A 55,900-nucleotide genomic window follows, 5' to 3' on the forward strand; every position below is an offset into this window, starting at 1 on the left:
AAGCTCGCGGAACGTCGCGGAACGTCGCGGAACGTCGCGGAATTCCGTGCGGATTCACGGATATCGCCGGCCGGGCGATCCGGAATGGGCCCCGGCATTCCGGCGCGGGATTTCCGGGCGCGGCGGCGACGCCGCGGTCCCGGCTCAGTCCGCGCCGCGCCCCACCGACAGCACGACCGCACTGGCCGCGCCGCTCGGTGTCTCGTAGTGCACCGTCTCCCCGGCGCGACGTCCGAGCAGCGCCTTCCCGAGCGGGCTGTCGAAGGTCACCAGGGTCTGCTCCCGTTCCTCGGCGATCTCCGAGACCTCGACGGTCTCCTCCGCGCCGTCCCCGAACCGCACGGTCACGGTGGACCCCACCCCCACCACCTCCGTCGACGGCGCCCCGGCGACGGCCGCCTCCCGCAGCCGCCCCTCCAGCTCGGCGATCCGCCGGTCCAGCCGTGTCACCTCCGACGCCCGCTGCAGCTCGTCCGCGGCGTCCGCCCGGTCCCCGACCGGCTCCACCCCGCGCAGCGTCGCGGCCACCTCCCCCCGATCCGCCCGCAGTTGCGCCAATTCCTCCTGCACCGCACGCAGGCCCTCGGCGCTGATGGGTTCGGGACCACCGGTCATGCCTGCTCCCGGGTCTCTCGCGAAATGCTCAAACACCGGACGCCTCCCATTAGCCCACCCCGCCGGGCCCCGGGCAACTTTGTCCCCGGGGGCGGTGCCGGCCGGTCACGGGATGGCGGAGCGGTGCCGGCCGGTCACCGGCGGGCACGTCACCGAGCGAGTGCGTCGTCCCGCCGGCCCTGCGGCGGCAGCTGCGCGACGACCGGCGCGAGGAACTCGCTCGGCGTCCCGTGCCAGGAGACCGCGAGGGCCTCCCGGGCGCGCGTGCACGCCACGAAGAGCAGGTTCAGTTCGCCGTTCAGGTCCTCCCGGTACTGCTGCGGGTCCGTCTCCTCCGGGGTGAGTGCGGAGCGCATGGGCACCACACCGTCGCTCACGCCCGCGACGGCGACGCAGCGGAACTCCAGTCCCTTCATCCGGTGCATGGTCCCGATCCGCACGCCCGGGGCCGGCGTGCTGCCGAGCATGCAGGCGGGCGTCCCGGCGTGCTCCAGGGCCCGGGCGATGTCACGGCCGAGCTGGACGGTCCGGACGGCGACGCCGATGTCCTCCGGGTCCACGCCCGAGGCGGTCCACTCGCCGATCCGCTCGACGAGCGCCCGGATCTCCTCCGGCCGGTCGACGTGCCCGTGCGTCTCGGGGTGCGCGCCGTGCAGGGTCGAGTGGTAGCCCACCAGGGACTCCTCCCCGCCGTCCATGTCGTCCGGGCGTTCGCCGGTGAGCAGGGAGGCCGACCAGCCGAGGATCTCCTGCGTGGTGCGGTAGTTGACCCGCAGCCGGGCGGAGCGCCCGACCACCTGGATCCCCACGGCGCGCAGTGAGACCTTGTTCCCGTTGCCGTAGATCCGCTGGTGCGGGTCGCCGGCGAGGAACAGGTCGTCCGGTCCGGGCGCGACGAGTGCGCGCAGGAACCGCCACTGCGCGGGGTGCAGGTCCTGCGCCTCGTCGACCACCAGGTGCCGGAACGGGCGGTCGCCCCCTTCGTCGAGCGCCCGCGCGGCCTGCGCGCAGACCTGCAGGAACGTCCACTCCCCGGCCTCTCGCAGCTCCTCCTCGAACGCGGCCACGGCACGCCACAGTTGGGCCTTCTTCAGGGGCCCGAGCGGTGTGCCCCGGCCGGCCCGCGACGCCCTCAGGTACTGCTCGGGGCCGTCGATCGCCTGGGCCAGGACGACCTGTCGCCACTCCTGGTCCAGGAAGACGTCGGTGAAGTCGACCCCGAGCCGCCGGGCGACCCGCCCCCAACGGGCCAGGACGGCGCGCTGGTTGAAGACGATCTTCAGCGGGGCGCCGCCGCGGGAGCGGCGCAGGACCTCGTTGGCCAGCGCGTCGACGGTGACCACCCGGACCTTCGCCCTGATCCGCTCGTCCGTGACGAGCAGGGCCAGGCAGCGTTCCAGCTCCGCCGCGAGGTCCTTGGTGTAGGTGGTGAGCAGCACCGAACCGTCGGGGGCGTCCGGCGGCAGCCGGCGCGCCAGGTGGTAGGTCCGGTGCAGGGCCACCACGGTCTTGCCGGTCCCCGGGCCGCCGCTGACCCGGGCGGGCCCGTTGTACGAGTCCCGGTAGGCGATCCGGTACTGGGCCGGGTGCAGGAAGATCCGCCACGCGTCGAACGGGCGCTCCAGGATCTCCAGCAGCTCCTCGGGGCAGGACACCAGGGCGACCCGGCCGCGGGCGTGCGCCATCGCCGAGACCAGCCCGTCCCCGGACTGCGCGGTGCTCACCGGAGCCGCCGCCCGCGCGTACGCCTGGACGATCTCGCGGTCGACGTCGGCCGGCTCCATGCCGCTGGCGAGGCCGACCAGGACGTCGAACTGCTGCTCCGGCAGGACCCGGTGGAGCGCCTCCAGGTGGGTCTCGTCGGGCAGCAGCCGGATGATCGGCAGGATCTCCTCGTCGATGCCCAGACTGCGCAGGACCTTGTCGGAGCGGTCGGCGAAGAGCCGCCGGGGCTCGTCGGAGGCCCGGGTCCGCAGGGAGGCGGTGGCGCGTTCCAGGGCGACGTCATTGCGGATCTCGACGCCCTGGGTGGCGGCGTTGACCGAGGCGCGGTGCTTGCACGCCCAGTCGTTGGCCTTGTCGTGGGGGAGGACCTTCAGCAGCAGGTAGCCGTCGCCCCGGTCGGCCTTGAGGACCACGCCGCGCCAGAAGTCGGTGATCCGGATGGTCCGGATCCTCGGGTCCCGCTGGTTGGTGAGCTTCTCCAGGTGCGTGCCGGCGTGCGTCGCGCCGGTGAACTTCTCGAAGGTCTCGTAGACCCTCCGCTGCACGGACTTCTCCAAGCCCGCGAACTCCATCAGGAAGTCGCGGTGCATCCCCAGCGTCGCCACGCGGGCCCCCTCGTGCCTCTGTCCGGTCGGGCAGTCCGATCACTGTACTGGCCCGACGATCACCGGGCCGCGTACGGACGATCACCGGGCCGCGCATGGACGACCGCGGGGCCCGGCGGCCCGGCCAGCGGTGCGCGCGGGCCGGGCCCGAGGGTGGCGGTGATCACCTTCTGGGGCGGGGCGGCGGGGGAAAGCGCAGGTCGGAGCCTCGGGCGAACCGGCGGGAGGCGGGACCGGCCGCGGGGGCGCGGGCGGGCGAAGCTACCATGTGGGCAACACCCTCAGCTCGAAAGATGGACTTGTGACTGTCAACGACGACGTGTTCACGGACTGGAAGAACCGCGAGGAGATCGCGGAGTCGATGATCCCGATCATCGGGCGGCTGCACCGGGAGCGGGACGTCACCGTCCTGTGCCACAGCCGTTCCCTGGTGAACAAGTCGGTGATCAGCATCCTCAAGACGCACCGCTTCGCCCGGCAGATAGCGGGCGAGGAGCTCTCGGTCACCGAGACGATGCCGTTCCTGAGCGCGCTGACCGCCCTGGACCTCGGCCCCTCGCAGATCGACATTGGCATGCTCGCCGCCACGTACAAGGCGGACGACCACGGTCTGTCGGTGGAGGAGTTCACCGCTCAGGCCGTTGCGGGTGCCACCGGTGAGAACAAGCTGGAGCGCCGGTCCGCCCAGGACGTCGTGCTGTACGGGTTCGGCCGCATCGGCCGCCTGGTCGCGCGGCTGCTGATCGAGAAGGCCTCGGGCAACGGGCTGCGGCTGAAGGCCATCGTCGTGCGCAACGGCGGCGGCGACGACCTGGTCAAGCGCGCCTCGCTGCTGCGCCGTGACTCCATCCACGGCCAGTTCCAGGGCACCATCACCGTCGACGAGGCGAACAACAAGATCGTCGTCAACGGCAACGAGATCACGGTGATCTACTCCGACGACCCGACCAAGGTCGACTACACGGAGTACGGGATCAAGGACGCGATCCTGATCGACAACACCGGCAAGTGGCGTGACCGCGAGGGCCTGTCGAAGCACCTGCGCCCCGGTATCGCCAAGGTCGTGCTGACCGCCCCGGGCAAGGGCGACGTCCCGAACATCGTGCACGGCGTCAACCACGACATGATCAAGCCGGACGAGCAGATCATCTCCTGCGCCTCCTGCACCACCAACGCCATCGTCCCGCCGCTGAAGGCGATGGAGGACGAGTACGGCGTGGTCCGCGGCCACGTGGAGACCGTCCACTCGTTCACCAACGACCAGAACCTGCTGGACAACTACCACAAGGCCGACCGTCGCGGCCGCTCGGCGCCGCTGAACATGGTGATCACCGAGACCGGTGCCGCCTCGGCCGTCGCCAAGGCCCTGCCGGACCTCAAGGCGAAGATCACCGGCAGCTCGATCCGCGTGCCGGTGCCGGACGTCTCCATCGCGATCCTCAACCTCCAGCTGAAGCGGGAGACCAACCGCGAGGACGTCCTGGAGTACCTGCGCAACGTCTCGCTGACCTCGCCGCTGAAGCGCCAGATCGACTTCATCGACTCGCCCGACGCGGTCTCCAGCGACTTCATCGGCTCGCGCCACGCCTCGATCGTGGACGCCGGCGCGACCAAGGTCGAGGGCGACAACGCGATCCTGTACCTGTGGTACGACAACGAGTTCGGCTACTCGTGCCAGGTCGTCCGGGTCGTGCAGTACATCTCGGGCGTCGAGTACCCGACCTACCCGGCTCCGGCGGTCTGATCCTCCGGACGGTACGTGCGGCGGGGCGGTGACCGGCTGGTCACCGCCCCGCCGGCGTTTCCGGGGCGGTACGGTGCTCGGTGCTCGGTGCTCGGGGCGCTGCGGGCGGTCGGCGCCGGGCCCGGTGGGCTCCGGACGGCGGGAGGGACGGGGATGACGGACGGATGGCCGACGGTCGAGCTGGATCCGGTACGGCGGCTACGGGTGCTGGCGGCGGCCGGGACCGCGCGTCCGCTGTTCGCCGAGCGGCGGCTCGCGGCCGGGTTCGACGAGGTGTGGTCGGTCGCCGGTGACCTGTCCGGTGAACTGCCCGGACTGATCGGCGGGTTGCGCTCCTTCGAGGTCGGTCCCGGTCCCGGGACCGACCCCGGGACCGGCGGCGGCGGGGGCGGGACCGGCGGCGGGGACCGGCTGGTGGGGCTCGCGGTGAGCGTGCTCGGGCACCGGGAGCGCTTCGACATCGTGCTGCGCAGCGGCTGGTGCCTGATGCAGAGCAAGGTGCTGCTCGGCGGGATGGCCGCCGTGCCGGACGGCGACGGGACGCGTTTCGCCCTGCTCGCAGCCCTGCGGGTGCCCGGTGCGGGGCCGGTGCAGCGGTTCTTCGGTTCGCTGGTGGACCGGCGCGGCGAGGTCCTGCTGGACCGACTGGAGCGGAGGGTCAGGTCACAGGCGGACTCCGGCGGCGAATAGCCGGCGGACGGCGCCGGCCACCTCCTCGGGTCGCTCGTGCGGCAGGAAGTGCCCGCAGTCGGGGAGGACTTCGGCCGTCAGGTCGTCCGCGGGAGTACTGGCGGTGGAGAGCAGCGCGGGGCGGATCACCGGGTCCAGCGCGCCGCCGAGCAGCCGGGTGGGAACGGTCAGCCGGCGGTGCCGGTACCGGCCGAGGGCCAGGCGCGGGATGTCCCGGACGACGAAGCCCCAGTGCAGCCGTTCGGCGGCGTAGGCGGCGTCGGGCGTGCTGCCGGCGGCCACGTACTCGGCCGACTCCGCCTCGCTCCACGGGGTTCCGGGGGCCACGCCGCGCCGGAGGAGGTGGCCGAGCAGGCCCGGGTGGCGGCGGACGACCCGGCGGCCGATGCCCGGGTACTCCAGCAGCGCGGTGTACCAGAACCGCCAGGCCGTCCCGAGCAGGGCGCGCTGCCGCGGCCACGGGTGGGTCATGTTGAGTGCGAGGAGGCCGGTGAACCGCTCGGGTGCGCGCAGTGCCAGCTCGAAGCCGGTCCAGGCACCCCAGTCGTGGCCGACCAGGCCGACGCGCTCCAGGCCGAGCCGGTCGAGCACGGAGAGGACGAGACGGGCGCGGTCGTCGGTCGTGTAACCCGTCCGGCGCGGGGCCGACGACCAGCCGAAGCCGGGGAGGTCGGCACAGAGCAGGCGGAACTCCCCGTCGAGCAGCGGCAGGAGGTGCCGCCAGGCGTACCAGTGCTGCGGAAAGCCGTGCAGGAGCAGGAGGGGCGTGCCGTCCCCGGGCCCGGCCTCGGCGAGGTGCAGTCGGACGCCGTCCGCGCCCTCGACGAAGTGGTGGCGCACGCCGGGGAGTTCGGGGAACGGGCGGGGTTCGGTGCGGGTGGTGCGGGTGGTGCGGGTGGTGCGGGTGGTCTGGTCGGTGCGGTCGGTCGGCTCTGTCTTCTTGGTCGTCTCGGCCATCTCGATCCCTCGTTCCGGGTGCCGGGTGGTGTTCCCGGGAGGGGACGGGTGGTCCCCCTCGGGAATGGAGAGGACGGAAAGCGGCCGGACAATCCCCGCGGCCGGCGGAATTCTCGTGGGGCTAGCCGTCCTCGGTGGTCCAGGCGGTGCGGAAGCCCCGGCGGGCGCGGAAGAGTCGTGAACGGACGGTGCCGAGCGGGAGGTCGAGGATCCCGGCCACCGACTGTTCGTCCAGGCCCTCGACATGACGGAGCGTCAGGACGGCCCGGTGGTCGGGCGGCAGGCGTTCCAGGACGTCGCGGATGTCGGCGGCCAACTCGCCGTCCCGCGCGTCGGGTTGCTCGTCCGCGGTGGTGCCGGGCGCCGTTGGCGCACGGCACCCCGGAGCGGACGGGGCGCGGCTCGCGAACCGGACCGCCTCGCGGGCGGCGATGACCCGGGCCCAGCCGAACAGCGCCTCGGGGGACGTGAGCCGGTGCAGGTTCCGGACGATCGCGATCATCGCCTCCTGGGCGGCGTCGGGAGCGTCCTGCAGGGCGATCGGCGCGCAGACCCGGCCGACGTACGGCATGAGCAGGCCCACCACCTCGTCCAGGGCGAACGCGTCGCCCTGCTGGGCGGCCCGGACCAGCCGGGCGAGGTCCGGTCGTCGGCCGTCCGCGTCCGTCATGCCGTCCCTCGTCGATGGTCGTCGCCCCGGGTGGACGGTACTGGACGGGGCGGCGGGGCCGAGCGGCGGGCGGGTGGCGCCCGGTGCGGGGGCGGCGGCGGGCGGGGGCGGCGCTGCGGCTATGTTGAGGGGTCACGGACAGCCGGAGGGAGCGGGCAATGGGGATGGGTGGTCGGCGGATGGCCGCCGGGGTGGCGGCCGGGGTGCTGGCAGCTGTGCTGGCCGGATGCTCGGCCGGGGGGTCGAAGGGCGCCGCCGGGACGGCGTCGGGAGCGCCGGGCGCGGCGGCGAGCACGGCCGCCGGCACGGCAGCGGCATCCGCGCCCGCGGACCCGGGCGCACCTTCTGCGGCACCGACCGCGGCCGCGTCCGGGGCGGCTCCGGCACCGGCGACCGCACCGGCGGCCCCGTCCGCGCCGGCCGCCGCGGCGGCGCCCTCCGCGGACCTGGAGGCGGCGCTGCTGGACGACAAGCTGGTCGGTCAGGTGCTGCCGGACGCCGGTGTGATGGCCGGGTGGGAGGAGGAGAAGCGCCAGGTCGACACCGCCGACCACACCGTCACCTGCACCGCCGCCAAGCCCTGCACGGGCAAGCCGCTGAGCGCCTCGGTCCGCTTCTCCTCGGGCGACGTGGTCACCCGCTTCATCGTGGAGACCCTGCCCGGCCGGGACGCGGCCAGGAACCGGCTGAAGGAGACGTACGCCTCGTACGCCGCCGGGCCGTTCAAGAAGATCGACACCCCGGCGCTGGGCAGCGAGAGCCAGGCCTTCCAGGGGCCGCTGGCCCAGGGCGAGGGCGTCGGCATCGTGGTGCGCTCGGGCACCGTGGTGGCCAGTGTGACCACCGAGGGCGGTCCGGTGGACGTGGCCGCGACGCGGCGGTTCGCGGTGATGCTGGTCAAGCGGATCGAGCAGGCGCAGTCGGGGCGGACGCCGGACGCCGGGCCCGGCCTGGCCTGACGAGGGCGGCGGCCTGACGAGCGGCGGGGCCGGGCGGTGCGGCGGGGCGGGCGCGGGGCCGGGTGCGCTGAACCGGACGCGCGGACCTGGTCGGCCGGCTGGTCGGTCGTTCCGTCGTTCCGTCGGTCGGTCGCCTCGTCGGTCGCCTCGTCGGTAGTCCCGTCGGTCGGCCGGGGGCGGTGCCCGTCCGTCAGTGGTGGCTGGGTTCGTGCAGGCCGAGCGCGACCCAGCTGTCCAGCGCGCAGTGCGCCACCCGCCAGCCGCGCAGCGGGCCTGCCGCGCCGGTCAGCTCCGCGCAGGCGACGGCCAGGGCGGCCTCGGCGGTGAGCGGGTGGTCGGCGAGGGTGAAGACCACCGCGTCCACGGTGCCCGGTCCGGCCAGGATCCGGGCGTGCTCGATCCGGACCGGACCGAGCAGCCCGTGCTCCAGCCCCTCCCGTACGGCCTCGGGGGTCGGCCGGTCCGCGCTCTGGGGGCCGCCGGGAGCGCGCAGGTGGAAGCGGATGGCGTGCACGGTCCAAGACTGACGGATCGTCGGTTCGTGCGGTGGCGGTGGGCCGTGGCAGATCACTGTCAGGCGGCAACATGTCACCCCCGAGGCCCGTGCGTGCCGCCTCGGTGCCGCCTTCGTCCCGCCTCGGTGCCGCCTCGGTCGTCACCTTCGTCGTCGCCTCCGGGACGCTCCCGTGCCGCTCCCGCTCCGTTTCCGTTTCACCTCCCGACCCGTCACGGAGTCCGCAGGGCGCTGGGCTGGGGAAACGGATGTCAGTCGCGCGTGATATGTACTCATCTCGGGTGGCCGCCGTGCGGCCGGCCGTGCGAAAGATGCCGATGACGTTCGAGGGGGCCACCACATGCCGCTGTTCCGACGCCGCTCCGGCGAGGAGGGCGCGCAGGACCGGACCGGGCGGCGCGGGTTCGGGTTCGGCCGGCGCTCCGCCGGGGCGAAGGCGGCCGCCCGCGCCACCGAGCCGCGGCTCGACCCGACCTTGGGGGACGAGTCCGTGCGCCTGGTGCTCGCGCAGGCCGCGGCCGGTGACTGGGCGGCGCTGCGCCCCGCGCTGGCGGCCGTCGAGGACGGCGCCGAGCTGACCCACCTCGCCGGGGCGATAGCCGACGTGCCCGGGGTCGAGGAGTGGACGGGCCGCGTCCTCGCCGACACCCCGGACGACACGGTGGCGCTGCTGCTCTCCGGCGCCCGGCAGGTCACCTGGGCCTGGGAGGCGCGGACCGGCGCCCGGGCCAAGAACGTCACCGAGGAGCAGTGGAACCTGTTCCACCAGCGGCTGGACACCGCCGAGGAGCAGCTGCTGGAGGTCGCCGAGCGCGAGTCCGCCTGGCTCGCCCCCTGGTACTTCCTGCAGATCAGCGCGCGCGGCGCCTCGCTCGGCCCGGACATCGCCACCTGCCGCTTCGAGGCCGCCGTGCGCCGCGCACCCGGACACGCCGGCTCGCACCGGCAGCGGCTGCAGCAGCTGTGCGCCAAGTGGGGCGGCTCGCACGAGGAGATGCACGCGTTCGCCCGCTCCGCGATGCTGGCCGCGCCCGAGGGCAGCCACCTCGGCGAGCTGGTGGTGCTCGCGCACCTGGAGCACTGGCTGGACCTCCCGGACGGCGAGGACCACGCCTACCTGACCAGCCCGACGGTGCTGGCCGAGATGCAGGAGGCCGCCTTCCGCTCCGTCCTCCACCCGGACTTCCAGCCGGTGCGCGGCTGGCAGGGCGCCTTCAACAGCTTCGCGATGGCCTTCTCGCTCGCCGACCAGCGCAAGACCGCCCGGATGCTGTTCGACGCGCTGGACGGGGCCGTCACCGAGTCGCCCTGGCACTACCTCTCGGGGAACCCGGTCAAGGCCTTCAGCGCCCACCGTGACCGCTGTGCCGCGTACTGAGGACGGCCGCGCATGCACCAGGGCCGACCGTGTCCGACACCGCCGGTGTCCTGATGCCGAGCCGCATCACGACGCCGTAGCGCCTCCCGGCGCCGACCGCCTGCCGACGCCGATACCGCCGCCACCGACCGCCTGCCGATGCCGGCCGCCCGACGCCGCCGACCGTGCTCCTGCTCCCGACCGTGCCCCTGCTCCCAGCCGCGTCCCTGCTCCCGGCTGCGCCCCCTGAAACGTCACCCACCCCGCGATCGAAAGAGCCTCCGGTGTCCCCAACCGACAACCCGACGAGTGCGCAGCACACCTTCCAGGTGGACCTGCGCGGCCTGGTGGACCTGCTCTCCCACCACCTCTACTCCAGCCCGCGGGTCTACCTGCGCGAGCTGCTGCAGAACGCGGTGGACGCGATCTCCGCCCGCCGCGCCCTCGACCCCGAGGCGCCGGCCCGGATCACCGTCCGCGCCGACGACGAGCTGTCCGTCACCGACACCGGCGTCGGCCTGACCGAGAAGGACGTCCACACCTTCCTCGCCACCATCGGCCGCAGCTCCAAGCGCGACGCCGACGGCCGCCTCGACGGCGCCGGACTGGCCAAGGCCCGGGGCGACTTCATCGGCCAGTTCGGCATCGGCCTGCTCGCCTGCTTCGTGGTCGCCGACGAGATCACCGTGGTCACCCGCTCCGCCGCCGCCCCGGACGCCCCGGTGATCGAGTGGCGCGGCAGCTCCGACGGCAGCTACACCATCCGCACCCTGCCCGCCGAGGCCAAGCCGGAGCCGGGCACCACCGTCACCCTGGCGCCGCGCGCCGACGCCGCCGAGTGGACCCGACCCGCCCGGGTGCTCACCCTCGCCCGGGACTTCGGCGGCCTGCTGCGCCACGACGTCACCGTGATCGATGCGGGCGGCACCGAGCACCGGGTGAACCGCACCCCGCCGTGGGCGGAGCGGTACCCCTCCCCGCTGGCCAAGCGCGACGCGCTCGGCGAGTACTGCCGCGCCACCTTCGACTTCACCCCGCTCGACACCATCGAGCTGGACCTGCCGCTGGTCGGCCTGCGCGGCGTCGCGTACGTGCTGCCGGACGCCGCTCCGCCCTCGCGCCGCCACGGACACCGGGTGCACCTCAAGGGCATGCTGCTCTCCGACCAGGCCGACGAACTGCTGCCGGACTGGGCCTTCTTCGTCCGCTGCGTCGTCGACACCGACGGCCTGCGCCCGACCGCCTCCCGCGAGGGCCTGTACGCCGACGAGACGCTGGCCGCCGTCCGCGACGCCCTCGGCGCCCGGATCCGGGACTGGCTGACCGGCCTGTCCGCGAGCGACCCCGCGCTGCTGCACCGCTTCCTCTCCGTGCACCACCTGGCGGTCAAGGAACTCGCGCGCTACGACGACGAGTTGCTGCGGATGATGCTGCCCTGGCTGCCGTTCGAGACCACGGACGGCAACGTCACCCTGGACGAGTTCGCCCGCAGCCACCCGGTGGTGCTGGTGACCCGTACGGTCGAGGAGTTCCGCCAGGTCGCCCCGATCGCCGGCGCGGCCGGCCTCGGCGTGGTCAACGGCGGCTACACCTACGACCGCGACCTGGTGCACCGACTGCCGGAGATCCGCCCCGGCGTCTCGGTCTCCGACCTCGACCCCGGCACCGTCACCGCGCACCTGGACACCGTCGACCCGGCCGCCGAACTCGCCGCCAACGCCTTCCTGGCGATCGCCCGCGAGGTGGTCGGCCGGTTCGACTGCGACGTCGCCCTGCGCAGCTTCCACCCGACCAACGCGCCCGCCCTGCTGCTCGACAACCGGGAGGCCCGGCACGAGCGCACCCGCGCCCAACTGGCCGACGAGGCCGACGGGTTGTGGGCGGACATCCTCGGCTCGCTGCGCGCCGAGGTGCCCCGCGCCCAACTGGTGCTCAATCACCTCAACCCGCTGGTGCGCCGCGCCGCGACGGTGACCAACCGCGAGCTGGCCGTCACCGCCGTCGAGGCGCTGTACGGGCAGGCCGTGCTGATGACCCGCCGCCCGCTCAAGGCCAGCGAGTCCGCCCTGCTCAACCGTTCGTTCATCAGCCTGCTCGACCACGCCATGCTCGGCCACGAGGCCGGCGGGCCGGGCGCGGCCGGTGGCCGGGGCCGCGACGACGAGAAGGACGCGTGATGCTGGACACCCCCGATGCGGTGATGGCCGCGCTGCACGAGAACGACGCCCGCCCGTACGGTCGCACCCGGACCGTCACCGCCGAGGAACTCGTCGACGCCGCCGAGCAGTTCGACGACACCAAGGCCCGCTCGATGGCCCTGCTGGAACTGATGGAGGCCTACGAGTACGACGGCGAGCGCAACAAGACCCCGGTCGTGTTCGCCCGCGTCCTCAAGCTGTGGGACACGGACCCGGACGGCTTCGGCGAGTGGGCCCGCCACCAGGTGTTCTGGCGCTTCAAGTGGGTGGCCGGCGCGCTGCGGGACAACCCGGACGTGCCGCTGGCGGCCGTCGAGCGCTGGCTCACCGAACTGCGCGACCGCTACCGCGCGGCCGGCTTCGGCCTCCAGCCCTACTACGCCGAGCGCTACTACCTGGCCGACGTCATCGGCGTCGGCGTCCAGGAGGCCTACGAGCTGTGGGCGGCCCGCCCGCGCTCCGAGATGAGCGACTGCCCGGCCTGCGAGACCCGGGCCCGCGCCCGGCACTTCCTCGACCTCGGCGACGACGCGCGGGCACTGGAGGTGCTGGAGCCGGTGCTGAGCGGCCGCAGCACCTGCGAGCTGGAGCCCTACCTCAGCCAGTCCGTCGCCCTGCTGCCGCTGCTGCGCCGGGGCCGACCGGACGAGGCCCGCTCCGCGCACCTCACCGGGTACCGCTTCGCGCGCGGCAAGTCCTCGATGCTGGGCTCCGTGGCCCGGCACATCGAGTTCTGCGCGCTGTCCGGCAACGAGCCGCGCGGCCTGGAACTGCTCGCCGAGAACCGCGACCTGTTCGCGGTCACCGGCGAGGCCGCCTCCCGGCTGGACTTCCTGACCGGTGTGGAGGTCCTGATCGCCGCCCTCGCCCGGGCCGGCCACGGCGACCTCGCGGTCAGCGGCCCGGCCGGCACCGCGTGGACGGTGGACACCCTGCTCGCCCACCTGCGCACCGAGGCGGACGCGCTGGCCGCCCGCTTCGACGCGCGCAACGGCACCGGTGCGGTCGGCGCAGCGCGGCGGGCCCGGCTGGCCGTCGAGCCGCTGCTGGCCGAGCCGCTGGCGCTGGGCGTGCGCGCCGCCGCCGCGCCCGAGCTGTCCGCCGCCGCCCCGGCCGTCGCGCCCGCGCCGCGCCGGACCGTCGAGGCGGAACCGGAGGACTTCACCGCCCTCGTGGTCCGGGCCCGGGAGCTGGAGGTGCTCGGGCACCCCGACTCCGACCGGCTCTGGAAGCGGATCGCCGAGCGCGCCGCCGCCGCGGACTTCGTCCACCCCGAGGGCACGGAGGTGGGCAGCCCCGAGCGGCTGCGCGCCGAGCTCGCCGAACAGCGCGCCCACGAGGCGCTGGAGCGCGACGAGCACGCCGAGGGCAGGGTCGGGCTGCTGGCCGCAGCCGAGCTGTTCGAGCAGGCGGGGATGCCCGGCGCGGCGCTGATGGTCCGCACCCGTTCGCTGATCATCGAGCTCGACGAGCCGTCCGGCGGCGGGGCCGGTGCGGGCGGTGGGGCCGGCGGGGGCGGCGGGGGCGGCGGGGCTGGTGCGAGCGGTGCGGGCGGGGACACGGGTGACGGCGTCGGTGAGGGTGATGGCGTCGGTGAGGGTGACGGCGTCGGTGAGGGTGACGGCGTCGAATCCGGCGGAGGCACGGGCAGGACGGCCGACTGGGCGGCGCTCGACGCGGCGCTGGTCCGGGCCGAGGAGCTGCGGGCTACGGGCGAGCTGACCGACGACGACTACCTGATCGTGCTGCAGACCCGCGCCTACGCCGCCCACCACGACCTGGTCGAGTCGCTGCCCGAATCCTCCGCCGAGACCGTCGCGCGCTTCGAGGCGGCGGTCGGCGGCTACCACCGGACCGCCGTCGAGCTGGGCTCGGCCCGGCGGGCCGCCACCTCCCGGCAGTACACCGCCGATGCCGCCGCCCGGCAGGGCCGGCTCGCCGAGTCGGCCACCGAACTGCGCGAGGTCCTGGCCCAGTTGGACAGATCCGACCTGCCGTGGCACACCCCGCGGGTGCTCGGCCTGCTGGGCCAGGTGCTGCTGCAGAGCCGCGAGCCGGCCCAGGCCGTGAAGGTGTTCCACCGGGCGCTGGCCGAGGCCGCCCGCTGGGGTGACGACTCCTACCCGTACGCGCCGACGTACATGATGCTCGGCCACTCCTGCATGCAGGTGGGGGACCTCGGCGGCGCGGTCCGTGCGCTGTCGGAGGCCGCCGCGCGCTACGACCGCAAGGGCCCGGAGGCTGCCGAGGAGGCCGCCCAGGTGCGGCTGCAGCTGGCCGACGTGCTGCGCGACACCGGTCGGGCGACGGACGCGGTCGCCGTCCTGGAGTCGGTGCTGCTGGACGCGTCGGCGGCCCGGCTGGACGTCAGGATGCTCGCCCAGACCCGGCTGGACCTCGCCAGGGGCCTGGCCGAGCTGGAGGAGTACCGGGACGCCGCCGAGGAGTACCTCCGGCTGGCCGACCTGGTGGCCGACTGGGAGGACCAGGAGACCCACACCATGGTCGCCTGCGAGGCCACCCTGGCGCTCGCCCAGGCGGACCGCCGGGACGCCGCCGAAGCAGCTCTCGCGCGGGCCCGCGAGGCCCACGGCAAGGCTCCGCAGGTCGACCAACTGGCCGCGACGCTGCGTGAGTTGGCCCGCATCACGATGCGGACGCAGGGCGCCGACGGGCTGGACCGCGCGCTGGCGCTGCTGACCGAGGCGGACGCGGTCGGCGCCACCGCCGAGGAGCGCGGCCAGGAGTACAACGCCTGGTACCTGCGCGGCGGTTCGCACTACGAGCGGGCGCGCTGCCTGGCCGTCGCCGAGCGGTACGAGGAGGCGCTGGCGGAGGCCGAGCGGGCCGTCGCGGTGTACGAGCAGGGCGGCGAGCGGGCCGAGGCGCCGCGGGCGGAATCCGTCCGGCTGGCCGCGCTGATCGAGGGCAGCGACCTCGGCCGCACCGCGGCGGCGGTGGCCCGGTTGACCGCCGGCATCGCGCGCTGCGAGGCGGCCGGGCTGCCGGAGGCGGCGGAGGTGCTGGCGGAGCTGCGGGAGCGGTTCGCGTCGTCGGACTGACGCGGGCGTCGGGGCGGCGTCGGCGTCGGCTGCGAGGTGGCGCGGGCGTCGGACCGGCTCGGGCGTCGGAGTGATGTGAGGAGCCCCGGGGTTGTGCACCACCCCGGGGCTCCCTTGCGTGTGGGGTTCCGCTGTTTGGGTCAGCAGGGGCCGTCGTCGGCCCAGACGCCCCACTGGCCGCTGGCGCTCGGCACCTCGTTCAGCGTCCACCACTTGGCGTGGTAGTTGTGCCCGTTGTAGGAGACCTTGGCGCCGCCGGTGTAGGTGGTGCTCGCGCTCCAGGCCGGGGCGGTGCAGGTGCCCGGGCCGGTCGGCGGCGTGGTCGGCGGTGTGGTGGGTGGGGTGGTGGGTGGCGTGGTGGGCGGGGTCGCGCCGGCGAACTTCACCGTGTACTTGGTGAAGTCCCAGTCGTTCTGCGCCACGCTGGAGCAGGAGCCGGACAGCCCGGGGTCCACCGGGCCCTGGCACTGCCGGTCCCGGTTGACCGACCAGTAGGTGTACCGGGCCAGGCCGTGCGCGGTGGCGAAGTCCAGCACGGTCTGGAAGTCGGCCTGGCGGAAGTACTCGGCGGCGTCGGTGCGGCCGTTCATCATCGACACGCCCTCGTGGGCGTACGCGGTGGCCTCGCTCCAGCCGAAGGTGGTCTGCAGGATCTGGTTGAACTTCACCAGCGCGTCGGTCTGCGCCGCCGCGCCGTTGAAGCCGCCGTCGAACGGCATGATGGAGTAGTTGTTCGGCGTGAAGCCCTGGGACTTGGCCTCGTTGAGCATCTGGGTGCCGAACCAGCCGGTGCCCGCGTTGGTGCCGGCGGTGGTGATCGAGACGTACAGGCCCGGGTTGTTCTGCTGGAGGATCCTCGCCGCGCCGATCTCGTTGTGGATGGCCGCGGTGTTCTCGTACTCCGGCTCCTCCAGGTCGAAGTCGATCGCCTTGAGCTGGTACTTGGTGATCACCTTCTGGTACCCGGCGGCGGTCGCCTCGGGCGTGCCGCAGACCTGGCCCAGCTTTGTACCGCCGTACCCGCCGACGGACACCGACACGTCCCCGCCCTTGCCCCGGACGGTCTGGATGACGTTCGGCATGGTGGTGTCGGTGTCGATCGAGGAGGTGCCGCCCCAGGCGGGGGAGCAACTGTTGCCCTGGGCCAGGATGAACGCCAGCTGGAAGGCCTTCTGGCCGGTGGCGTCCATGACGGCGGCGGCGTCCGGCGGGCTGTTGTCCTCGGGCATCAGGTACGGGGCCGAGGCGTACCAGTTGCTGCCCAGTCCGGCCGCGGTGCTGGCGGTGGTGTCCGCGGAGGCGGAGCCGGTGCCGGCCAGGGCGGCGAGGCCCCCGGCGACCAGGCCGAGCACGGCGGCCGCGGCGAGTGCGGCCCGGCCGGAGCGGCGCCGGTGTCCGGGAGCGGCCGGGCCGACCGGGTGTTCGGGGCTGGTCGGGTGGTGCGGGTCGGTGGGGTGGTGCGGGCTGGTGGGGTGGTGCGGATCGGTGGGGCGTGGAGGAAGAGCGCGTTCCATCGGAAGCCTTCCAGGAAACGGCGGTGGGGGAAGTGCCCGTTCGCGCCGGAGGTGGGGGTGGCGCGGCGGCAGGCCGAACGGCCCTGGGGCGGTGGATGGTTGCCGCGGGCTCCCACTGGTATAGACCTGTCTCGGAGGGTGGGTCAAGACCTGTGGCGGGGGAGTCCGGGTGCCGCCGAGGAGGAGCAGGTCATTCCGGATGTCGGTGCGTCGACGGCCTTCGAAGCCGGTCGGGACGGGCTCTCGAACGGTCGGTCGGCTCCGGGCATGCTGCGCGCCTGCGGCCACCAGGGCGCGGTGGTGTCGGGCCGGGGTGAGGGCGTGCCGGCCGGGCCGGGCGCCCGGCCCGGCCTCGCCCCGGGACTCCGCCGCCTCCGCCGGCCCCGCGACCTCCTGGATCTCCTGGGTGTCCTGGACCTTCCGGGCGGTTCGGGTCAGGACCGCCCGGGGCCCGGTGGTGCCGGGATCGGCCCCGCGGCCTTGAGGGTGCGCAGGACGGGGGACGACTCCAGTGCGGTGATCTCCTTGACGGCGCCCAACTGCTCTGTCACGTACCGGTGGAGGTCGGCCGGGTCGGTGCACAGGGCAAGGGCGACGAGGTTGCTGGGGCCGGTGGTGGCCGCGACGAAGGCGAGTTCGCGGTGGGCGGCGAGGGCGCGGCCGACCCGGTCGAGGTGGGCGGGGGCGATGCTCAGCCAGAGCAGCGCCTGCATGTCCGCGCCCAGCAGCCGGGGATCGACTTCCACGTCGAGGAAGACCGTGCCGTCCGCCCGCAGTTCGGCGAGCCGGCGGGCGACGGTGGTCGGTGTGCGGCCGGTGGCCGCCGCGAGGTCGCCGAGGGGTGTGCGGCCGTCCCGGTGGAGTGCGCCGAGCAGGGCGTGGTCGGCCTCGTCCAGGCCACCGGACGGCAGCGGAACCGCGGTCGGGCGGAGACGGGCCTGCTGCTCCTCGTCGAGCGCCTCGGTGCTGACCGGCCACGCGGACGGGCCGCCCCGGTAGGTGTGCAGCAGACAGTGGGCGGAGACGTCGGTGACCGCGGCGGTACGGGGGATGTCGCGCAGCAGCAGGCCGTGTCCGTCGGAGCCGGGGCCGGTGTCCACGATGGCGGTGATCTCGGTGCCGCCGGAGGTGAGCTTCACCCAGGCCGTGTCGGGGCGGCGGACCAGTGCCCCGGCGAGGTTCTGGGCGGTGTGCGGGGCGGCGGTGAGGCGCAGCAGCCACTGGGCCCGTCCGGCCCGGTGCGGGTCGGCGAGCCCGACCACCCGCAGCCCGGCCTCGGCCCGCAGCCGCCGGTAGCGGCGGGCGACGGTCTGCGGGGAGGCGTCGAGGACGGCGGCGATCCGGTTGAACGGGGCGCGCCCGTCGACGCGCAGGGCGTGGACGAGCGCGCGGTCGAGGTCATCGAGCATGCGTGGGTTCCCGGTGGTCGGACACACCGTCCGATTCTGCCGCGCGGGTGGCGGTGCGGGCGCCACGGGAGCCGCTCATCAGCCGTCCCGCGACGCCGACGGCCGCCAGCACACCCACCGTCACCCAGCAGGCGCGCTGCGCCCCGGTCGCGTCCGGGGCCGCGAGGTAGATCCGCCCGAGCACGGCGACGCCGAGCGTGGACCCGAGCTGCTGCACGGCGTTGAGCAGTCCGGCCGCCGAGCCGGTCTCCTGCGGCCGCAGCGGCTTCAGCGCGGTGGTGAAGAAGGCGGGCGTGAACAGTCCCTGCCCGAGCCCGACCACGGCGAGCGCGTACGGCAGCGCCTCCGGCCGTTCGCCGGTGCGGTAGGTGCCGATGGCGGCCAGGACCCCGAGCGCCATGACGGCCAGGCCGGCGGGCATCACCCGTGCGCCGTACCGCCGGACCAGTGAGGCGCCCGCCCACAGGGAGCCGGCCGCCAGCCCGGCCGACATCGGCAGCAGGGTCAGGCCGGCGGCCAAGGGATCTGCGCCGCTGCCGAGTTGGAGCTGGAGGACGACGACGAGGCTGAGCCCGGTGGTGGCGGCGAAGGCGAGCGATAGGGCGGCCAGCGCGGCCGGGAAGCGGACGGAGGCCAACAGGCTCGGCTCGACCAGGGTGTCGGCGCCGCGCCGCGCCCCTCGCCGCTGGTGGACGGCGAAGGCCACGGCGGCGAGCGCCCCGACGGCCGTCCAGGGCATCGGTGTGGTGCCGGTGGCCAGCAGCGGCAGCACGACCAGCCCGGTGGCGAGTGCCGCCAGCACGCTGCCGGCCGGGTCGAGGCCGGGACGGCGAGGGGCGCGGTCCTCGGTGAGCAGCGGGGCGAGGGCGAGGACGGCGAGCGCGAGCGGGAGGTTGACCAGGAAGACCGCACGCCAGGAGGAGCCGAGGAGGTCGGCGTGGGTGAGCACACCGCCGAGCACCGGGCCGGCGACCGCCGCGAGCCCCATGACCGGTCCGATCGTGCCGAGTGCCCGGGCCGTCTCCGGGCCGCGGAACATGGCCTTGATCAGGCCGATGGTCTGCGGCACGATCGCGGCCGCGGCTGCGCCCTGGACGGCTCGGAAGGCGAGCAGTGCGCCGAGCGTGGGCGCGCACGCGCAGGCCAGCGAGGCGAGCAGGAAGCCCGCGACGCCGATCCGGAACACCCGCCGGCGCCCGGCCCGGTCGCCGAGCCGTCCGCCGGTGAGCAGTAGGACGGCGAACGGGAGCGTGTACGCGGTGGTGAGCCAGGGCACGGCGGCGGCCGGCCCGCCGAGGTCGGCACGCATGCGCGGCGCGGCGACCTGCACGATCGTCGCGTCCAGCAGGTTCATCGCCTCGGCGGTGAGCAGCGCGCAGAGCGCCCACCAGCGGTGCGGGTGCACGGTTGGGGACTGCTCGGCTGCGGACTGCCCGGCCACCGGGCGACGGCTGGTGGACGGCGCGGACGGCGGGGGCAGCGGGTGTGCGGACAAGGGTCCTCCCTCGGGGGTGCGGCTGCCGTCCACACTCCGGCTGCATGCCCGCGCCGACCAGCCACTGCCGCCCGGATCGACGGGAAGTTCCACCGGCCCCGCCCACGGAGCCGAAAAACTCCACTCAGGCCGGTGCCCCGGCCAGGGCCCGGCCCTTGGTCATCGCCCCCACTCCGGCGAGCAGCCCGCTGACCACCGGGGACCACGGCCGGCCCGCCGGTCCGGTGAGCGTCAGCGTCCGGTGGACGGCGGGCCGGATCGGCACCAGGACGCAGTCGGCCGGGAGCATGGTCAGCGCCAGCGCGGGCATCACCGAGATCCCGACGCCCGCGTGCACCATGCCGATCAGCGTGTTGAGGTCACGGATCCGGTGGTGGGGCGCGAAGCGGGCGCCGGCCCGCCGGTAGGCCTCGCGGATGTGGCGCTCGCAGCCGCCCTCGGAGAGCAGGAAGTCGTCGTCCTCCAACTCGGCGACGTGGACCGTCTCCTGACCGGCGAGCGGGTGGTCGCGGCGCAGCAGCGCGTGCATCGAGTCCGCGCCGAGCGCGACCGCCCCGGGCAGCAGCGGCCCGGCGTCCACCAGGACGGCGGCGTCCACCGTGCCGGCCTCCAGCCAGGCGGGCAGCTCGGCGTCCTCGCCCTCGAAGACCCGGACGGTGACCTCCGGGTACGCGGCCTTCCAGTCCCGCAGCAGCCCGGGCAGCAGCGCCTGGCACACGGTGGTCGGCGCGGCGAGTCGGACGGTGCCGGCCAGGCCGCCGGTGAGTTGGGTGGCGACCGTGCGTACGGCGGCGACGGCGGCGACGGCCGTTCGGGCGTGCGGCAGGACCTGCTCGCCCAGCGGCGTCGGCCGGCACGGGGTGCCGCGCATCACGACGGGTGCGCCGAGGGTCCGCTCCAGGGCGCCGACCGCGTGGGAGACGGCGGACTGGCTGATGCCCAGTTCGTCGGCGGCGGCGCCGAAGCCGCCGGTGTCGGCGACCGCGACCAGGGCCCTGAGCTGGGCCAGGTTGATCTCGGTCGTCATCGGTCGTCCCGGGGCGTGTGACCTGGGGCCATGAGACTTCCTCATCCATGTAGGACTGCCACTTGTTGGACTCATGGTCGGTCGCCCGGCCACCCTCTGTCCAGAGGAAGGGAACACCGGAGGAATGCGGGGGTGGTTGCGGTGCGACGCTGGTTGCCGGGCTTTGTGGCACTGTCGGCGATCTGGGGTGCGAGCTTCGCCCTGATCAAGGTGGCGGTCGACGCGGGGGTGCCCCCGGTCTGGGTGGCGCTGTGGCGGTGCCTGCTGGGTGCGGCCACGCTGGGCGCCGTCCTGGTGCTGCGCGGTGAGCGGATCCCGCGCGACCGTGCGCTGTGGGGGCACTCGGCGGTGGTCGCGGTGCTGCTCAACACCGTGCCGTTCATCCTGTTCCCGTTCGGGGAGACCAGGGTCAGCTCGGTGCTCGCCGGGGTGATGAACGCGACCACTCCGCTGTTCACCCTGCTCTTCGCGGTGCTCACCGTGCCCGAGGAGCGTCGTCCGGGTGCGCGGCGGCTGACCGGCCTCGCCCTGGGATTCCTCGGCGTGCTCACCGTGCTCGGCGTCTGGCACGGCATCGGCTCCGGCGAGGCCGTGGGGGGCCTCGCCTGCCTGGCCGCCGCCTGCTGCTACGGCGCGGGCTTCGTCTACCTGCGGCGCTTCCTGTCCGGTCGGCCGGAGTCCGTCACCACCCTGTCCGTGCTCCAGATCGGCTGCGCCGCGGCCGAGTTGGCCGTCATAGCACCGCTCGCCGCGGGCGCCCCGCACTGGCCCGGGGCCGGCCCGGCCGTCGCCCTGCTGGTGTTCGGCATGGTCGGCACCGGCTTCGCGTACCTGCTCAACCTCGGCGTCGTCCGGACCGCGGGCACCACGGTGGCCTCGGCCGTCACCTACGTGATGCCGCTGTGGTCCACCGCGATCGGTGCGCTGTTCCTCGCGGAGCCGGTCGGTTGGAACGCCCTGGCCGGCGGTGCCCTGGTGATCGCGGCCGTGGTGCTGACCCGGCCCCGTTCCGGCGCCGCGGCCGGCTCGGCGGACCAGGCTCCGAAGGCGCGCCAGTCCGTCGGTTAGGGCGCGTGCGGCCCCGATGACGGTGCGTACGAAGATGCCACGCATGGGGATCTCCTTCCCGAACGGCCCCTCCCGGGACAAGCCGGGGGGAACCGGGCTGATCGGACAGGCGCATTCGTACCCGATCTGACGTTCGGTGTCCACTGAATTACGGAATGTCCGCGGGCCCCGCTAGGGTGGCGGCGTGGTGAGGTCGTGGGATGCGGCGGTGGAGCGGGCGCAGGACAGGCTGGCGGCGGGGCCGCGGCTGCGGGCGGTCGCCGAGGGGGACGAACGGCGGTTCGCGCTGTGGGACTTGGCGTCCCTGGTGGAGGGCGAGCTGGGCGAGCTGGTGGACCCGGACGGGCTGGCGCCGCCCGCGGAGCGCGGGTGGCGCGAGCGGCTGGGCGAGAGCGGCCGGGAGTGGCCCGGCGGGGAGCTGTACCGCCGCCGGTACTGGATCCGGGGCGACGGCGGCGCCGTCGTGGGCACCGTCGCCGTGGACAACTGGACCAAGGGCCCGGGCCAACTCGCCGTCTCCTCCCTCTACGTGAGCCCGGCCGCGCGCGGGAGCGGGCTGGCCGCCGCCGCGCTGGACGAGGTGTACGCGGCGGCCACCGCCGAGGGCCTGCCCGGCTTCCGGCTGGAGGCGCACTGGAGCTGGCAGCCGGCCGTCCGCTACTACCTGCGCCGGGGGCTGTGGGTGGTCGGCTGGAAGCGTTCGCTCTCCCTCGCGCGGATGCCCCAACTCCCCGCCTACCGGGTGCGCGAGCAGGACGGGCGGCTGCTCCTGCTGGTCGCCGACCGGCTGCGCGACTGGGTGCCGATACTGACCGCCGGTCGCGAGGGCCGCTGGCTGCGGCTGGACGAGACGGCCGACTACCGGGGCGCCGACGGCTGGGTGCACGACTACGCGCGCTCGACGCTGGCCCTGCACCTGGCGCTGGCGGGCTTCCCGATGGTGCGCGGACCGCAGTGGTGGGCGGAGGCGTGGCGGTGGTGCGACGTGGGGGAGCCGGAGGGGTTGGCGTACCGGATCGAGGAGTTCGAGCGGGCCGCGCGTCGTCCGGTGTCCTCCCCGTACCGCCCGGTGTCCGCGCCGGTGCCCGCTCCGCAGGCGCGGAACCAGGACCCGGCTCGGGGCGCGGCCTCAGGCGCGGTTCGGGAACCGGCGCAGGCTCCGCCGCCGGGCGCGGCCGGGGCCCCGCGGCAGGCCGCCGAGCAGGCCGCGGTGCCGTCACCGCAGCTGGCAGACTCGGGGGATGGCTGAGATCGAGATCGACGGCGCCCCCGCGGACCCGGCGCGGCTGGCCGCGCTGGGGCTGCTCAACTACGGGCACTTCACCACGATGCGGGCCGAGTCGGGCCGGGTCCGCGGCCTGACGCTGCACCTGGACCGCCTGGTCCGGGACTGCCGGACGCTGTTCGCCGTGGCGCTGGACCGGGCGGCGGTACGGCAGCGGGTCCGCGCGGTGCTGCCCGCCGACGGCGCACCGGTGATCGTCCGGGTCACCGTGTACGACCCGGCGCTCGGCCTGGAACGCCCCGCCGCCCCGGCCGAGCCCGCCCTGCTGGTCACCACCCGCCCGGCCGCCGCGGCCGAGCCCGCCCCGCTGCGGGTGCGCACCGTGGTGCACCGGCGGGAGCTGCCGGAGGTGAAGCACGTCGGCCTGTTCGGCCTGGTCCACCAGCGACGTCAGGCCCAACTCGCGGGCTACGACGACGCGCTGCTGGTCGACCCGGAGGGCCGGGTGGCCGAGGGGGCGACCTGGAACGTCGGCTTCCTGGACGAGGACAAGCTGGTCTGGCCGCAGGGCCCGAGCCTGCCCGGCACCACCGAGGCCCTGCTGTCCGGGGCGTACCGGGGCCCGCAGTCCCGCGAGCCGCTGTCCGCCGCCGAGCTGGGCCGCTTCGGCGCCGCGTTCGCGGTGAACGCGGGCGTCGGCATCCGGCCGCTGGCTGCCGTCGACGGCACCGTCCTCGACCCCTTCCACCCGGTGCTCGCCGAGCTGCGCGCGGCCTACCTCGGGATCGCCCCCGAAGCGGTCTAGGGGATGCCGCGGCCCATGAGACGGCCTCATGACCTACCCCATGAAGCCGGCTCATGGCCCACCCCCATGAGGCCGCTGCATGATCCCCCGCATGAAGCCGCCTCATGATCCGCCCCGTCGGCAGCCCCATGAGACGTACTGGAACGGAGCTCATGACGGGTGCCCTTGAGGACCGCTCAAGGGCATCGCTCGTCCGGGTGACAAACACGCGCCGAGCAGGCGCAATGGGGTAACTGGGGTGGACCAAATGGCTTTATTGGAGCTGATCGTGATGTCGGATCAGCTACGCTCTCGCCCGCCCCGCCCGACCGCCGAAGCAGAGAGTAGCCCGACATGAGCAGTCCCCCTGCCACGCCCGCGTCCCGCTGGCCGCTGATCCTGTTGCGTACCACCGCCACCACGCTGGCCCTGCTGGCCCTGCTCCAGGTCATGCTGGCCGGCAGCTTCCTCAACGGCACGTACGACTCCCTGAAGGACCACGAGGGCAACGCGATGATGCTGGCCACCGTGGTGGTGCTCCAGCTGGCGGTCGCCGTCGCGGTGCGGTGGCCCGGCCGGGGCCCGCTCTGGCCGCTGTGGACCACGCTCCTGCTCACCGTCGCGGTCATCGGCCAGATCACCGCCGGCTACGCCCGGGCCCTCGGGGTGCACGTCACGCTCGGCGTGCTGCTGGTCAGCGGCATCCTGTTCGGCCTCGTCGGCGCCTGGCGGCTGCCGCTGCCCGCCCGGGTCGGACTGCCCGCGCCGGGCCTGGACGGCAGCGGACGACTGCCGCGCCCCGGCGGGCCGGTGGAGGTGTCCAAGTGAACCGTCGCCGGTTCCTCGGCATCGGCGCCTCCGTCCTCGGCGCCGGCGCGCTGGCCGCCGTCGCCGTCCCCTCGGCCGCCCTGCTGTTCACCGCGGGCCGCCCCGGGCGGCTGCTGGCCAGCGAACTCGACCTGCCCGAGGCGTTCCGGGCCCCGCTGCCGGTGCCGCCCGTGCTGAAGCCGGTGCGCACCGACGGGACCACCGACTACTTCGAGATCACCCAGCAGGTCGCCAAGCTGGAGATCGTCCCCGGCGTGCGGACCGAGGCCTGGACGTACGGGGGCAGCTTCCCCGGGCCGACCCTGGTCACCCGCTCCGGACGGGCGGCGGCGGTCAAGCACCGCAACGAGCTGCCGGCCCCGTCCGTCACCCACCTGCACGGCGGCCACACCCCGGCGGACAGCGACGGCTACCCGGTGGACCTGCTGCTGCCCGTCGGGTCGTCCGCCGACGCCGCCCAGGGCGGCGGCATGCCCGGCATGCAGGGCATGCCGGGGATGCGCCACGCGGCGGGCCGCAGCGTCGTCGGCGAGCGCACCTACACCTATCCGGGCAAGCAGCGCGCCGCCACCCTCTGGTACCACGACCACCGGATGGGCTTCACCGGCCCCAGCGTCTGGCGCGGCCTGGCCGGCTTCCACCTCGTCCAGGACGACGAGGAGGGCGCCCTGCCGCTGCCCCGCGGCGAGCGCGACCTGCCGCTGATGATCGCCGACCGGTCCTTCGCCGCCGACGGGTCCTTCCGGTACCCCTCCGTCGACCCCTCGCTCGGTGAGCCCGGCGTCACCGCCGCCTACGCCAACGGCGTGCTCGGCGACGTCATCCTGGTGAACGGCGCGCCCTGGCCGCGCCTGGACGTCGACCGCGTCCGCTACCGGCTGCGCCTGCTCAACGCCTCCAACGCCCGCCCCTACCGGCTCGAACTCGACCCGCAGCCCTCCGGCGGCGACGCCCTGGTCCAGATCGGCTCCGACGGCGGCCTGCTCGCCGCCCCGGTGGCCCACGACGGCATCGAGATCGCCCCCGCAGAACGCTTCGACGTCGTGGTCGACTTCTCCCGCTACGCGCCCGGCACCCGGGTGCGCCTGGTCAACCGGTTCGGCAGCGGCCGGACGGCCGAGGTGATGCGGTTCGACGTGTCCGCCAAGCAGGTGAACGACGACGCGACGGTGCCCGACAGGCTCGCCGACGTCGAGGCCCTGGACCCCTCCGCCGCCGTCACCACCCGCGACTTCACCTTCCGCCGCAGCCGCGGCGACGGATGGACCATCAACGGCGAGCCCTACCAGCCCGGCCGGAACATCGCCACGCCCGCCCTCGGGGCCGTCGAGCGCTGGCGCTTCTCGACCGACCTGCACCACCCGGTGCACGTCCACCTCGACCACTTCCAGGTGATCGGCCGCAACGGCGCGGACCCCGGCCCGTACGACGCGGGCTGGAAGGACACCGTGGACCTGCGTCCGGCCGAGGCGGTGGAGGTGCTGGTGCGCTTCACCGACTACGCGGGGGCGTACATGCTGCACTGCCACAACCTGGAGCACGAGGACATGGCGATGATGGCGGACTTCACGGTGCAGTGAGCCGCCCCCCCGGGCGAACCAGCGGTCTCACCCGGACGGCCGACTGCCGGAGGGCGTGCGCTGCGCCCTCCGGCAGTCGTGTCCTAGCGTCGCGAAGAGGGCACCCGCGTCCGTCCGGCACCGCGGGGAGGACCCGCCGACGGACGGAGCCGCCGCATGACCACCCCCGACGAACGCCGCCGCCGCGGCCGGGCCGCCCGCGAACGCGTCTCCCGCTCCGAGCACGGCCGGTGGATCGCCGCCGCCGACCGGCCCGACCCGCTCGGCGTGCTGGAACGGCAGGCCGCCGACCGGGTCACCCGGCTGCTGCCGATCCGCTACGGGCGGATGGCCGACAGCGCGTTCGCCTTCCTGCGCGGCGCCGCCGCCGTGATGGCCGCCGACCTCGCCGCCGTGCCCGACACCGGCCTCACCGTCCAGCTGTGCGGCGACGCCCACCTGCTGAACTTCGGCGTGTACGCCTCACCGGAACGCGCCCTGCTCTTCGACGTGAACGACTTCGACGAGACCTACCCGGGCCCCTTCGAGTGGGACGTCAAACGCCTCGCGGCCAGCATCGCCGTCGCCGCCCGCTCCATCGGGCTGGACGAGGAGCGCGTGCGCCTCGGCGCCCGCATCGCCGTCACGGGCTACGCGGCCGCGATGCACCGGCTGGCGGGCATGGGCGAACTCGACGTCTGGTACGCCCGGGTGGACACCGCCGACCTGCTGCCGCTGCTCCGCAAGCACGGACAGCGCAAGCGCTTCGAGGCCGGGCTCGCCCACGCCCGCCGCCGCACCAGCCTGCAGGCCTTCGGAAAGCTCACCGAGGAACGGGACGGGCAGCGGCGGATCATCAGTGCGCCGCCCCTGATCGAGCCGCTGAAGGAGAACGAACTGCAGGGCGTCGGGAAGGTGTTCAGCGACTACCGGGCCACCCTCGCCGAGGACCGCCGGGTGCTGCTGGACCGATACCGTTTCGTGGACGCGGCCACCAAGGTGGTCGGCGTCGGCAGTGTCGGCACCCGCTGCTTCATCGTCCTGCTGGAGGGCCGGGACGGCCGCGACCCGCTGTTCCTGCAGATCAAGGAGGCCGGCCGGTCGGTCCTGGAGGACCACCTGCCGCCCGCCCGGGTGGACGCCGAGGTCGCCGCCCATCACGGCGGCCGCCGGGTGGTCACCGGCCAGCACCTGATGCAGGCGTCCAGCGACATCTTCCTCGGCTGGACCACCGGCCCCGCCGGGCGGCACTTCTACGGCCGCCAACTGCGCGACATGAAGGGCTCGGTGGAGGTGGCCGAGATGCGGCCCTCCGGCCTGCGCGCCTACGCCGACCTCTGCGGCCGCACCCTCGCCCGCGCCCACGCCCGCACCGGCGACCGCCTCGCCATCGCCGGCTACCTCGGCCGCGCGGACACCTTCGCGGACGCGGTGGCCGAGTTCGCGGTGCGGTACGCGGACCGGACGCAGGAGGACCACCGGGAGCTGACCGCGGCGATCGAGGACGGGCGGATCAAGGCGACGACGGGAGTCTGAGAGCGGCCAGCCGATCCAACTGCTCCCGCTGGTCCGATAGTTCGAGTGCCCCGAGGCGGGCCACCAGGTGCCGGGCGCCGGCGGAGGTGTACCGGGCGAGCTTGGCGGCGACCTCGTCCGGGGTGCCGGCGGCGAAGGCCTGGATCTGCTCCGTCCCGGCCAGCGGCAGGCCGTAGTTGGCGCGCGTGTAGGCGTCCATGACCCGGCGGGCGTCCTCCGCGCTGCGGTCGATCCGGACGTTGACGAACAGGGCGGGGGTGACGGCCTCCGGTGGGCGTCCGGCCCCGCGGGCCGCCGACCGGACGGCGTCGAGCCCGGTGGCGTAGTCGGCCGGGTCCGGCGGGTAAGGCAGCCAGCCGTCGTAGTGGCGCCCGATGCGGGCCAGCGCCGCCGGGGTCCCGCCGCCGAGCCAGACCGGCGGGCCCTGCTCGTGGAACGGCCGCGTCGCGGGCGGGAGTTCGGCGAACGAGTGGAACTCGCCGTGGAACTCCTTCGCCCCGGCCCAGAGCGCCCGCCAGAGGGCGACCGTCTCGTCCAGCCGGGCGAAACGGCGCTCCCACGGCACCTGGGAGAGCTCGTGCAGCGGACGGCCGAAGCGCCCCGGGAAACCGGCCCCGACCGTGACCGTCAGCCGGCCGCCGGAGAGCTGGTCCACCGAGGCCAGGGTCTGCGCGGCCAGCACCGGGCGGCGCAGCACCGGCAGCAGGGCACCGGTGCCGAGCCGGATCCGCTCCGTCACCGGGGCGATCGCCGCCAGCATGGTGAGCGGCTCGATCCGCGGGCTCAGCAGGGAGTCGTTGACGAACAGCGAGGAGAAGCCCAACTCCTCGCTGCGGCGGGCGAATCCGATCAGGTCGCGGGGGTCGTGCGCGGCCCACTGGTCCTGGCCGGTGGGGAGGAAGACGCCGATGTTGTCCATGGCGTCGATGGTGGCGGCGCGGGCGACCGGGCTCAATTCCCCCGGGGGAATGGCGGACCGCGCCGGCCCGGGGTTGGCTGGTGGCGTGGACTTCTCCCGAGCGCTGCGTGAGCGCCGTACCAGCCGCCGCCTGAGCCAACTCGACCTCGCCACCCGGGCGGGCACGACCCAGCGGCACCTCAGCTTCATCGAGTCCGGGCGCTCCGCGCCGGGCCGGGGCATGGTCGTGCGGCTCGCCGAGTCACTGGACCTGCCCCTACGGGAACGCAACGAGCTGCTGCTGGCAGCCGGTTACGCGCCCGCCTACCCCGAGACGCCACTGGACGGGCCGGCCCTGGCACCGGTGCGGGAGGCGATCGGCCACATCCTGGCCGGCCACCTCCCGTACCCGGCGGTGGTGGTGAACCACCGGGGCGACGTGGTCGCCGCCAACGCCGCCCTGGACGTGATCACCGAGGGCGCCGACCCGCGGCTCGTCGGCCCCGGCACCAACGCCTACCGGCTCGCCCTGCACCCGGACGGCCTCGCCCCGCGCATCCTCAACTTCGCCGCCTGGGCCCGCCACATCGTCGAGCGCACCCGGCACCTCTCCGACCTGCACGAGGAGTTGAGCTCGTACGTGTCCGACGTGGAGGTGGGGGAGCAGCACCTGGGCTTCGCCGTCCCGCTGGAGCTGCGCACCTCCCTCGGCGAGCTGCACCTGATGACGACGGTCACCACCTTCGCCACCGCCGTGGACGTCACCCTCGCCGAACTGAAACTGGAGGCCTTCCTGCCGGCCGACGCGGCGACCGCCGAGGCGTTGCGGGCGGCCGCCCACGGCGCGCGCGAGGCCGGTGATCGCGCCGCCGCCGACCCGGCTCAGAACCCCGGGAACTGGTAGTCGGCGAGAATCCGGCCGTCGGCGTCCAGGACGACGAACTCCGTTCCGCCGCCGACCGGTTCGCCGCCGCCCACGGGCACCATCTCCCAGGTGAAGCGGACGACGTCCCGCAGCCGCACGGCGTCCGGCCGGGCACGGAAGGTGAACTCGCCGGGCGCCACGAACTCCTCGTGGGCGCGGGCGACGCGGAACTCCAACTCCTCGTAGCCGCGCGCTTCGAGCACGGGCTCGGCGAAACCGACCCGCGCGGCCGCCTCCCGGGCCTCGACCGGCGGGTGCAGCAGGTGCGTGCCGTCCTCGGCCCACAGCCGCTCGATCGCCCCGCGCCGGGCGGCCGCGTCGGACTCGGTCCACAACGCGGCGTAGCGGTCGGCGAGTTGCTGGGCACTGGTGGTGGGCGTGCCGGTGGTGGGGGTGCCGGTGGTGGGCGTGCCGGTGGTCATGACGGACTCCTCGGTGGGGTCGCTCGGTGTCGGTGGACCCATCCTCGGAGCGGCCCCGCCACCGGACAATTCCCGCCCGGGAATGGCCGGCCGGGGAGCGGGCGCCCGGGAGGCCGTGCCGGGAAACGGCGGGCCCGCCACGGGGGCCTTATCCGCTTGCCCGAGCGGCCGGGGTTGCCGTTGGGTTGGCCGCATGAACCAACCGCTGAACCAACCGCTGAACCAACCGCCGGCCCAACCGCTGGACGAGCCACAGACCACGCCGCCGGCCCATCCGCTGGCCCATCCGCTGGACGGGCCGCCGGACGGTCTTCGCACCGAACGCCTGCTGATCCGTCGCTGGCGGGAGTCCGACCTCGCCCCGTGGGCCGCGATGAACGCCGACCCGGAGGTCCGCGAGCACCTGGGCGGCCCGCTCACCCGTGAGCAGAGCGACGCCTCGGTGGCACGCTTCGAGGACGCGATCGAGCGGCGGGGGTACGGCTGGCTGGCCGTCGAGGTGCGGGAGAGCGGCGAGTTCGTCGGCTTCGCGGGCCTGGACGACATCGAGGAGACGGACCCGGTCGACGGCGTCGAGATCGGCTGGCGGCTGGCCCGCTCCGCCTGGGGACACGGCTACGCCACGGAGGCGGCCCGCGCCGTCCTCGGCCACGCCTTCGACACCCTCGGCCTCCCCGAGGTCCTGGCCATCACCACGGCCGCCAACCACCGCTCCCGGTCGGTGATGCGCCGCCTCGGCATGACCCACGACCCGGCCGAGGACTTCGACGACCCCGCCGCTCCGGACGGGCCGCTGCGCCGCAACGTCGTCTTCCGACTGCGCCGGGAGGACCGCTCTGCCCAGGGTGACGGGAACGGGCGGTGGGGGCCGCCGGAAGCGGGGGATCAATGAGGTACCGAGCGAGGGTCGGCGGCGTCCTGGCCGGCAGTGCCCTGTTGCCGCTGGTCGCGTGTGCGGTGGGGCGCTGGGAGTCCCGCAGCGGCGGGCGGATGGCCGTGGCCGACGCCCTCAACCGGCCGGTCCTGCTGCTGGGCGCGGCCGCGGCGCTGCTCGTGGCGGCGGTCTGCGTGCGTCGGCGGTGGGACTTCGTCGGACGGGCGACGGCGGTGGTCGGGAGCCTCGGGCTGCTCTGCGCGCTGGGCGGCCTCGGTCTCCGGACGATGGGTCAGGAGCCCGCCGAGCAGACCCGGCTGGGTTCGCCCGGGCGGGCGGACCACGTGCTGGTCGTGATCCACCACGGCCTTCCGGGAGCGGAGACGGAGTCCCGGAGCCGGCAGATCCGCTTGGAGACCGGCACCGGTTGGTCGGCCCGCAGCTGGCACCTCCTCGCCATGCGCGAGCAGTTCCCGGGTGAGGGGGCGTTCGAGTCGGCCGCCTGGACCGCGCCCGACCGGATCACCGTCACCACGGACACCGGCTCACGGGTCTTCACCGTCGCCCCCGACACCGGCGAGCCCACGCTCACCGGCAGCGTCGGCACCGTTCGGGGCTCCTAACGGCGGACGGCGCGACGTCCGCCGCCGGGAGATGCAGTCGGCTCGGGAGGCGCTCCTGCGCCGGTGCTCCTCCCCGGAGCCGGCCGATGAGGGGGAGCCCGGACCGGCAGCGGCCCTTCGAGGTGGCGGTCGGTCGGGGCTGTGGCTGGTCGAGGCGACCGTGGGCGAACCGGTGCCGCCCGCGAACCGGGCCCCGGTCGAGGCCGCCGCCGGACCCGGCCGGCTGGCTGCGCCCGTACCGGGGCTGAGCTGCGGGATCGGGCGGCGTGGTTGTCAGTGGGGTGTGGCAGGGTGACCCCATGCTGGCGATCACGGTGCAGACGAACGACGGGAAGCGACGCTCCCGGCCGGGTGCGGACGAGTTGGCGGGGCTGGTCCGGCGCATCGGCGCGGAGGACGACCGCTTCCTCGTCGTGGAGCGGATACCGGACCTGCCGGACGTGTACATCCAGGTGTGGCACGCCGACGGCGAGGACTACACGCTGGAGCACCGCGACGGCTCCGCCGGGCGGCACTTCGAGGTGCGGCTGGCCGGGCCCGAGCCGGTGGCCGAGGCGATGACGGCCTGGGCGCGCGGCGAGTCGGGCTGGGGCGACGCGCTGGACTGGAAGCCGCTGGACATGGGCCCGGCGCCGGAGCCCGTGCCGCCGCTGGAGCTGGGCGCGGGCGAGCGGCAGGAGTTGGAGGACCGGCTGCGGCTGACCCTCGCCTGCGGCTACACCGACCGGGCCGGGCTGGCCGAGGAGGCGGAGGAGTACCTGGTGTCGGGCGAGCGCCGTCCGCTCTCGCGCGCCCAGGCGGAGCAACTCGCCGACCGGCTCTGGCTGGAGCGGGTCGGCGAGCAGACCGGCTGGATCGGCGAGGGCGACCCGGAGCGCCTCACCCGCGCCTTCGCCGCGTTGGAGGAGAGCGGCATCACCGCGCGGGAGAACTTCACCTGCTGCCGGTCCTGCGGCGAGGCCGAGATCGGTGCGGCCGGTGACCCGGACGCCCGCGGCTTCGTCTACTTCCACTCCCAGTGCACCGAGTCCGCCGCCTCCGGCCACGGCCTGTCCCTGCTCTACGGCGGTTTCGACGGCTCCCCGTCGACCACCACCGCCGTCGGCCACGAGGTGGTCGCCGCCCTCACCGCGGCCGGCCTGCCCACGGTCTGGAACGGCGACCCGTCGCACGCGATCGAGGTCCGCCCCCTGCTCTGGCGCCGCCGCCTGGGCGGCTGAGCGGCCCGGACGCGGCCGGTGCCACGGCCCGACCGGCAGTCGGTCAGGGCCGCGGCACCGGTGCGTCACGGCACCAGCAGGTGCAGGGCGTTCTTCTCCAGCGTGACCTCGACCGGCAGCTGCGCGATGAACTCGCCGTCGGCGTAGGCGGTGATGCCCGGGGAGTCGATGCGCAGGGACCGGGTGCGCAGGGTGGTGACTTCCGGGCGGGTGGTGTGGGTGCCCTTGAAGAGGGTGGGGAAGAAGCGGGCGATGCGCAGGCGGGGCATGGCGTCGACGAGGGTGACGTCGAACAGGCCGTCGTCCGGGAGGGCGTCCGGGCACATGAGCATGCCGCCGCCGTAGCTGCGGGTGTTGCCGACGGCGGCGAGGGTGAGGTCACGTTCGATGACGGTGCCGTCGGCGAGGGTGATCCGGAACGGGAGGGGGCGCAGGTTGGCGAACTCGATGAGGATGGCGAGGTTGTAGCGCATCCGGCCGCGCGGCCAGCGCAGCCGGTTGGTGCGGTCGCTGACCAGCGAGTCGAAGCCGGTGGCGAGGATGGAGCCGAACCGGCGGACGGAGCCGTCCGGCCCGGTGATCTTGCCGAGGTCGACGGTCCGGACCCGGCCGGCGGCGATGACGTCGGCGGCGGCCTCGGGGGCGCCGAGCGGCAGGCCGTACGCGCGGGCGTGGTCGTTGCCGGTGCCGGCCGGGACGACGCCGAGCGGGACGGCGGTGCCGGCGAGGGCCTGCAGGGCGAGGTTGATCATGCCGTCGCCGCCGACCACGGCGACCGCGTCCGCGCCGCCGGCCGCCGCCTCGCGGGCGAGGCGGAGGGCGTCCTCGGCGGAGCTCCCGGTGTGCGGTTCGACGTCGATGCCGAGGGAGCGCAGGCGGGCGACGGCCCGCTCCGCGGCGTGGCCGGCGTGGCCGGCGCCCGCCGCCGGGTTGCTGAGGACGGCAACCCGGCGGACGGTTCTCGGACCGGTCTCCCCATGAGGTCCGCTCATCCCATGAGGCCCGCTCATGGGATCAGCTTGCCGGGGTTGAGGATGCCCGCCGGGTCGAGCTCGGCCTTGACCGCGCGCAGGATGCGGACGCCCAGGTCGCCGACCTCGTCGGTCATCCAGGGCCGGTGGTCGACACCCACGGCGTGGTGGTGGGTGATGGTGCCGCCCGCGCCGACGATGGCGTCCCCGGCGGCGCGCTTGGCGGCGCCCCAGCGGGTGAGCGGGTCCTCGCCGAGGGCGGCGACGACGGTGAAGTAGAGCGAGGCGCCGGTCGGGTAGACGTGCGAGATGTGGCAGAGCACGAGCGCACCGGGCAGCGCGCCGGTCAGCGCCTCGGTGACGGCGGCCCGCAGGCCGGGCAGCCGGCTCCACTCGGCGGCCGTCTCCAGCGTCTCGCACAGCGCGCCGGCGCTGAGCAGCGAGTCGCGCAGGTAGGGCGCGTTGAACCGGCCGTGCTCCCAGGCCCGGGCCGCGGTCTCGCCGAGCGAGGTGGCGCCGGCGGCGAGCAGCGTCTCGCGGGTGGCGTGGTGCCGGGCGGCGACCTGCTCGGCGTCGCCCTCGAAGACGGTGATCGCCAGGCAGCCGGTGACCGCCGGGGCGCCGCCGATCTGCTCGGTCGTGGCGAGGTTGACCATCGTCTCGGCCTCGTCGGAGAGGCGGATCACGGTCGGGCCGGTGCCCTGCTGCTCGACGGCGCGCAGCGCCGCCGTCCCGGTGGCGAAGTCGGGGAAGCTCCACGCCTCGTACGCCTTGACGGCGGGCAGCGGGTGGACGCGCAGCCGCACGGCGGTGATCACGCCGAGGGTGCCCTCGGAGCCGAGGAAGAGCTGGCGCAGGTCCGGGCCGGCAGCGGAGGCGGGGGCGCGGCCGAGGTCGAGCTGCCCGGCGGGGGTGACCACCCGCAGGCCGCGCACCATGTCGTCGAAGCGCCCGTACCCGGCGGAGTCCTGGCCGGAGGAGCGGGTGGCCGCGAAGCCGCCGATGGTGGCGTAGCGGAAGCTCTGCGGGTAGTGGCCGAGTTCCCAGCCGCGCTCGGCGAGCAGGGCCTCGGCGGCGGGGCCGGTGAGGCCGGCGCCGAGGACGGCCTCGCCGGAGGTCTCGTCCAGGTCGAGCAGCCGGTCGAAGCGGCGCAGGTCGAGGGAGACGACGGCCTGGAGGCCGCCGCGCTCGGGGTCGAGGCCGCCGACGACGCTGGTGCCGCCGCCGAACGGGACGACGGCGATGCGGCGTTCGGCGCACACCGCGAGGACGGCGGCGAGCTCCTGCTCGCTGCCGGGCAGCACGACGGCGTCGGGCGCGTCCTGCGGCTCGCGGCTGCGGCGGCGCAGCAGGTCGGGGGTGGACTTGCCGCCGGCGCGCGGCAGGCGGTCGGCGTCGGCGGCGCTGACGTGGTCGTCGCCGACGGCGGCGGCGAGCGCCTTGAGGTCGTCGGCGGAGATCCGGGACGGGCGGAGCACGACCTCGTCGGAGCCCGGCCCGGGGTCGGCGTCGCCGGTGACGCCGAGGGCGGCGGCGAGCAGCCCCTTGATGTCGGCCGACAGTTCCTTGGCCAGGGCCGGGTCGCCCCAGGCGTTCCACTTCATCGGGGGGAGCGGAAGCGCGGCGCCCGCCGGTTCCGCTTGCGTCTCAGGTGCCATGCGTTACAGTTTCACACATCATGTCAAGTAGTAACGCCGAGTCGGCGACCCCAGGCGAGCAGCCCCGCAGCGCGGAAACCACGCAGCCCGGCAGCACGGAGGCCGTGCCGTCGCGCAGTGCGGAAACCGTGCAGCCGCGCAGCGCGGAGGCCGTGCCGTCGCGCAGTGCGGAAGCCGGGCAGCCCCGCAGCACCGACGACGCGATCCTGGACGCCGCCGCCGACCTGCTGGTCCACCTCGGCATGCGCCGCACGCAACTGGCCGAGATCGCGCGCCGCGCCGGGGTCAGCCGGCCGACGGTCTACCGGCGCTGGCCGGACGTCCGGGCGGTGATCGGCGCGCTGCTCACCCGGGAGATCCTGGCCACCCTGCAGGACACCACGCTGGACGTGGCGGACCGGGAGACCTTCGTGGACCGGGTCGTCGAGGTCTCCGTCCGGCTGCGCGACCACCGGGTGCTCGGCGCGCTGCTCCGCTCCGACGACTCCGACCTCCTGCTCGAATACGTCGTCGAGCGGCTCGGTGCCAGCCAGCGAGGACTGCTGGAAGCACTGCGCAACGGCATCGAACAGGGCCAGGCGCACGGCTCGATCCGGGCCGGGGAGCCGCTCGAACTGGCCGCCATGGTCCTGCTGATCGCCCAGTCCACCGTCCAGTCGCACCGCATGGTCGCCGCCCTGCTCCCCGAGGCGGCCTGGCGGCGCGAACTGGCCAGAGCGTTGAACGGATACCTCGCACCATGACGACGCCCGCCGGCCCCTTCGCGGGGACGAGCCGACTCAACGCCGTACGCCGCCAGCTGGAGTTCGAGGCGCTCGGCGACGACCCGCACATCGACCTGCTGGTGATCGGCGGCGGTGTCACCGGCGCGGGGGCGGCCCTGGACGCCGCCTCGCGCGGCCTGCGCACCGTGCTGGTCGAGTCCCGCGACCTGGCCTTCGGCACCAGCCGCTGGAGCTCCAAGCTGGTGCACGGCGGACTGCGCTACCTCGCCTCCGGCCGGATCAACGTGGCCCGGGAGAGCGCGGTCGAGCGCGGCGTGCTGATGACCAGCACCGCCCCGCACCTGATCCGCGCACTGCCCCAACTGGTGCCGCTGCTCCCGGACCTGCTGCGCCCCGGGCAGGGCGCGCTGATCCGCGCCGGCTTCCACGCCGGCGACGCGCTGCGGGTCAGCGCCGGCACCCCGGGCACGCTGCTGCCCCGGGTGCGCCGGATCGACGCCGCCCGCACCCGGCAGCTGGTGCCGGGCGTCCGCACCGCCGGCCTGCGCGGCGCGCTCGTCGCACACGACGGCCAACTCGTCGACGACGCCCGGCTGGTGGTCGCCCTGGCGCGCACCGCCGCGCAGTACGGCGCGACCGTGCTGACCAGGGCGCGGGCCGAGGCGGTGACCGGCTCCTCCGCCCGGCTGGTCGACACGCTGACCGGGCAGACGCTGGACGTCCGGGCGGGCGCGGTCGTCAACGCCACCGGCGTGTGGGCGGGCGAGGTGGACACCTCGATCACGCTGCGTCCCAGCCGCGGCACCCACGTCCTGGTGGACGCGGCGGCGCTGGGGAACCCGACCGCGGCGCTGACCGTGCCGGTGCCCGGCTCGACCAGCCGCTTCGTCTTCGCGCTGCCGCAGCAGCTCGGCAGGGTCGCGATCGGCCTGACCGACGAGGACGCCCCGGGCCCGGTCCCGGACGAGCCGCAGCCCACCGACGCCGAGCTGACCTTCCTCCTCGACACCGTCAACGCCGCCCTCGCCACCGCTCTGACCAGGGCGGACGTGCGCGGCGCATACGCCGGGCTGCGTCCGCTGATCGACACCGGGGGCGGCAGCACCGCCGACATCTCGCGCGAGCACGCGGTGCTGGAGTCCCCGTCCGGGATGGTCACCGTGGTCGGCGGCAAGCTGACCACCTACCGCCGGATGGCCGAGGACGCGGTGGACGCCGCCGTCCGGCTGCGCGGCCTGCCCGCCCGCACCTGCTGGACCACCCGGTTGCCGCTGGTCGGCGCCCCCGGGCACCGGGACAGCCGGCCGCTGCCCGCGCGGGGGGCGCCCGCCTCGCTGCTGGCCCGCCACGGCGGTGCCGCCCACGAGGTGCTGGCCGCGGGCGAGTCGGCGCCGGTGGCCGAGGGCCTGGACGTGACGCGCGCCGAGATCGCGTACGCGGTCACCCACGAGGGCGCGCTGGACGTCGCCGACGTGCTCGACCGCCGCACCCGGATCGGGCTGGTCGCCCAGGACGCCGAGCGGGCGCGGAAGGCGGTCGAGGATATTCTGACGGAGTGTCAGGAGTGCTGATCGGCCCGCGGGATGGGCGCCAGGTCCGGTTCCACCCAGGTGGTCCGGGCCTGCGTGCCCGCGAGTGTCCCGGGCCGGTAGTGGCGGGCGAGCAGCTCCTTGTCGAGCAGCTCCGGGTGGCGGTCGGCGAACTCCTCGAAGTCCGTTGCGTCATCCGCGTGGTGGGCCACCAGCTCGACCCAGGCCCGGGTCATGGTGACGTGGAACTTCTGCGGGGCCCCCGCGTCGGTGGCGGTGCGCCGGATGCCGTCGGCGATCAGGTCGAGGGCGGCGGTGGCGCCGTGCCGGCGTACGGCGAGCCAGGTGAGCCGGACGTGCTGGCGGTGGCCGAAGCGCTCGGCGCCGGTCATCGCCTCGCGCAGCAACGCGCCGAACGGGTCGGGTTCGGTCGTGCCGGTCGTGCCGGTCGTGTTGTTCATGCCGTTCGTTCCGGTCGTATCGGTCCCGCCGGTCGTGTCGGTCCCGCCGGTCGTGCCGGTCTTGCTGTTCGCGTCGTTCGTTCCGGGGGCGGGGATGGGGGGCGTCATGCGGGAGCCTTCGTCAGGGCCTGCAGCACGGCGTGGAAGCCGTCCAGCTGGGCGGGGGAGAGGTCGCCGAGTGCTCGGCGTTCGAGGTCGGTCATGGTTCGCCGGATGGTGTCGGCGGTGAGCCGGCCGGTGGCGGTGAGTTCGATCAGCACCGAGCGGCGGTCCCCGGCGCGGGCGCCGCGGGTGATGTGGCCGCGGCGCTCCAGCCGGTCCAGGATGCCGGTCAGCGTGGTCGGCCGGGTGCCGACGGCGGCGCCGAGTTCTGAGACCGTCCGGCCGCGTCCGTCGGCGAGGTTGGCCAGCGCGTTGATCTCGGAGGCGGTCAGGTCGAGGTCGACCAGCTCGGCGGCGAGCAGCTGCAGCGTGGCGTGCGTCGCACGCTGGAGGGCCAGCAGGGCGGACCGGTCGGGGGCAGCTGCGTTCTCGGGTGTCACGTATTCGGACAATACGGTTTCGTAGTATCCGTGGGCAAACCGGTCCCCGCGAGGGGCTTCAGCGGGCCGTGCGCTCCGGCATCGGGAGCTCGGCGCCGGCGAGCGCCAGGACGCAGGAGAGCGGGTGCTCGGCCTTGCCGGTGCGGTCCAGGGTGACCGCGAGCGGCCGGGGAGGTTCATCGGCGAGCTGGGAGGAGAGGGTCATCGGGTAGCTGCCGTGCCCGTGGACGCGGTGGAAGGCGCACTCCTTGCCGTCCACCAGCAGCTCGGTCTCGGTGATCCAGCCGGAGCGGACGTTGACGGTGACGGAGTGCCCGCCCTGGTCTACGTGGAAGCTGTGCCGCTGGCGCATGGGTACCTCCCGCGGGGGCGCCGCAGCCGGGGCCGGGGTGGGGCCCGGGGCCCGGAACCCGGAACCGGCGGTCCACCGTCAGTCTAGGTCGGCGGCACCACCCGGGCGCCCCGGCCGCTCTCGCCCCGGCCCGGCGCGCTGCGGCCTGGCGCCCCCCGTCCCGTCCGGCGTGGCCGGCGGTACGGTTTCCGGGGTGCGGAGGGGAGGGGTGCGGGATGCGTCCATACGAGTACGGGGACGATCTGGCGGACGAGGAGTGCGTCCTGGCGCTGCACCGGCTGGTGGTGAGGGCCCGGACCGGCCGTCGCCCGGGCCCGGCGGCGGTGCCCGGGCCGAGGGCGGCGGCCTGCGGATCTCGATCGAGGGGCCGGTGTGACGCCGACGGAATCTCGGGCGGGGTGATCGGTTCCCGTCGGGGCCCTGGAACGACCCCTGAGGAATTCCCGGGGTGGAGCCCGCCTTCAGACGGATTCTCGTGATCTCTACAGTGTTGTAGATTCGTCCGCAGGGAGAGATCGAGGAGGGCATTGTGGGAGTTTCGCTGGCCAAGGGCGGCAACGTCTCGCTGAGCAAGGAGGCGCCCGGTCTGAGCGCCGTGATCGTGGGCCTCGGCTGGGACGTTCGCACCACCACCGGGGCCGACTACGACCTGGACGCCAGTGCGCTGTTGTGCAACGCGCTCGGCAAGGTGATCTCGGACCAGCACTTCGTGTTCTTCAACAACCTTCGCAGCCCCGAGGGTTCGGTCGAGCACAGCGGTGACAACCTGACCGGTGGCGGCGACGGCGACGACGAGCAGATCAAGGTCGACCTGGACCGGGTGCCGGCCGACGTGGCCAAGGTGGTCTTCCCGGTGTCGATCTACGACGCCGACGCCCGGCTGCAGAACTTCGGCCAGGTCCGCAACGCGTTCATCCGGATCGTCAACCAGGCCAACGGCCAGGAGGTTGCGCGCTACGACCTGACCGAGGACGCCTCCACCGAGACCGCGATGGTCTTCGGTGAGCTGTACCGCAACGGCGCCGAGTGGAAGTTCCGCGCCATCGGCCAGGGTTACGCCTCCGGTCTGCGCGGCATCGCGACCGACTACGGCGTCAACGTCTGATCCTCGCAGCGGAGTCGGCGGTCTCGGCGGCTTCGACGGGGCCAGCGGCTTCGGTGGAGTCGGCGGTTTCGGCGGTCACGGGGAAGGCTCGGTCCGACCGAGCGCGTGGCCGCCGAAGCCGCCGCTCCCGGTGAGTTGGTGCTGCCACCACGCGGTCATCGCGGGCTCGTCCATCGTCGACCAGTCCGGCGCCGCGGTGACCTGTGCCCGGCCGAGCGTCCGGCCCAGGTCCACCAACTCCCGCCCGACCGCGCTCCGTTCGCGGTCGTACGCGGCCAGCAGGGAGGACCAGGAGCCGGCGGCCCGGCCGGCCTGCTCGAAGGCGTGCGCGTCCTGCAGGGCCTTCACCGCGCCGCTGGTGTTGTGCGGCCGGACCACCGTGGCCGCGTCCCCGCCGATCAGCAACCGTCCGGCCGTGCGGCGCGGGGCCGCCAGGTCGTAGACGGGCTGCAGGAAGGTCCGCTCGGGCGGGGTGAGGGTGACCAGACCGGCCCAGTACGGCGGCAGGTGCCGCTCGGCGAGCTGTCGCAGCTCGTCCAGCCGCCCGTCGGTGAGCGCGCCGGCCGGGATGCTGGTCGGACCGTCCAGGCGCAGCCAGTCCGGGGTCGGCGCGTAGAAGACCCAGTTGACCTGGGTGCGGCCGGGCTCCAGTCCGGGGATGCGGTAGATCACGACCTGCCCGCCGTGGTAGCAGACGGTGATGCACTCCTCGTCCGGCCAGGCCGCCGCCCCGCCGGGCAGCTCGTCCAGCAGCGCGCTGTCGTAGCTGCCGCGCCAGCACACGTACCCGGCGTACTCGGGCGCGGCCTGCGGGCAGACGGCCTCGCGGACCACCGAGCGGTAGCCGTCCGCGCCGATCACCAGGTCGTGGGACTGGCGGCCGCCGTCGGCGTCCTCGGTCCAGGCGGCCTGCTCGTCGCCGCCGACCGCGGTGACGGTGGTGCCCAGCCGGTACTCGACCCGTTCGGGCGTCCGCTCGCGCAGGGCCTGCCACAGGACGGCCCAGTGGTGGGAGTGGAAGGGGAACGGCTGGTCCCAGAGCACCCGGCCGCGCCCGTGCGGGCCGTCGCCCTCGCCGGCCGGTCCGCGGGTGGTCCAGCGGCGGACGGTGAGGCGGTGGCGGCGGGTGTCCGCGGCGAGGTGCCCGGCGCGGACCAGCTCGTCGAAGCGGTCGTTGTGGGTGCAGATGCCCACACCGCGGTCCTCCAGTCGGCCCGGGCTGCGTTCCAGCACCACGACCCGTTCCGCGCCCAGCCGGGCGGCCGCCCCGGCGAACGCGCTCCCGGCGATGCTGCCCCCGACCACGGCCACCGAGCCACCGCGCACGGCTGCCCCCTCTCCCGAGCCTGCGACGTCCGGGACGTCCGCGACTTCCACGACGTCCGCGACACGACGATACGCGGGCGCCCCACCGTCCGCCCGGCGTTCGGCCGCTTCGGGTGCGGGGCCGCCCCCCCGCTTTATGCAACTAGTTGCATAGTGCTCGACCCGTCCCCTACCCTGCGGTAACCACGACACCCAGCCCGCGCCCCAGGAGACGTCGATGAGCGCCACCCCCGGCAGCAGCCGCTACCCGCACCTGCTCAGCCCGCTCGACCTCGGCTTCACCACCCTGCCCAACCGCGTGATCATGGGCTCGATGCACGTCGGCCTCGAAGAAGCCCCCGACGGCTACCAGCGGATGGCCGCCTTCTACGCCGAACGCGCCCGCGGCGGCGTCGGGCTCATCGTCACCGGCGGCATCGCCCCCAACGAGGCCGGACGCCCCTGGGAGGGCGGCGCGATGCTGACCACCGAGGAGGAGGCCGACAAGCACCGCGAGGTCACCGACGCGGTGCACGCCGCCGGCGGGAAGATCGCCCTGCAGATCCTGCACTTCGGCCGCTACGCCTACCACCGGGACCTGGTCGCCCCCAGCGCGATCCAGGCCCCGATCAGCCCCTTCGTCCCCAACGAACTCACCGCCGACCAGGTCGAGCAGACCGTCGAGGACTTCGCCCGCTGCGCCGAACTCGCCCGCCGCGCCGGGTACGACGGCGTCGAGATCATGGGCTCCGAGGGCTACCTGATCAACGAGTTCATCGTCGCCGCGACCAACCACCGCGAGGACGAGTGGGGCGGCACCTACGAGCGGCGGATGCGCTTCCCGGTGGAGGTCGTCCGCAGGGTCCGCGAGCGGGTCGGCGAGGACTTCATCATCGTCTACCGCCTCTCCATGCTCGACCTGGTACCGGGCGGCTCCACCCTGGACGAGGTCGTGAAGCTCGCGCAGGCCGTCGAGGCCGCCGGGGCGAGCATCATCAACACCGGCATCGGCTGGCATGAGGCCCGCATCCCGACCATCGCCACCTCGGTGCCGCGCGGCGCCTTCGCCTGGGTGACGAAGAAGGTCTTGGGCAAGGTCGGCATCCCGCTGGTCACCACCAACCGCATCAACACCCCCGAGATCGCCGAGCGCCTGCTCGCCGAGGGCAACGCGGACCTGGTCTCGATGGCCCGCCCGCTGCTCGCCGACGCCGACTTCGTCGCCAAGGCGCGCGACGACCGCGCCGACGCCATCAACACCTGCATCGGCTGCAACCAGGCCTGCCTGGACCACACCTTCAACCTCCAGATCACCTCCTGCCTGGTCAACCCGCGCGCCTGCCACGAGACCGAACTCGTCCTCGCGCCGACCAGGGTGCGCAAGCGCGTCGGCGTCGTCGGCGCCGGTCCGGCCGGCCTCGCCTTCGCCGTCTCCGCCGCCGAGCGCGGCCACGACGTCACGCTCTACGACGCCGCCGAGGCGGTCGGCGGACAGCTCGACGTGGCCCGGCGCATCCCCGGCAAGGAGGAGTTCGAGGAAACCCTGCGCTACTACCGCACCCGCCTCGCCGAGCTGGACGTCACGCTGCGCCTCGGGACCACCGCCACCGCCGGGCAACTGGCCGAGGAAGGCTACGACGAACTCGTCATCGCCACCGGCGTCACCCCGCGGACCCCCGCCGACATCCCCGGCATCGACCACCCCAGCGTGGTCGGCTACCTCGACGTGCTGCGCGACGGCGCGCCCGTCGGCGAGCGGGTCGCCATCCTCGGTGCGGGCGGCATCGGCTTCGACGTGGCCGAGTTCCTCACCGACCAGGGCGACCAGGCCAGCCTCAACCCGCCGGTGTTCCAGGCCAAGTGGGGCATCGACGCGGAGTACCGCGAGCGCGGCGGCCTGCGCGCCCCCGAGCGTCCCAAGCCCCCGCGCAGCGTCCACCTGCTGCAGCGCAAGACCACCAAGGTCGGCGCCGGGCTCGGCAAGACCACCGGCTGGATCCACCGCACCGAGCTCAAGCACCGCGGCGTCGTGATGGTCCCCGGCGTGACGTACGACCTGATCGACGACGCCGGCCTGCACATCACCGTGGACGGCGAGCGCCAGCTGCTTCCCGTCGACACCGTGGTGCTCTGCACCGGGCAGGAGCCGCGCCGCGACCTGTACGAGGCGCTGCGCGAGCGCGGCCTGGCGGTGCACCTGATCGGCGGCGCCGACGTCGCCGCCGAGCTGGACGCCAAGCGGGCCATCAAGCAGGGCACCGAGCTGGCCGCCTCGCTCTGAGCGGCTGCACTCCACGGGGTCGCGCGCATGAGACCTGCTCATGCGCGCGGCCTTGCGGTCTGCTCATGGGATCGGCCATGAGGCCTGCTCATTAGAGGACCATCCCTTCTGCAGCCCTCTTGGGTAGGGTTGTGACCTCTCGGTCCCGGTGGGTGCATGGCCGTGTGTGCGAGCCGTTCGTCGGCCAGCATGAGTTATGCCAGCCCCGCCGGGCCGAGGCCGTCTGATCGGCTTCAGGGACACGCCCCGCAGAGGGCCGATTAATGAGCTTCCGGCAGACGACCTCACCACCGGGCAGGTGCTCCGTCAGCGGCATAGGAGTACGGCTTCCGTGTTCATCGGATGGGACTGGGCGACCGAGACCCATGACGTCAGCGTCATGGACAACTCCGGCGCCCGTGTGGACCGTTGGGAACTCGCGCACACCGAGCAGGGCATCGAGGCCACGCTGGCGCGGCTGCGGCGGCACGGCGATCCGGCCGACCTGCCGGTGGCGATCGAGACCACCCGCGGCCTGGTCGTGGACCGGCTGCTGGCGGCCGGCCACCCCGTGGTGCCGGTGCACCCCAACGCCTTCCACGCCATGCGCCCTCGCTGGGGCGCCTCCAAGGCCAAGACCGACGCCGGGGACAGCCACAAGCTCGCCGATTACCTGCGCACCGACGGCCACCAGCTGCGGCGCATCACCCCGACCGACCCCAGGACCCTGGAACTGCAGGCCCTCACCCGCCAGCGCGCCGACCACGTCGAGGCCCGCATCGCCGCTGTCAACCAACTCGACGCCCAGCTCGACCAGCTGTGGCCGGGCGCCAAGGCGGTCTTCGCCGACCGCGACAGCGACATCGCGCTCGACTTCCTGGACCGCTACCCGACCCCGCAGTCCGCCGCCAAGCTCACCCCGGCGAAGCTGGAAGCCTGGTGCAAACGCCGGAGCTACTCCGGCCGCCGCTCCGGCAAGGAACTGGTCGAGCGCCTGCGAGCCGCCCCTACGGCGGCCTCCCGCCTGGGCGAGGATACCGTCGCCACGCTGATCCGCGTCCAGGTCCAGCTGGTGCGGGCGATACGCGCCACCATCCGCACCCTCGACAAGGAGATCACCGCCGCCGTCGAGGCACACCCCCTGGCGCCGCTGCTGGCCGCCATGCCTCGCATCGGCAAGGTCAACCTGGGCCAGATCATCGGCGAGATCGGCCCGATCCTCGAACGCGCCGAGTCCTGCGAGCAGTTCATCGCCGAGACCGGCGTCGTCCCGGTCACCCGCGCCTCCGGCAAGTCCCACACGGTCACCTTCCGGTTCGCGACCAACCGCAGAGCCCGCGTCGCGATCACCACGTTCGCCGACAACAGCCGGCACGGCAGCGACTGGGCCGCGAAGATCTACACCGACGCCCGCGCCCGCAAGAAGCGCCATCCCCACGCCGTCCGTATCCTCGCCCGCGCCTGGCTGCGGGTGATCTGGGCCTGCCGACGTGACGGCACGCCCTACGACCCCGACACCCACCAAGCGAACAACAAGGTCAAAACGGTCACCGAGGCGGCTCTGGCGGCATAGGGGTTGACTCAGGAAACTCATGCGGGTGGCCATGAGAGCTGCTCATGGGCGCGGCCATGAGACCTTCTCATGAGGGGTGGGTCATGAGACCTGCTCATGACTCCGCTCCATGAGGCCCGCTCATGGCCTGGCTCCATGAGGTCCGCTCATGGCCTGGCCATCCGACCTGCTGATGCGCCTCTAGGATCGTCGGCATGTCGCTGCCACACGCCATCCTCACCGCCCTGCTGGAGAAGCCGTCCTCGGGGCTGGAGCTGACCAGGCGGTTCGACAAGTCGATCGGCTTCTTCTGGCCCGCCACCCACCAGCAGATCTACCGCGAGCTGGGCCGGCTGGAGGCCTCCGGTCACATCCGGGCCCTCCAGCCGGACGGGCCGGTGCGCGGGCAGAAGAAGGAGTACGAAGTCCTGCCGGAGGGCCGTGCCGAACTGGCTCGCTGGACGGCCGAGGGCGCCCCGCCGCGCGCCGTCCGGGAGCCGCTGCTGCTGCGTCTCCGGGCCGCGGCGGTGGTCGGCACGGACGGTCTGGCAGCCGAGCTGGAACGCCACCTGGCGCTTCACCGCGCGCAGTTGGCCGACTACCTGGAGATCGAACGGCGCGACTTCCCGGTAGAGAAGGAGGGCGGCGAGAACCGGCTCCAGCACGCGGTGCTGCGGGCCGGGATCGGGCTGGAGACCTTCTGGGTGGAGTGGCTCGCCGAGACCCTCGAATCCCTCTCCCCGAACCACGCCTGAAGCCTCGCCCGAGCCGGTCCCGGACCGCCCCCGGCCGAGGCCGGCGTAGCGCCGTTCCCGTGCTCGCACCCGTCCTGACCTGCGGCGATGCCCTCCCCGCGCGCCGCTCCCGGCCCCCGGTGGGACACTGGTTGCCTGTCCCTGCCCGAACTCTCGACCGGGGGCCTGCATGTCTCTTCCCAGGCCGCTCCACGCCGTCATCGCCGCAGCCGTCGTCGCGGCGGTCGCACTCGGCCCGACGCAGCTGGCGTCGGCCGCGCCCGCCCAGGACCTGCCCTCCGCCGATCAGCTGAAGTCGGCCCTGCTCACCGCGGCCGACCTCGGCCCCGACTTCACCGAGGTGCCCGCCACCGAGAGCCCCAGTCCGGGCGAGAACCCGAGCCCGGTCAGCGGCTGTGACGCGCTCAGCGCCCTGATCAACATGCACGCCACCCAGCCCGGCCTCGCGAACTCGCGCGCCGAGACCGAACTCGACGGCCCGGACGGCAACCCGATGGTCACCGAGGCCCTTGCCGCAGAGGCGTCCGACCAGCTCACCTCGGACTTCAACTCGGCGGCCGACGCCCTTCGGAGCTGTCACACCATCACCTTCAACGCCGGCACCGAGGACACCGTGACCTTCACCGTCACCCCGGTCACGCTCGGCGACCGGCAGGACGCCCCGGCGGTCCGCCTCGACGGCACCCTGGCCGGTGTCCAACTCAACGCCTTCGTCGGCATCGAGCGCTTCGGTACGGTCGCCATGGCCTTCGGTTACTTCCAGCGTGACGGAACTGACTCGCAGACGGCCTCGATGCAGTACCGCACCGCCGTCTCCAAGGTCGAGCGCACGCTCGGCACCACCGCCGGCAGCACCACCCCGCCCACCGCGGTCGCCACCACGACCTCCACCGCCACCGCCACCCAGAACATGCGGGTCTGAACCAAGGCCAGAACCGGGGCCAAGGCCAAGGCCAGGGCCAGGACCAAGGCCGGATCCTCGGCGGCGTCGCCGTTCGCCGGCACCTGGCGGCACGGTTCGGTCGAGGACGCCGGGTACGGCGTGTTCGTCCGGCTGTCCTCCGCGGACGGCGCCCTGAGGTGCGAGAAGTACTTCCAGTACGGCAGGACGCCGGCCCGTTGCAGCGCCGCTTCCGGAGCTGGGCGAGCTGCCGGCGGCGCGGTGGATCGGTGCCACCCCGGGGAGCCCCGATCCCCGCCCGGCGGTTCCGGGGCCGGCCGATGTGACGGTGGACGGCTTCGCCGAGGTCGATCCGGCGAAGCCGGCGGCCATCACGTCGACCGGCACCTGGAAGGAGGAGCGCATCGGCTGCCGCGTCCCCTTCGGCGCTCGCGGCCGAGCTGGGCGAGCCCAGGGACTGGCTGCACAGCGAGGTGTTCGACCGGTCGGTCACCGGGGACCACTACCAGGGCGGTTTCTCCTTCGACCGGCGGGCCGGCCTGGTCTGCTTCTGCACGGTCAACCCGAAGGAGCGGGCCGGCTGATCCCGCGCTCAGGGCCCCGCCGTGCCGAACGGGTTGTCGATCACGTAGCGCCAGCGGCCGGAGGCGTCACGCCGGGCGACGTCGGTGGCGGTGCCGGTGAGGTGGACGGTGGTGCCGTCCGGGGCGGTGCCGGTGATCTCCCAGTCGACGATGAGCAGGGCGATGTCGTCGGCGACGTAGGTGTGCCGGGGGCGGACGGTGATCGGCAGCCCGAGGGCGAGGAACTCCGCGTTGGCGCGGTGGAGTTCGGCTCCGGCGACCGCGCTCCCCGGGGACGGGACGAAGACGGCGCCGGGTTCGTAGACCTGCGCGAGGAGGGCGGGGTCACCGGAGTTGAAGGCGGCGGCGAAGACGGCCGGGTGTTGTGCCGGGTCGGTGCTCACGGGGAGGCTGGTGGGGTGAGTCATGTAAGCAGTGAAGACGGGTGCGCCGTAGGTCACCAAACGGGAAGTGACGGTGACGGACGGGTCGAAGGCTTCCACTGGGACGGGGAGTTGGTGCCGGACGAGCGCGGCCGTACCGCGCGGCCCGAGACGGACTGCCCGGTGGAGGTGGCGCTGGCCGCGGTGGCGGGCCGGTGGACGACGCTGGTGCTGCGGGAGCTGATGCACGGCCCCGCCTCGTACGGGGAGCTGCGGGCGCGGCTTCCGGAGATCAGCTCGAAGGTGCTCGCCGAGCGCCTGCAGGCCTTGGTCGAGCGGGAGTTGGCGGTCCGTGAGCGGTTGGCGGGCTTCCCGGTGCGGACCTCGTACCGGTTGACGCCCGCCGGGCGGGCGCTCCGCCCGCTGCTGGTCGAGCTGTACCGCACGGGTGCGCGACTGGTGGACGCACGCAGGTGAGCGGGGCGGCCGGACCCCTGTCATGACAGTGCCGTCGCTCCCGCCCTCCCGCTGCACCCCGTTCCGTCCCTCGCGTCCGGGCTGCGGCCGCCCGCCGCCGTACCGGGCCCTACGGGTGGAAGACGACCTCCGGGAAGGTCTTCGACGGCCCGTCGAGCAGGTGGCGGCCGCGGTGGCGTAGGTGGAGGTCGAAGAAGGCGAGGGGGTAGGCCTGCTGGATGAGGATGCCGCGGTCGGGGTCGAGGGTGCCGACCTGGGACTGGATCTGCTCCTCGGTCATGCCGAGGAGCTTGCCTGCCTGCGGGATCAGCGTCATGTTGTCGCCGTACGAGCCGTGGACGGCGCCGGTGGCCTGGACGTCGAGGCGCCAGCCGCGCAGGTGGCCCCAGAAGGTCTCGGCGGCGGGGTTGCCGGCCCGGGCCCAGACGGCGGTCATCAGCATGAAGGGCCGGTCGAGGTCGGCGCTCGGGGGCGGGTTGGAGATCATCGGCCCGTCGAGGGCGAGCCCGGCGCGGATGCGCCGGTCGGCGGCCATGGCGAGGGCGGTGGCGGTGCCGCCCTTCGACCAGCCGAACGCGCCGACGGTGTTGGGGTCGAGGCCGCCGAGCAGGCCGACCGGCAGGGTGCGGCGGTCGACGTCGGGGTTGCGGCCGGCGGCGAGGTCGTCGACGCGGTCGAGCAGGAAGCGCAGGTCGGCGGCGTAGTCCCTGGGGTATGCCGTGACGCGGTCGTCCGGCGTGAGGACGGTGCCGTCGGGGAACTCGGTGAACCCGTCGTGCGTGTGGTCGACGGTGACGACGGCGTAGCCGTGGCTGGCGAGCTCCTGGCAGACGACCGTGTGGTCGGCGCGGTGGCTTCCCGACCCGTGTGAGAAGACGACGACGGGCAGCCGGTGGCCGGTCCGGTGGACGGGCGCGCCCTGGTGGCCGGACGTGAGCGGGGCGAGGGAGGGGTCGAGCGGGAAGCCGGCGTCGTCGAGGAAGGCCTTCAGGGCGCCCGCGGTCATCCAGGGGGCGAGCGGGTACGCGTCGGCGTCCGCTACCCGGGCCGGGTACCAGACGGTGGCCATCAGTTCGCGGAAGCGGCCCGGCCCGGCGATCGGGTCCGGGCGGGCGGTGTCGCACAGGTGGAGCGGCACCGTGCCCACCGGGCAGGGTCCGGTGGGCACGGGCAGGGTGAGCCGTGCGGGGGCGGCGGAGCCCGTGCCGGCGGCGCCCGCGGATCGGCCCGGGGCGCCCCAGGCGGTGCCGGCGAGGCCGATCGGCGCGGTGGCGCCCATCGCCAGCGCGGTGCCCAGGATGCGGCGGCGGGTCGGTCCGGCAGAGCTTCCGGAAGCTCCGCCAGTGGGGCCGGCGGAGCTTCCGGTGGGTCCGGTGGGGCTTGCGAACGGCGTGGAGTCCATGCCCCGAACGCTGTCACGCGGGGCGGGCGGGCGGCATTGGCCTGCCGACTGATCTACCGTCACCTGGAACTGGCCCACGGGTTTACGCCTCGGGGCTGATGTGCACCGCGCGGCGGTGGCCCCGGCCGGGAGCGAGGAGGAGGGCGCCGGGCCGCTAGACGACGTTCTTGTCGATCAGCATGTGCAGCACGTTGACGTGGAAGTCCGGGAAGTCCATCGGCACGATGCCGAAGCGGGCGCGCTGCTGGGTGCGGGCGTTCAGGTACGGGTAGACGGAGCGGTCCATGATGCTCTGCGAGCTGGTCTTGGGCCAGTAACCACCGGCGTAGCTGAGGAAGTTGACGAACATCTTCGGGTAGCTCGGGTTGCCGAAGGCCTTGTCGAACTGGGCGACGACGTACCGGCCCTTCGTGCCCAGCGGGTCGAGGCCGCCGATCTGCCAGGCGTCCTGGGTGTCGAAGTACTCGTTCTGGCCGCTGGACCAGTTGATCAGGCCCCAGGGATTGGCGAAGTCCGCGAGCAGGACGACCTTGCCGCGGGCGGCGTCGAGCGTCGGCCAGCCGTAGAAGTGGAACAGGCTCCGGTAGCCCAGCGCGTCGAAGTAGTGATTGACCCGCCGCATGAACTCGTCGTCACCGAGGGCCTGTCCGCCCGCCCGCTCGTTGCGCAGGCGCATCACGACGGTCTCGCCGGGGTGTGCCTGGAGGAAGGAGCGGCAGCGGTCGAGCACGTCCTGCAACCGGAGGTGCTGGTAGGCGTCGGAGTGGTAGATCCCCAGCTCGTCGGGCGCGCCCTGCAGGCCGTTGCAGCGGATGTCGAGGAAGCGGACGCCTTCTTCCAACTGCTGTGGGATTCCCCAGTTCTGGGTGTGCGACCACTCCGTGCCGTAGGCCGGGTTCTCGCAGCACGAGTCGTGGGTGCCAGGGATGGTGAGGTCGAGCAGCGAGAGGCTCCCGTTCAGGCGGCCCATCCAGCTGTCCGTCGGCAGCCCGCGCGGGGTGGTCCGGACGGCGGCCCGGGCGGTGGATGGCGGCAGGGCGAGCCCGCTGCCCAGGACGGCTGCTCCGCCGGCTCCCGCGCCCCACTTGAGAAGATCACGACGTGCGATGCCCATGAGGTGGCTCCTTCGGCGTTCCGGTCGGCTGGGAGGTGCACTGTGCCTTCAGCCCGAACGTGGCCCCGGCGTCGGCGGGTTCACCGTCCGGGGAGCGGTGCGGTTCGGTCTCCGTTCCGTCTGTCCTACCCGGATCGCCGTCTGACGAACTGCTGTCAAGCTCGACGGCAAGTCGCGTGCTGTGAGCGGGGGTTGGGCATGGATTCGGGGGAAGCGTCGAGTCGCGGTCGGAGCCGGCGCCCGGGTGGGTGGCGCCGGGCAGGCGGTGGTGGGGATCGCCGACTCGACGGGAACTTCCAACGGATGTTCGCCGAGTCGACGGCGGACTCGACGAGAGGCTCGGGCGGGGATGCGCCGACCAGGCCCCCCTGCGCAGTCAGCGGAAGGGGGCCTGGTCGGCGCAGTGACGGCCGGCAACCGCTGTCGGTGGGGGCGGGCAGAATGCCGCCCGTGATTCATGACTACCGACCGGGTGACGTGCTGCGGCTGGAGTGCGACTTCACCGAGACGACGGTCACCGCGGTCTCCCGTTACCACGTCTCGGTGCGGTGCCCGTGGTTGGCGGCGGACCCGCAGGCCGAGGGCATCTGCTGGAACGGTGACCGTGCGATGCCGCTGCCCGCCGCCCGGGAGTGGGAGGTCTTTCGGACGGAGCCGGTGGAGACGGAGCTCAGGCCGGGTGACACGTGCCGGGTGGGGATGCCCCCGACCGTGGTGCACGTCCAGTCGGTGGAGCACTACGATCCGCCGCTGGTCACCGGCCTGCTGCCGCGGCCCGCGTGCTACGTCGAGGTGCTGCGACAGGGTGAGGTGTACGAACCCGGCTTGGAGGACCAGGGCTACGCGTTCGATCCGGCCGTGGGTGAGCCGATCGGCATCGAACTGCTCTTCCGCCCGTACGCGTTCCTCGAACCGGGTGACGAGGTCGCCGACCGGGACGGGCGGGCCTGGCGCTTCGACGGGGCGTGGGACTGGCACGCCTTCGACGGGGAGGTGTCGGGTGCGCCGGTCTGGCCGTTGGCGCTGCTGTTCCGTGGCGGTGAGCCGGCGGGCGACGGGGCCGACGGGGCCGCCGAGGTCGCGCGGGCGACGGCGACCGGCAGTCACGCGGCGGAGCGGGAGCGGTGGACCGGGCTGGCGCTCGCGCAGCCGGCCCCTGACCAGCCGTAGCGGGGTGGGAGTGGGAAGTCGGCGGGACCGACTTCCCACTCCGAGGGGCGGGCGGGCCCGCGCGGGTCAGCGGGTTTCGATGAGAACCGACTCGATGACGACGTCCTTGACCGGCCGGTCGTGGCGGGGGTCGGTCTCCGTCGTGGCGATGGCGTCGACGACCCGCTGGCTCGCCTCGTCGGCGACCTCGCCGAAGATGGTGTGCTTGCCGGTGAGCCAGGCCGTCGGCCCGACGGTGATGAAGAACTGGGAGCCGTTGGTGCCGGGCCCGGCGTTGGCCATGGCCAGCAGGTAGGGCTTGGTGAACGCCAGGTCCGGGTGGAACTCGTCGGCGAACTCGTACCCGGGCCCGCCGGTGCCGTTGCCCAGCGGGTCACCGCCCTGGATCATGAAGCCCTCGATGACCCGGTGGAAGACCGTGCCGTCGTACAGCTTCGCGTTGCTCGGCCGGCCGGTGTTCGGGTCGATCCACTGCCGTTCGCCGGTGGCGAGTTCCACGAAGTTCTTGACGGTCTTCGGGGCGTGGTTCGGCAGCAGCCGGATCACGATGTCGCCCTGGTTGGTCTTCAGCGTCGCGTACAGCTCTTCTGCCATGGCAAGTCCTTCGGTGCGTCCTACTGGCGCGGTCAGTCTTCCGGCCGGGACGAACCAATCCGGGGCGGCAACACGGCATCTCACCCGCATGAGTGACGCGGCAGAGAGAGTGGGAAATCGGCCCCGGCCGACTTCCCGCTCCTCATCCCTCCACGCGCTGGGTATGGGCGTGCGGGGCGTCAGGTGGCATCGGGGGTGTCGGAGGCGGCGGCGAGGTCGGCAGCGAGGTCGAGTTCGGCCCAGACGGTCTTGGAGCCGGGGTGGCGCGGGATGGTGCCCCAGCGGTCGCAGAGGGCGTCGATGAGGGTGAGTCCGCGTCCGGACTGGGCGTTGGGGGTGTGGGTGGTGGGCAGGACGGGTCGGCGGTCGCCCCTGGGGTCGGAGATGGCGATGCGGAGGGTGGTGCCCCGGCGCGTGGTGGTGGTGAGGGCGAGGTGCAGTTCGAAGCCACGCCCAGGAACGCGTCCGTGCGTGGTCGCGTTCGCCGCCAGCTCCGCGACGATCACCAGGGCGGAGTAGTACGGCTCGGTGTGCGTCGAGTTCAGCCCCCAGAGCGTGAGTTGACGTCTGGCGACGCGCCGGCAGATCGCCGCGCCCTTGGGCGAGGCGGCGAGGGTGATGGTGTGGGTACGGGCGTCGGCGAGCGGGAGTTCGGTCGTCATGGGCCAAAGCGTGACGGCGCGGACGTACGCTGACCATGCATTCGACGGGCACTCAGTGTGCATGTGCGGATGCGGAGGGTTGCCTCGTCGGGTGGCCCGGATCAATCGATCGAAAGGGCGGGTGATTGCCGTGGGTGGCGTCGAGCGTACGGTCTTCGACGACGGCGAGACGGCGGAGAGCTCGGACGGGGTCGCGGAGTTCTACAGCGCGGTGGGGAAGCTGATCAAGCTCTTCCGGGAGCGGGCGGGCCTCACACAGCGGGACCTGGCCAAGATGACCGGCTACAGCGAGGACCAGATCGGCGCGATGGAGCGGGGGGTGCGAACCCCGAGGATCGAGTTCCTGACGATGGCCGACGACCTCCTCAACGCGGGCGGCGTGCTGCGGGCCGTCGCGGACGACGTGATGAAGGCGAAGGTCCGCGTGGCCACGCGGCACCCGGCCTTCAACAAGGCGTTCACGGGTGAGGAGGCTCAAGCCGTGGAGATCCACGACTACAGCACCCTGGACATCCCGGGTCTGTTGCAAACGGAGGCTCATGCCCGGGCGTTGTACGAGATGCGGAAGCCCACCCTCCCTGACGAGTTGGTCGAGAAGTGGGTGAGGGCCCGGATGCAGCGACAGGAGATCCTGAGCCGGTCGCCTCTCCCGATGATCAGTTGGGTCATCGACGAAAGCGCTCTCAGGCGGCCCATGGGCGGCTGGGACGTGCATGAGGCGCAGCTCCGCCACCTTCTCGTGGTGGGGCAGGCCAGGGGCCTTGAACTCCAGGTGATGCCGCTGGAGCGGGCCCATCACGCAGGCATGGGGGGATCGTTCATCCTCCTCACGCCGAAGGGGAGGCCTCAGATTGCCTTCGTGGAGGTTCAGCATGTCAATCGGCTGATCACGGACTCGGAGGAAGTCCGTATCATGGCCGCACGGTACAGCAGTATCAGGGCGCAGGCACTCAGCCTGACGGAGTCGCTGGCCTTGATCGAGAAGATCTTGGGAGAGCGGTGAGCATGTTCGAACTGGCGTGGTTCAAGAGTAGTTACAGCGGTAACGAAGGAACGGCGTGCGTCGAGGTCGCCGGGACCCCCGGTGTCGTTCACGTGCGTGACTCCAAGGACAAGAGCGGCCCGCAGCTGGCCTTCGAGCCGGCCGCCTGGCAGGCGTTCGTGACGTTCGCCGCCACCGTCGAGGTCTGAACCCTGGCCTCCCCTCAACGGCCCACCGCCCGCCCGGCGGCGGGCCGTTGGCGTACCCGCTGTCATCCTCGATCGTGCATCCCCGCGCATGAGCGGAGCTCATGTCGTTTTCACCGGGCCGACATGAGAATCCGGGCAGTGGGCTCAAGTTCACTCGTAAGGGTTGTATCTGATGTGTCGTCAGCCCCTTTCCCGCGCCTTGTGACCAGGATGCAGGGCGGCGCCCGACAGGGCGTGCTCCTACATCATGACAAGGGTGGTTCGTATGACCTCTGCCAGCGGCGACTCCAGCGCTTCGGTCACTGACGCGACACTCAACGACATCGCCACCAACGGCATCTGGGCGGGCGCCGGTCTCAACCCGAGCCCGGCGGTGCTCGCCGTGGCGCAGGCCCTGCTCGCGGCCGTCCGGGGTGAGGCGGGGGCGGCACTTCCGTCCGAACTGGCGGACTTGGCGTCCAGGGTCCGTGGTCGCGCCACCTTCGACGTCCTGCGCATCGACGGTGAGCATGGGACGCAGCTGTCAGCGTTCACCATCAAGCTGAACGGGGACGAACCGCATCCGCTCGTGGTCCTGCCCGCGGGCTGGAACCCGTACGGCTGGCTGCCGTTCATGTACGCCTACCTTTCGCTGGCGGCGCGCGGCTACCACGTCCTGGCCTACACCCCGCGGGGCATCGGCCTCCCGGGGTGGATCTCCACCTCGGAGGGGCACATCGACGTCGCCGGGCCCAAGGACTGGGCCGACGGCTCGAAGGTGCTCGACTACGCGCAGCGGTACTTCGAGCCGAACAGGATCGGTTTCCTCGGCGAGTCGTACGGCTCGGGGATCAGCCAGCTGGTCGCCGCGCACGACGAGGCCGACCGCGTCGACGTCGTGGTCGCGCTGAGCACCTGGGGCAACCTGGCCACCGCGCTGTACGACAACGGGACCCGCCACACCGCGGCCGTGGACGCGCTGATCGCCTTCACCGGCGGCACGTTGGAGGAGAAGTTCGACGAGGAGTCCCGGAAGATCCTCAAGGACTTCGAGGACGGGGTGAACCTCGACGCCGTCGTCGCCTGGGGCACGGAGCGCGCCCCGGAGTCGTACGTCGACATCACCAACGCGCGGGGCATCCCGACGTTCATCTCGAACACCTGGCACGAGAGCCTGTTCCCGGCCGGTCAGACGATCCGGACGTTCGAGAAGCTCACCGTGCCCAAGCACCTGAACATGTGGATCGGTGACCACGGCGCCCCCGAGGGCCCGGGCCTGGCCGGCCTGATCGGCGGCGTGCCGTTCCCCGGGCTGAGGGAGCCGATGCAGGAGGCCAACGCCTGGCTGGACCACTACCTGCTCGACGCCGCGAACGAGGTGCCGACCTGGCGGGAGGTGAACAACCAGGTCATGTTCACCTACGAGACCACCAAGGTGATCGGCCAGCTCGACCGGATCACCGTTCCGGCTCATCGTGAGCAGAGCCCGTCCTGGGGCGACGTCACCACCGGTACCGACTCCTGGTACCTCACCGGGGCCGCCGACGGCGGTGACGGCGAGCTGTCCGACAAGCAGTCCTCCGGCTGGAGCCGGGACTTCACGGCCGGTCACGAGACGGCCGCCACCGCGATGGACGACATCATGAAGACCGGCCAGAAGGAGTGGTTCGGCAACCCCAAGTCCTACGACCCGGACGGGTTCGAGCGGCCGCGGCTGCTGATGTGGTCCACCGAGGAGCTGACCGG

50 protein-coding genes (1 of these 50 cut by a window edge) are annotated in these 55,900 nt (G+C 73.7%); 28 read left to right on the forward strand and 22 right to left on the reverse strand.

Annotated elements, in window-relative coordinates; genetic code table 11:
* Positions 1-144: 144 nt before the first annotated feature.
* Entirely contained in the window at positions 145-615 is a 471-nt protein-coding gene (locus ACIGG8_RS11690) for a GreA/GreB family elongation factor (protein WP_396547299.1), read from the reverse strand.
* Between the two features lie 149 nt (positions 616-764).
* The gene (locus ACIGG8_RS11695; RefSeq protein ID WP_396547301.1) at positions 765-2,945 is read right to left on the reverse strand and encodes a UvrD-helicase domain-containing protein; all 2,181 of its coding nucleotides are present in this window, start codon (positions 2,943-2,945) and stop codon (positions 765-767) included.
* A gap of 301 nt (positions 2,946-3,246) precedes the next feature.
* Between ACIGG8_RS11695 and ACIGG8_RS11700 the strand changes: the two genes are divergently transcribed.
* Both ACIGG8_RS11700 and ACIGG8_RS11705 read left to right on the forward strand, forming a co-directional pair.
* A complete protein-coding gene (locus tag ACIGG8_RS11700; RefSeq protein ID WP_350519203.1) occupies positions 3,247-4,689 on the forward strand; it encodes a glyceraldehyde-3-phosphate dehydrogenase in 1,443 nt (480 codons plus the stop codon).
* A 153-nt stretch (positions 4,690-4,842) separates the two neighbouring features.
* The gene (locus ACIGG8_RS11705; protein ID WP_396547303.1) at positions 4,843-5,379 is read left to right on the forward strand and encodes a hypothetical protein; all 537 of its coding nucleotides are present in this window, start codon (positions 4,843-4,845) and stop codon (positions 5,377-5,379) included.
* Here ACIGG8_RS11705 and ACIGG8_RS11710 read toward each other — a convergent pair.
* Both ACIGG8_RS11710 and ACIGG8_RS11715 read right to left on the reverse strand, forming a co-directional pair.
* Positions 5,353-6,336 carry an alpha/beta fold hydrolase gene (locus tag ACIGG8_RS11710; protein WP_396547304.1) on the reverse strand — a complete coding sequence of 328 codons (984 nt, stop codon included), beginning with the start codon at positions 6,334-6,336 and terminating at the stop codon, positions 5,353-5,355. The two genes, ACIGG8_RS11705 and ACIGG8_RS11710, sit on opposite strands and share 27 nt — an antisense overlap.
* Positions 6,337-6,457: 121 nt before the next feature.
* The gene (locus ACIGG8_RS11715; RefSeq protein ID WP_396547306.1) at positions 6,458-7,006 is read right to left on the reverse strand and encodes an RNA polymerase sigma factor; all 549 of its coding nucleotides are present in this window, start codon (positions 7,004-7,006) and stop codon (positions 6,458-6,460) included.
* A gap of 158 nt (positions 7,007-7,164) precedes the next feature.
* On the opposite strand from ACIGG8_RS11715, the gene ACIGG8_RS11720 reads away from it, so the two are divergent.
* Entirely contained in the window at positions 7,165-7,965 is an 801-nt protein-coding gene (locus tag ACIGG8_RS11720; protein WP_396547307.1) for a hypothetical protein, read from the forward strand.
* A gap of 190 nt (positions 7,966-8,155) precedes the next feature.
* On the opposite strand, the gene ACIGG8_RS11725 is transcribed toward ACIGG8_RS11720, so the two are convergent.
* Complete coding sequence (locus ACIGG8_RS11725; protein WP_396547309.1) at positions 8,156-8,479, reverse strand: hypothetical protein; 324 nt, start codon at positions 8,477-8,479, stop codon at positions 8,156-8,158.
* 340 nt (positions 8,480-8,819) lie between these two features.
* On the opposite strand from ACIGG8_RS11725, the gene ACIGG8_RS11730 reads away from it, so the two are divergent.
* The 3 genes from ACIGG8_RS11730 (at position 8,820) to ACIGG8_RS11740 (ending at position 15,096) form a co-directional block, all read left to right on the forward strand.
* Positions 8,820-9,857 carry a hypothetical protein gene (locus ACIGG8_RS11730; protein ID WP_396547310.1) on the forward strand — a complete coding sequence of 346 codons (1,038 nt, stop codon included), beginning with the start codon at positions 8,820-8,822 and terminating at the stop codon, positions 9,855-9,857.
* 263 nt (positions 9,858-10,120) lie between these two features.
* Complete coding sequence (locus ACIGG8_RS11735) at positions 10,121-12,013, forward strand: HSP90 family protein (RefSeq protein ID WP_396547312.1); 1,893 nt, start codon at positions 10,121-10,123, stop codon at positions 12,011-12,013.
* Positions 12,013-15,096, forward strand: coding sequence for a hypothetical protein (locus ACIGG8_RS11740; RefSeq protein WP_396547314.1), 3,084 nt, complete (start codon positions 12,013-12,015; stop codon positions 15,094-15,096). Before ACIGG8_RS11735 ends, ACIGG8_RS11740 begins: the two co-directional genes overlap by 1 nt.
* Positions 15,097-15,236: 140 nt before the next feature.
* Here the strand turns inward: ACIGG8_RS11740 and ACIGG8_RS11745 are convergent, their stop codons facing one another.
* The 4 genes from ACIGG8_RS11745 to ACIGG8_RS11760 all read right to left on the reverse strand — a co-directional run bounded on the left by ACIGG8_RS11745 (position 15,237) and on the right by ACIGG8_RS11760 (position 20,541).
* The gene (locus ACIGG8_RS11745; RefSeq protein WP_396547315.1) at positions 15,237-16,610 is read right to left on the reverse strand and encodes a carbohydrate-binding protein; all 1,374 of its coding nucleotides are present in this window, start codon (positions 16,608-16,610) and stop codon (positions 15,237-15,239) included.
* 434 nt (positions 16,611-17,044) lie between these two features.
* Entirely contained in the window at positions 17,045-18,019 is a 975-nt protein-coding gene (locus tag ACIGG8_RS11750; RefSeq protein ID WP_396547317.1) for an Lrp/AsnC family transcriptional regulator, read from the reverse strand.
* Positions 18,009-19,514, reverse strand: coding sequence for an MFS transporter (locus tag ACIGG8_RS11755; protein WP_396547319.1), 1,506 nt, complete (start codon positions 19,512-19,514; stop codon positions 18,009-18,011). The genes ACIGG8_RS11750 and ACIGG8_RS11755 overlap by 11 nt, the downstream gene beginning before the upstream one ends.
* 124 nt (positions 19,515-19,638) lie before the next feature.
* Positions 19,639-20,541 carry a LysR family transcriptional regulator gene (locus tag ACIGG8_RS11760; RefSeq protein WP_396547320.1) on the reverse strand — a complete coding sequence of 301 codons (903 nt, stop codon included), beginning with the start codon at positions 20,539-20,541 and terminating at the stop codon, positions 19,639-19,641.
* Positions 20,542-20,706: 165 nt separating this feature from the next.
* Between ACIGG8_RS11760 and ACIGG8_RS11765 the strand changes: the two genes are divergently transcribed.
* From ACIGG8_RS11765 to ACIGG8_RS11790, 6 genes are all read left to right on the forward strand, one after another.
* Complete coding sequence (locus ACIGG8_RS11765; protein ID WP_396547322.1) at positions 20,707-21,609, forward strand: DMT family transporter; 903 nt, start codon at positions 20,707-20,709, stop codon at positions 21,607-21,609.
* Between the two features lie 184 nt (positions 21,610-21,793).
* Complete coding sequence (locus ACIGG8_RS11770) at positions 21,794-22,858, forward strand: GNAT family N-acetyltransferase (protein WP_396547324.1); 1,065 nt, start codon at positions 21,794-21,796, stop codon at positions 22,856-22,858.
* Positions 22,851-23,639, forward strand: coding sequence for an aminotransferase class IV (locus ACIGG8_RS11775; protein WP_396547325.1), 789 nt, complete (start codon positions 22,851-22,853; stop codon positions 23,637-23,639). The genes ACIGG8_RS11770 and ACIGG8_RS11775 overlap by 8 nt, the downstream gene beginning before the upstream one ends.
* 333 nt (positions 23,640-23,972) lie before the next feature.
* Positions 23,973-24,446, forward strand: coding sequence for a hypothetical protein (locus ACIGG8_RS11780; protein WP_396547327.1), 474 nt, complete (start codon positions 23,973-23,975; stop codon positions 24,444-24,446).
* Entirely contained in the window at positions 24,443-26,026 is a 1,584-nt protein-coding gene (locus ACIGG8_RS11785) for a multicopper oxidase family protein (protein WP_396547329.1), read from the forward strand. The genes ACIGG8_RS11780 and ACIGG8_RS11785 overlap by 4 nt, the downstream gene beginning before the upstream one ends.
* A 156-nt stretch (positions 26,027-26,182) precedes the next feature.
* Entirely contained in the window at positions 26,183-27,541 is a 1,359-nt protein-coding gene (locus ACIGG8_RS11790) for a DUF2252 domain-containing protein (protein WP_396547330.1), read from the forward strand.
* On the opposite strand, the gene ACIGG8_RS11795 is transcribed toward ACIGG8_RS11790, so the two are convergent.
* On the reverse strand, positions 27,519-28,460 hold the full coding sequence (locus ACIGG8_RS11795; RefSeq protein WP_396547332.1) for an LLM class flavin-dependent oxidoreductase: 942 nt from the start codon (positions 28,458-28,460) through the stop codon (positions 27,519-27,521). The two genes, ACIGG8_RS11790 and ACIGG8_RS11795, sit on opposite strands and share 23 nt — an antisense overlap.
* An 85-nt stretch (positions 28,461-28,545) precedes the next feature.
* On the opposite strand from ACIGG8_RS11795, the gene ACIGG8_RS11800 reads away from it, so the two are divergent.
* Positions 28,546-29,343 (forward strand): helix-turn-helix domain-containing protein, encoded by a 798-nt coding sequence (locus ACIGG8_RS11800; RefSeq protein WP_396547333.1) that lies wholly within the window; start codon positions 28,546-28,548, stop codon positions 29,341-29,343.
* On the opposite strand, the gene ACIGG8_RS11805 is transcribed toward ACIGG8_RS11800, so the two are convergent.
* The gene (locus ACIGG8_RS11805; protein WP_396547335.1) at positions 29,322-29,786 is read right to left on the reverse strand and encodes a hypothetical protein; all 465 of its coding nucleotides are present in this window, start codon (positions 29,784-29,786) and stop codon (positions 29,322-29,324) included. The two genes, ACIGG8_RS11800 and ACIGG8_RS11805, sit on opposite strands and share 22 nt — an antisense overlap.
* Before the next feature lie 193 nt (positions 29,787-29,979).
* Here ACIGG8_RS11805 and ACIGG8_RS11810 point away from each other — a divergent pair, with 193 nt between their 5' ends.
* The 3 genes from ACIGG8_RS11810 to ACIGG8_RS11820 all read left to right on the forward strand — a co-directional run bounded on the left by ACIGG8_RS11810 (position 29,980) and on the right by ACIGG8_RS11820 (position 32,503).
* The gene (locus ACIGG8_RS11810) at positions 29,980-30,678 is read left to right on the forward strand and encodes a GNAT family N-acetyltransferase (protein WP_396547336.1); all 699 of its coding nucleotides are present in this window, start codon (positions 29,980-29,982) and stop codon (positions 30,676-30,678) included.
* Positions 30,675-31,283, forward strand: coding sequence for a hypothetical protein (locus ACIGG8_RS11815; protein WP_396547337.1), 609 nt, complete (start codon positions 30,675-30,677; stop codon positions 31,281-31,283). Before ACIGG8_RS11810 ends, ACIGG8_RS11815 begins: the two co-directional genes overlap by 4 nt.
* A gap of 299 nt (positions 31,284-31,582) precedes the next feature.
* Positions 31,583-32,503: a DUF6891 domain-containing protein gene (locus tag ACIGG8_RS11820; RefSeq protein ID WP_396547339.1), complete on the forward strand. Its 921-nt coding sequence runs from the start codon at positions 31,583-31,585 to the stop codon at positions 32,501-32,503.
* Between the two features lie 65 nt (positions 32,504-32,568).
* Here ACIGG8_RS11820 and ACIGG8_RS11825 read toward each other — a convergent pair whose 3' ends face one another.
* Together ACIGG8_RS11825 and ACIGG8_RS11830 are read right to left on the reverse strand one after the other, a co-directional pair.
* Entirely contained in the window at positions 32,569-33,495 is a 927-nt protein-coding gene (locus tag ACIGG8_RS11825) for a diacylglycerol kinase (protein ID WP_396547341.1), read from the reverse strand.
* A gap of 14 nt (positions 33,496-33,509) precedes the next feature.
* Entirely contained in the window at positions 33,510-35,078 is a 1,569-nt protein-coding gene (locus ACIGG8_RS11830; protein ID WP_396547343.1) for an FAD-binding oxidoreductase, read from the reverse strand.
* 74 nt (positions 35,079-35,152) lie between these two features.
* Here ACIGG8_RS11830 and ACIGG8_RS11835 point away from each other — a divergent pair, with 74 nt between their 5' ends.
* On the forward strand, positions 35,153-35,875 hold the full coding sequence (locus ACIGG8_RS11835; protein ID WP_396547345.1) for a TetR/AcrR family transcriptional regulator: 723 nt from the start codon (positions 35,153-35,155) through the stop codon (positions 35,873-35,875).
* The gene (locus ACIGG8_RS11840; protein ID WP_396547347.1) at positions 35,872-37,428 is read left to right on the forward strand and encodes a glycerol-3-phosphate dehydrogenase/oxidase; all 1,557 of its coding nucleotides are present in this window, start codon (positions 35,872-35,874) and stop codon (positions 37,426-37,428) included. The genes ACIGG8_RS11835 and ACIGG8_RS11840 overlap by 4 nt, the downstream gene beginning before the upstream one ends.
* Here ACIGG8_RS11840 and ACIGG8_RS11845 read toward each other — a convergent pair.
* The 3 genes from ACIGG8_RS11845 to ACIGG8_RS11855 are packed head-to-tail and all read right to left on the reverse strand — an operon-like array spanning position 37,416 to position 38,741.
* Entirely contained in the window at positions 37,416-37,955 is a 540-nt protein-coding gene (locus tag ACIGG8_RS11845; protein WP_396547349.1) for a hypothetical protein, read from the reverse strand. The two genes, ACIGG8_RS11840 and ACIGG8_RS11845, sit on opposite strands and share 13 nt — an antisense overlap.
* Positions 37,952-38,389, reverse strand: a complete 438-nt coding sequence (locus ACIGG8_RS11850) for a MarR family winged helix-turn-helix transcriptional regulator (RefSeq protein WP_396547351.1) — start codon at positions 38,387-38,389, stop codon at positions 37,952-37,954. Before ACIGG8_RS11850 ends, ACIGG8_RS11845 begins: the two co-directional genes overlap by 4 nt.
* 58 nt (positions 38,390-38,447) lie before the next feature.
* Positions 38,448-38,741, reverse strand: a complete 294-nt coding sequence (locus ACIGG8_RS11855) for a hypothetical protein (RefSeq protein WP_396547353.1) — start codon at positions 38,739-38,741, stop codon at positions 38,448-38,450.
* A gap of 529 nt (positions 38,742-39,270) precedes the next feature.
* On the opposite strand from ACIGG8_RS11855, the gene ACIGG8_RS11860 reads away from it, so the two are divergent.
* Complete coding sequence (locus ACIGG8_RS11860) at positions 39,271-39,846, forward strand: TerD family protein (RefSeq protein WP_350519172.1); 576 nt, start codon at positions 39,271-39,273, stop codon at positions 39,844-39,846.
* Between the two features lie 75 nt (positions 39,847-39,921).
* Here ACIGG8_RS11860 and ACIGG8_RS11865 read toward each other — a convergent pair whose 3' ends face one another.
* Positions 39,922-41,172: an FAD-dependent monooxygenase gene (locus ACIGG8_RS11865; RefSeq protein ID WP_396547355.1), complete on the reverse strand. Its 1,251-nt coding sequence runs from the start codon at positions 41,170-41,172 to the stop codon at positions 39,922-39,924.
* Positions 41,173-41,389: 217 nt separating this feature from the next.
* Here ACIGG8_RS11865 and ACIGG8_RS11870 point away from each other — a divergent pair, with 217 nt between their 5' ends.
* The 4 genes from ACIGG8_RS11870 (at position 41,390) to ACIGG8_RS11885 (ending at position 46,640) form a co-directional block, all read left to right on the forward strand.
* Entirely contained in the window at positions 41,390-43,432 is a 2,043-nt protein-coding gene (locus tag ACIGG8_RS11870; RefSeq protein WP_396547356.1) for an FAD-dependent oxidoreductase, read from the forward strand.
* Positions 43,433-43,763: 331 nt separating this feature from the next.
* Positions 43,764-44,984 (forward strand): IS110 family transposase, encoded by a 1,221-nt coding sequence (locus ACIGG8_RS11875; RefSeq protein WP_396547358.1) that lies wholly within the window; start codon positions 43,764-43,766, stop codon positions 44,982-44,984.
* A 194-nt stretch (positions 44,985-45,178) separates the two neighbouring features.
* Positions 45,179-45,718 carry a PadR family transcriptional regulator gene (locus ACIGG8_RS11880; protein ID WP_396547359.1) on the forward strand — a complete coding sequence of 180 codons (540 nt, stop codon included), beginning with the start codon at positions 45,179-45,181 and terminating at the stop codon, positions 45,716-45,718.
* Positions 45,719-45,887: 169 nt separating this feature from the next.
* Positions 45,888-46,640: a hypothetical protein gene (locus ACIGG8_RS11885; RefSeq protein WP_396547361.1), complete on the forward strand. Its 753-nt coding sequence runs from the start codon at positions 45,888-45,890 to the stop codon at positions 46,638-46,640.
* A gap of 571 nt (positions 46,641-47,211) precedes the next feature.
* Here the strand turns inward: ACIGG8_RS11885 and ACIGG8_RS11890 are convergent.
* Complete coding sequence (locus ACIGG8_RS11890; RefSeq protein WP_396547363.1) at positions 47,212-47,610, reverse strand: YybH family protein; 399 nt, start codon at positions 47,608-47,610, stop codon at positions 47,212-47,214.
* 90 nt (positions 47,611-47,700) lie between these two features.
* On the opposite strand from ACIGG8_RS11890, the gene ACIGG8_RS11895 reads away from it, so the two are divergent.
* Entirely contained in the window at positions 47,701-48,042 is a 342-nt protein-coding gene (locus tag ACIGG8_RS11895) for a winged helix-turn-helix transcriptional regulator (RefSeq protein ID WP_396547364.1), read from the forward strand.
* A gap of 109 nt (positions 48,043-48,151) precedes the next feature.
* Here the strand turns inward: ACIGG8_RS11895 and ACIGG8_RS11900 are convergent, their stop codons facing one another.
* Positions 48,152-49,444, reverse strand: coding sequence for an alpha/beta hydrolase family protein (locus ACIGG8_RS11900; protein ID WP_396547365.1), 1,293 nt, complete (start codon positions 49,442-49,444; stop codon positions 48,152-48,154).
* Between the two features lie 154 nt (positions 49,445-49,598).
* Positions 49,599-50,558, reverse strand: coding sequence for a phosphatidylinositol-specific phospholipase C (locus ACIGG8_RS11905; RefSeq protein WP_396547366.1), 960 nt, complete (start codon positions 50,556-50,558; stop codon positions 49,599-49,601).
* Positions 50,559-51,008: 450 nt separating this feature from the next.
* On the opposite strand from ACIGG8_RS11905, the gene ACIGG8_RS11910 reads away from it, so the two are divergent.
* A complete protein-coding gene (locus tag ACIGG8_RS11910) occupies positions 51,009-51,728 on the forward strand; it encodes a hypothetical protein (protein ID WP_396547368.1) in 720 nt (239 codons plus the stop codon).
* A 66-nt stretch (positions 51,729-51,794) separates the two neighbouring features.
* On the opposite strand, the gene ACIGG8_RS11915 is transcribed toward ACIGG8_RS11910, so the two are convergent.
* Both ACIGG8_RS11915 and ACIGG8_RS11920 read right to left on the reverse strand, forming a co-directional pair.
* Positions 51,795-52,322, reverse strand: coding sequence for a peptidylprolyl isomerase (locus ACIGG8_RS11915; RefSeq protein ID WP_396547369.1), 528 nt, complete (start codon positions 52,320-52,322; stop codon positions 51,795-51,797).
* A gap of 179 nt (positions 52,323-52,501) precedes the next feature.
* On the reverse strand, positions 52,502-52,984 hold the full coding sequence (locus ACIGG8_RS11920) for an ATP-binding protein (RefSeq protein ID WP_396547370.1): 483 nt from the start codon (positions 52,982-52,984) through the stop codon (positions 52,502-52,504).
* A 91-nt stretch (positions 52,985-53,075) separates the two neighbouring features.
* Here ACIGG8_RS11920 and ACIGG8_RS11925 point away from each other — a divergent pair, with 91 nt between their 5' ends.
* The 3 genes from ACIGG8_RS11925 to ACIGG8_RS11935 form a co-directional block, all read left to right on the forward strand.
* Complete coding sequence (locus tag ACIGG8_RS11925) at positions 53,076-53,987, forward strand: Scr1 family TA system antitoxin-like transcriptional regulator (RefSeq protein ID WP_396547371.1); 912 nt, start codon at positions 53,076-53,078, stop codon at positions 53,985-53,987.
* Positions 53,988-53,989: 2 nt separating this feature from the next.
* Positions 53,990-54,175, forward strand: coding sequence for a DUF397 domain-containing protein (locus ACIGG8_RS11930; RefSeq protein ID WP_396547517.1), 186 nt, complete (start codon positions 53,990-53,992; stop codon positions 54,173-54,175).
* Positions 54,176-54,440: 265 nt separating this feature from the next.
* On the forward strand, positions 54,441-55,900 hold the 5' portion of the coding sequence (locus tag ACIGG8_RS11935; protein WP_396547373.1) for a CocE/NonD family hydrolase. The gene runs 352 nt beyond the window's last position; the window shows 1,460 of its 1,812 coding nt (coding positions 1-1,460); its start codon is at positions 54,441-54,443; its stop codon lies off the right edge, out of view.

It is taken from the genome of Kitasatospora sp. NPDC085464, from assembly GCF_044541955.1.
Taxonomy (GTDB): Bacteria; Actinomycetota; Actinomycetes; order Streptomycetales; family Streptomycetaceae; genus Kitasatospora.

Excerpts from the sequence above, each read along its gene's own strand:
- ACIGG8_RS11690 (WP_396547299.1), bottom strand. The coding sequence starts at position 615 with ATGACCGGTGGTCCCGAACCCATCAGCGCCGAGGGCCTGCGTGCGGTG.
- ACIGG8_RS11705 (WP_396547303.1), top strand. The coding sequence starts at position 4,843 with ATGACGGACGGATGGCCGACGGTCGAGCTGGATCCGGTACGGCGGCTA.
- ACIGG8_RS11710 (WP_396547304.1), bottom strand. The coding sequence starts at position 6,336 with ATGGCCGAGACGACCAAGAAGACAGAGCCGACCGACCGCACCGACCAG.
- ACIGG8_RS11715 (WP_396547306.1), bottom strand. The coding sequence starts at position 7,006 with ATGACGGACGCGGACGGCCGACGACCGGACCTCGCCCGGCTGGTCCGG.
- ACIGG8_RS11720 (WP_396547307.1), top strand. The coding sequence starts at position 7,165 with ATGGGGATGGGTGGTCGGCGGATGGCCGCCGGGGTGGCGGCCGGGGTG.
- ACIGG8_RS11730 (WP_396547310.1), top strand. The coding sequence starts at position 8,820 with ATGCCGCTGTTCCGACGCCGCTCCGGCGAGGAGGGCGCGCAGGACCGG.
- ACIGG8_RS11740 (WP_396547314.1), top strand. The coding sequence starts at position 12,013 with ATGCTGGACACCCCCGATGCGGTGATGGCCGCGCTGCACGAGAACGAC.
- ACIGG8_RS11745 (WP_396547315.1), bottom strand. The coding sequence starts at position 16,610 with ATGGAACGCGCTCTTCCTCCACGCCCCACCGATCCGCACCACCCCACC.
- ACIGG8_RS11750 (WP_396547317.1), bottom strand. The coding sequence starts at position 18,019 with ATGCTCGATGACCTCGACCGCGCGCTCGTCCACGCCCTGCGCGTCGAC.
- ACIGG8_RS11760 (WP_396547320.1), bottom strand. The coding sequence starts at position 20,541 with ATGACGACCGAGATCAACCTGGCCCAGCTCAGGGCCCTGGTCGCGGTC.
- ACIGG8_RS11775 (WP_396547325.1), top strand. The coding sequence starts at position 22,851 with ATGGCTGAGATCGAGATCGACGGCGCCCCCGCGGACCCGGCGCGGCTG.
- ACIGG8_RS11780 (WP_396547327.1), top strand. The coding sequence starts at position 23,973 with ATGAGCAGTCCCCCTGCCACGCCCGCGTCCCGCTGGCCGCTGATCCTG.
- ACIGG8_RS11790 (WP_396547330.1), top strand. The coding sequence starts at position 26,183 with ATGACCACCCCCGACGAACGCCGCCGCCGCGGCCGGGCCGCCCGCGAA.
- ACIGG8_RS11795 (WP_396547332.1), bottom strand. The coding sequence starts at position 28,460 with ATGGACAACATCGGCGTCTTCCTCCCCACCGGCCAGGACCAGTGGGCC.
- ACIGG8_RS11805 (WP_396547335.1), bottom strand. The coding sequence starts at position 29,786 with ATGACCACCGGCACGCCCACCACCGGCACCCCCACCACCGGCACGCCC.
- ACIGG8_RS11810 (WP_396547336.1), top strand. The coding sequence starts at position 29,980 with ATGAACCAACCGCTGAACCAACCGCTGAACCAACCGCCGGCCCAACCG.
- ACIGG8_RS11815 (WP_396547337.1), top strand. The coding sequence starts at position 30,675 with ATGAGGTACCGAGCGAGGGTCGGCGGCGTCCTGGCCGGCAGTGCCCTG.
- ACIGG8_RS11820 (WP_396547339.1), top strand. The coding sequence starts at position 31,583 with ATGCTGGCGATCACGGTGCAGACGAACGACGGGAAGCGACGCTCCCGG.
- ACIGG8_RS11825 (WP_396547341.1), bottom strand. The coding sequence starts at position 33,495 with ATGAGCGGACCTCATGGGGAGACCGGTCCGAGAACCGTCCGCCGGGTT.
- ACIGG8_RS11830 (WP_396547343.1), bottom strand. The coding sequence starts at position 35,078 with ATGAAGTGGAACGCCTGGGGCGACCCGGCCCTGGCCAAGGAACTGTCG.
- ACIGG8_RS11835 (WP_396547345.1), top strand. The coding sequence starts at position 35,153 with ATGTCAAGTAGTAACGCCGAGTCGGCGACCCCAGGCGAGCAGCCCCGC.
- ACIGG8_RS11840 (WP_396547347.1), top strand. The coding sequence starts at position 35,872 with ATGACGACGCCCGCCGGCCCCTTCGCGGGGACGAGCCGACTCAACGCC.
- ACIGG8_RS11845 (WP_396547349.1), bottom strand. The coding sequence starts at position 37,955 with ATGACGCCCCCCATCCCCGCCCCCGGAACGAACGACGCGAACAGCAAG.
- ACIGG8_RS11855 (WP_396547353.1), bottom strand. The coding sequence starts at position 38,741 with ATGCGCCAGCGGCACAGCTTCCACGTAGACCAGGGCGGGCACTCCGTC.
- ACIGG8_RS11870 (WP_396547356.1), top strand. The coding sequence starts at position 41,390 with ATGAGCGCCACCCCCGGCAGCAGCCGCTACCCGCACCTGCTCAGCCCG.
- ACIGG8_RS11880 (WP_396547359.1), top strand. The coding sequence starts at position 45,179 with ATGTCGCTGCCACACGCCATCCTCACCGCCCTGCTGGAGAAGCCGTCC.
- ACIGG8_RS11885 (WP_396547361.1), top strand. The coding sequence starts at position 45,888 with ATGTCTCTTCCCAGGCCGCTCCACGCCGTCATCGCCGCAGCCGTCGTC.
- ACIGG8_RS11890 (WP_396547363.1), bottom strand. The coding sequence starts at position 47,610 with ATGACTCACCCCACCAGCCTCCCCGTGAGCACCGACCCGGCACAACAC.
- ACIGG8_RS11900 (WP_396547365.1), bottom strand. The coding sequence starts at position 49,444 with ATGGACTCCACGCCGTTCGCAAGCCCCACCGGACCCACCGGAAGCTCC.
- ACIGG8_RS11905 (WP_396547366.1), bottom strand. The coding sequence starts at position 50,558 with ATGGGCATCGCACGTCGTGATCTTCTCAAGTGGGGCGCGGGAGCCGGC.
- ACIGG8_RS11915 (WP_396547369.1), bottom strand. The coding sequence starts at position 52,322 with ATGGCAGAAGAGCTGTACGCGACGCTGAAGACCAACCAGGGCGACATC.
- ACIGG8_RS11920 (WP_396547370.1), bottom strand. The coding sequence starts at position 52,984 with ATGACGACCGAACTCCCGCTCGCCGACGCCCGTACCCACACCATCACC.
- ACIGG8_RS11930 (WP_396547517.1), top strand. The coding sequence starts at position 53,990 with ATGTTCGAACTGGCGTGGTTCAAGAGTAGTTACAGCGGTAACGAAGGA.